Source organism: Aquirhabdus sp. (genome assembly GCF_046462495.1).
Classification (GTDB): domain Bacteria; phylum Pseudomonadota; class Gammaproteobacteria; order Pseudomonadales; family Moraxellaceae; genus Aquirhabdus.
Window position 1 is genome coordinate 57,672 of record NZ_JBKGVE010000009.1, and the last position, 57,671, is coordinate 115,342.

At 43.6% G+C, this 57,671-nt stretch carries 55 protein-coding genes and 1 tRNA gene (2 of these 56 cut by a window edge); 28 read left to right on the forward strand and 28 right to left on the reverse strand.

Annotated elements, in window-relative coordinates; genetic code table 11:
* Positions 1 to 176, forward strand: partial view of a type II toxin-antitoxin system PemK/MazF family toxin gene (locus tag ACLHG7_RS11010; RefSeq protein ID WP_410211072.1) — the 3' portion only. Its footprint begins 175 nt before the window's first position; 176 of the gene's 351 nt are visible here — the last part of the coding sequence; its start codon lies off the left edge, out of view; the stop codon is at positions 174 to 176.
* Positions 177 to 245: 69 nt separating this feature from the next.
* On the opposite strand, the gene ACLHG7_RS11015 is transcribed toward ACLHG7_RS11010, so the two are convergent.
* Positions 246 to 986 (reverse strand): phosphoadenylyl-sulfate reductase, encoded by a 741-nt coding sequence (locus ACLHG7_RS11015; protein ID WP_410211073.1) that lies wholly within the window; start codon positions 984 to 986, stop codon positions 246 to 248.
* 272 nt (positions 987 to 1,258) lie between these two features.
* Between ACLHG7_RS11015 and thrH the strand changes: the two genes are divergently transcribed.
* Positions 1,259 to 1,876: a bifunctional phosphoserine phosphatase/homoserine phosphotransferase ThrH gene (gene thrH, locus ACLHG7_RS11020; RefSeq protein ID WP_114898735.1), complete on the forward strand. Its 618-nt coding sequence runs from the start codon at positions 1,259 to 1,261 to the stop codon at positions 1,874 to 1,876.
* 316 nt (positions 1,877 to 2,192) lie between these two features.
* A complete protein-coding gene (locus ACLHG7_RS11025; RefSeq protein ID WP_410211074.1) occupies positions 2,193 to 2,534 on the forward strand; it encodes a hypothetical protein in 342 nt (113 codons plus the stop codon).
* A gap of 90 nt (positions 2,535 to 2,624) precedes the next feature.
* Here ACLHG7_RS11025 and ACLHG7_RS11030 read toward each other — a convergent pair whose 3' ends face one another.
* Positions 2,625 to 4,331, reverse strand: a complete 1,707-nt coding sequence (locus tag ACLHG7_RS11030; RefSeq protein ID WP_410211075.1) for an FMN-binding glutamate synthase family protein — start codon at positions 4,329 to 4,331, stop codon at positions 2,625 to 2,627.
* A 325-nt stretch (positions 4,332 to 4,656) separates the two neighbouring features.
* Here ACLHG7_RS11030 and argJ point away from each other — a divergent pair, with 325 nt between their 5' ends.
* Positions 4,657 to 5,877, forward strand: coding sequence for a bifunctional glutamate N-acetyltransferase/amino-acid acetyltransferase ArgJ (gene argJ, locus ACLHG7_RS11035; RefSeq protein WP_410211076.1), 1,221 nt, complete (start codon positions 4,657 to 4,659; stop codon positions 5,875 to 5,877).
* 66 nt (positions 5,878 to 5,943) lie between these two features.
* Here argJ and ACLHG7_RS11040 read toward each other — a convergent pair whose 3' ends face one another.
* The 11 genes from ACLHG7_RS11040 to ACLHG7_RS11090 form a co-directional block, all read right to left on the reverse strand.
* Positions 5,944 to 6,837, reverse strand: a complete 894-nt coding sequence (locus tag ACLHG7_RS11040; RefSeq protein WP_410211077.1) for a hypothetical protein — start codon at positions 6,835 to 6,837, stop codon at positions 5,944 to 5,946.
* Positions 6,838 to 7,668: a phosphonoacetaldehyde hydrolase gene (phnX, locus tag ACLHG7_RS11045; protein ID WP_410211078.1), complete on the reverse strand. Its 831-nt coding sequence runs from the start codon at positions 7,666 to 7,668 to the stop codon at positions 6,838 to 6,840.
* Between the two features lie 33 nt (positions 7,669 to 7,701).
* Positions 7,702 to 8,298, reverse strand: a complete 597-nt coding sequence (locus ACLHG7_RS11050) for an HD domain-containing protein (RefSeq protein WP_410211079.1) — start codon at positions 8,296 to 8,298, stop codon at positions 7,702 to 7,704.
* Complete coding sequence (phnW, locus tag ACLHG7_RS11055) at positions 8,295 to 9,434, reverse strand: 2-aminoethylphosphonate--pyruvate transaminase (protein WP_410211080.1); 1,140 nt, start codon at positions 9,432 to 9,434, stop codon at positions 8,295 to 8,297. The genes ACLHG7_RS11050 and phnW overlap by 4 nt, the downstream gene beginning before the upstream one ends.
* Positions 9,435 to 9,605: 171 nt before the next feature.
* Positions 9,606 to 10,769, reverse strand: coding sequence for a TIGR03364 family FAD-dependent oxidoreductase (locus ACLHG7_RS11060; RefSeq protein WP_410211081.1), 1,164 nt, complete (start codon positions 10,767 to 10,769; stop codon positions 9,606 to 9,608).
* A gap of 86 nt (positions 10,770 to 10,855) precedes the next feature.
* Positions 10,856 to 12,028, reverse strand: a complete 1,173-nt coding sequence (locus tag ACLHG7_RS11065) for an OprO/OprP family phosphate-selective porin (RefSeq protein ID WP_410211082.1) — start codon at positions 12,026 to 12,028, stop codon at positions 10,856 to 10,858.
* Positions 12,029 to 12,273: 245 nt separating this feature from the next.
* Positions 12,274 to 13,983, reverse strand: a complete 1,710-nt coding sequence (locus ACLHG7_RS11070; RefSeq protein ID WP_410211083.1) for a putative 2-aminoethylphosphonate ABC transporter permease subunit — start codon at positions 13,981 to 13,983, stop codon at positions 12,274 to 12,276.
* On the reverse strand, positions 13,977 to 15,230 hold the full coding sequence (locus tag ACLHG7_RS11075; RefSeq protein ID WP_410211084.1) for a putative 2-aminoethylphosphonate ABC transporter ATP-binding protein: 1,254 nt from the start codon (positions 15,228 to 15,230) through the stop codon (positions 13,977 to 13,979). The genes ACLHG7_RS11070 and ACLHG7_RS11075 overlap by 7 nt, the downstream gene beginning before the upstream one ends.
* A 174-nt stretch (positions 15,231 to 15,404) precedes the next feature.
* On the reverse strand, positions 15,405 to 16,430 hold the full coding sequence (locus tag ACLHG7_RS11080) for a putative 2-aminoethylphosphonate ABC transporter substrate-binding protein (protein WP_410211246.1): 1,026 nt from the start codon (positions 16,428 to 16,430) through the stop codon (positions 15,405 to 15,407).
* 194 nt (positions 16,431 to 16,624) lie between these two features.
* Positions 16,625 to 17,371 (reverse strand): UTRA domain-containing protein, encoded by a 747-nt coding sequence (locus ACLHG7_RS11085; protein WP_410211085.1) that lies wholly within the window; start codon positions 17,369 to 17,371, stop codon positions 16,625 to 16,627.
* A gap of 149 nt (positions 17,372 to 17,520) precedes the next feature.
* Positions 17,521 to 18,447, reverse strand: coding sequence for a LysR family transcriptional regulator (locus tag ACLHG7_RS11090; RefSeq protein ID WP_410211086.1), 927 nt, complete (start codon positions 18,445 to 18,447; stop codon positions 17,521 to 17,523).
* A gap of 136 nt (positions 18,448 to 18,583) precedes the next feature.
* Here ACLHG7_RS11090 and ACLHG7_RS11095 point away from each other — a divergent pair, with 136 nt between their 5' ends.
* On the forward strand, positions 18,584 to 19,342 hold the full coding sequence (locus ACLHG7_RS11095) for a 3-oxoacyl-ACP reductase family protein (RefSeq protein ID WP_410211087.1): 759 nt from the start codon (positions 18,584 to 18,586) through the stop codon (positions 19,340 to 19,342).
* Between the two features lie 105 nt (positions 19,343 to 19,447).
* Here ACLHG7_RS11095 and ACLHG7_RS11100 read toward each other — a convergent pair whose 3' ends face one another.
* Both ACLHG7_RS11100 and ACLHG7_RS11105 read right to left on the reverse strand, forming a co-directional pair.
* The gene (locus tag ACLHG7_RS11100) at positions 19,448 to 20,632 is read right to left on the reverse strand and encodes a DUF1501 domain-containing protein (protein ID WP_410211088.1); all 1,185 of its coding nucleotides are present in this window, start codon (positions 20,630 to 20,632) and stop codon (positions 19,448 to 19,450) included.
* A 12-nt stretch (positions 20,633 to 20,644) separates the two neighbouring features.
* Complete coding sequence (locus tag ACLHG7_RS11105) at positions 20,645 to 22,270, reverse strand: DUF1800 domain-containing protein (protein ID WP_410211089.1); 1,626 nt, start codon at positions 22,268 to 22,270, stop codon at positions 20,645 to 20,647.
* A gap of 497 nt (positions 22,271 to 22,767) precedes the next feature.
* Between ACLHG7_RS11105 and ACLHG7_RS11110 the strand changes: the two genes are divergently transcribed.
* Positions 22,768 to 24,972 (forward strand): OsmC domain/YcaO domain-containing protein, encoded by a 2,205-nt coding sequence (locus ACLHG7_RS11110; protein WP_410211090.1) that lies wholly within the window; start codon positions 22,768 to 22,770, stop codon positions 24,970 to 24,972.
* 113 nt (positions 24,973 to 25,085) lie between these two features.
* Complete coding sequence (locus ACLHG7_RS11115; RefSeq protein WP_410211091.1) at positions 25,086 to 25,502, forward strand: DUF2721 domain-containing protein; 417 nt, start codon at positions 25,086 to 25,088, stop codon at positions 25,500 to 25,502.
* Between the two features lie 570 nt (positions 25,503 to 26,072).
* On the opposite strand, the gene ACLHG7_RS11120 is transcribed toward ACLHG7_RS11115, so the two are convergent.
* On the reverse strand, positions 26,073 to 26,342 hold the full coding sequence (locus ACLHG7_RS11120; protein WP_410211092.1) for a hypothetical protein: 270 nt from the start codon (positions 26,340 to 26,342) through the stop codon (positions 26,073 to 26,075).
* A 363-nt stretch (positions 26,343 to 26,705) separates the two neighbouring features.
* On the opposite strand from ACLHG7_RS11120, the gene ACLHG7_RS11125 reads away from it, so the two are divergent.
* A complete protein-coding gene (locus ACLHG7_RS11125; RefSeq protein WP_410211093.1) occupies positions 26,706 to 26,903 on the forward strand; it encodes a hypothetical protein in 198 nt (65 codons plus the stop codon).
* Between the two features lie 257 nt (positions 26,904 to 27,160).
* Positions 27,161 to 28,327 (forward strand): lactonase family protein, encoded by a 1,167-nt coding sequence (locus ACLHG7_RS11130; RefSeq protein WP_410211094.1) that lies wholly within the window; start codon positions 27,161 to 27,163, stop codon positions 28,325 to 28,327.
* Positions 28,328 to 28,392: 65 nt separating this feature from the next.
* Here the strand turns inward: ACLHG7_RS11130 and ACLHG7_RS11135 are convergent, their stop codons facing one another.
* From ACLHG7_RS11135 to ACLHG7_RS11145, 3 genes are read right to left on the reverse strand one after another with little or no spacing between them, the layout of a single operon-like run.
* Entirely contained in the window at positions 28,393 to 30,186 is a 1,794-nt protein-coding gene (locus ACLHG7_RS11135) for a GMC family oxidoreductase (RefSeq protein WP_410211095.1), read from the reverse strand.
* A gap of 1 nt (position 30,187) precedes the next feature.
* Positions 30,188 to 30,895 (reverse strand): gluconate 2-dehydrogenase subunit 3 family protein, encoded by a 708-nt coding sequence (locus tag ACLHG7_RS11140; RefSeq protein ID WP_410211096.1) that lies wholly within the window; start codon positions 30,893 to 30,895, stop codon positions 30,188 to 30,190.
* Positions 30,896 to 30,913: 18 nt separating this feature from the next.
* Positions 30,914 to 32,239, reverse strand: a complete 1,326-nt coding sequence (locus ACLHG7_RS11145) for a c-type cytochrome (protein ID WP_410211097.1) — start codon at positions 32,237 to 32,239, stop codon at positions 30,914 to 30,916.
* Positions 32,240 to 32,745: 506 nt separating this feature from the next.
* Here ACLHG7_RS11145 and ACLHG7_RS11150 point away from each other — a divergent pair.
* From ACLHG7_RS11150 to pal, 8 genes are all read left to right on the forward strand, one after another.
* Positions 32,746 to 33,747, forward strand: coding sequence for an adenosine kinase (locus ACLHG7_RS11150; RefSeq protein WP_410211098.1), 1,002 nt, complete (start codon positions 32,746 to 32,748; stop codon positions 33,745 to 33,747).
* A 46-nt stretch (positions 33,748 to 33,793) separates the two neighbouring features.
* Entirely contained in the window at positions 33,794 to 34,108 is a 315-nt protein-coding gene (locus tag ACLHG7_RS11155; RefSeq protein ID WP_407640795.1) for a Rieske (2Fe-2S) protein, read from the forward strand.
* Positions 34,109 to 34,367: 259 nt separating this feature from the next.
* On the forward strand, positions 34,368 to 34,862 hold the full coding sequence (locus tag ACLHG7_RS11160) for a hotdog domain-containing protein (RefSeq protein WP_410211099.1): 495 nt from the start codon (positions 34,368 to 34,370) through the stop codon (positions 34,860 to 34,862).
* A gap of 115 nt (positions 34,863 to 34,977) precedes the next feature.
* On the forward strand, positions 34,978 to 35,646 hold the full coding sequence (tolQ, locus tag ACLHG7_RS11165; protein ID WP_410211100.1) for a protein TolQ: 669 nt from the start codon (positions 34,978 to 34,980) through the stop codon (positions 35,644 to 35,646).
* On the forward strand, positions 35,647 to 36,096 hold the full coding sequence (tolR, locus tag ACLHG7_RS11170; RefSeq protein WP_410211101.1) for a protein TolR: 450 nt from the start codon (positions 35,647 to 35,649) through the stop codon (positions 36,094 to 36,096). It abuts the gene before it with no gap.
* A gap of 48 nt (positions 36,097 to 36,144) precedes the next feature.
* Positions 36,145 to 37,386: a cell envelope integrity protein TolA gene (tolA, locus tag ACLHG7_RS11175; protein WP_410211102.1), complete on the forward strand. Its 1,242-nt coding sequence runs from the start codon at positions 36,145 to 36,147 to the stop codon at positions 37,384 to 37,386.
* A 95-nt stretch (positions 37,387 to 37,481) separates the two neighbouring features.
* Positions 37,482 to 38,720, forward strand: a complete 1,239-nt coding sequence (gene tolB / locus ACLHG7_RS11180; protein ID WP_407640796.1) for a Tol-Pal system beta propeller repeat protein TolB — start codon at positions 37,482 to 37,484, stop codon at positions 38,718 to 38,720.
* A 248-nt stretch (positions 38,721 to 38,968) separates the two neighbouring features.
* Positions 38,969 to 39,511, forward strand: coding sequence for a peptidoglycan-associated lipoprotein Pal (gene pal, locus ACLHG7_RS11185; protein ID WP_410211103.1), 543 nt, complete (start codon positions 38,969 to 38,971; stop codon positions 39,509 to 39,511).
* 84 nt (positions 39,512 to 39,595) lie between these two features.
* Here pal and ACLHG7_RS11190 read toward each other — a convergent pair whose 3' ends face one another.
* Positions 39,596 to 40,738 carry an acyl-CoA dehydrogenase family protein gene (locus ACLHG7_RS11190; protein WP_410211104.1) on the reverse strand — a complete coding sequence of 381 codons (1,143 nt, stop codon included), beginning with the start codon at positions 40,736 to 40,738 and terminating at the stop codon, positions 39,596 to 39,598.
* A 199-nt stretch (positions 40,739 to 40,937) separates the two neighbouring features.
* Here ACLHG7_RS11190 and ACLHG7_RS11195 point away from each other — a divergent pair, with 199 nt between their 5' ends.
* The gene (locus ACLHG7_RS11195) at positions 40,938 to 41,954 is read left to right on the forward strand and encodes a glycosyl transferase family protein (RefSeq protein ID WP_410211105.1); all 1,017 of its coding nucleotides are present in this window, start codon (positions 40,938 to 40,940) and stop codon (positions 41,952 to 41,954) included.
* A gap of 140 nt (positions 41,955 to 42,094) precedes the next feature.
* Here the strand turns inward: ACLHG7_RS11195 and ACLHG7_RS11200 are convergent, their stop codons facing one another.
* The gene (locus tag ACLHG7_RS11200) at positions 42,095 to 42,967 is read right to left on the reverse strand and encodes an ATP-binding protein (protein WP_410211106.1); all 873 of its coding nucleotides are present in this window, start codon (positions 42,965 to 42,967) and stop codon (positions 42,095 to 42,097) included.
* A 167-nt stretch (positions 42,968 to 43,134) separates the two neighbouring features.
* Here ACLHG7_RS11200 and ACLHG7_RS11205 point away from each other — a divergent pair.
* From ACLHG7_RS11205 to ACLHG7_RS11215, 3 genes are all read left to right on the forward strand, one after another.
* A tRNA-Thr gene (locus ACLHG7_RS11205) sits at positions 43,135 to 43,210 on the forward strand.
* 165 nt (positions 43,211 to 43,375) lie between these two features.
* Positions 43,376 to 43,513 (forward strand): hypothetical protein, encoded by a 138-nt coding sequence (locus ACLHG7_RS11210; RefSeq protein ID WP_162818114.1) that lies wholly within the window; start codon positions 43,376 to 43,378, stop codon positions 43,511 to 43,513.
* A gap of 267 nt (positions 43,514 to 43,780) precedes the next feature.
* Positions 43,781 to 45,022 carry a DUF1615 family protein gene (locus ACLHG7_RS11215; protein ID WP_410211107.1) on the forward strand — a complete coding sequence of 414 codons (1,242 nt, stop codon included), beginning with the start codon at positions 43,781 to 43,783 and terminating at the stop codon, positions 45,020 to 45,022.
* 14 nt (positions 45,023 to 45,036) lie between these two features.
* Here ACLHG7_RS11215 and proB read toward each other — a convergent pair whose 3' ends face one another.
* From proB to ACLHG7_RS11235, 4 genes are all read right to left on the reverse strand, one after another.
* Positions 45,037 to 46,152: a glutamate 5-kinase gene (gene proB, locus ACLHG7_RS11220; protein WP_410211108.1), complete on the reverse strand. Its 1,116-nt coding sequence runs from the start codon at positions 46,150 to 46,152 to the stop codon at positions 45,037 to 45,039.
* Positions 46,153 to 46,331: 179 nt separating this feature from the next.
* Complete coding sequence (gene cgtA, locus ACLHG7_RS11225) at positions 46,332 to 47,543, reverse strand: Obg family GTPase CgtA (protein ID WP_410211109.1); 1,212 nt, start codon at positions 47,541 to 47,543, stop codon at positions 46,332 to 46,334.
* Positions 47,544 to 47,704: 161 nt separating this feature from the next.
* Positions 47,705 to 48,610, reverse strand: a complete 906-nt coding sequence (locus ACLHG7_RS11230; RefSeq protein WP_410211110.1) for an ImmA/IrrE family metallo-endopeptidase — start codon at positions 48,608 to 48,610, stop codon at positions 47,705 to 47,707.
* A gap of 2 nt (positions 48,611 to 48,612) precedes the next feature.
* Entirely contained in the window at positions 48,613 to 48,930 is a 318-nt protein-coding gene (locus ACLHG7_RS11235; protein WP_410211111.1) for a helix-turn-helix domain-containing protein, read from the reverse strand.
* A 188-nt stretch (positions 48,931 to 49,118) separates the two neighbouring features.
* Between ACLHG7_RS11235 and ACLHG7_RS11240 the strand changes: the two genes are divergently transcribed.
* Positions 49,119 to 49,895, forward strand: coding sequence for a hypothetical protein (locus ACLHG7_RS11240; protein WP_410211112.1), 777 nt, complete (start codon positions 49,119 to 49,121; stop codon positions 49,893 to 49,895).
* A gap of 53 nt (positions 49,896 to 49,948) precedes the next feature.
* Here the strand turns inward: ACLHG7_RS11240 and ACLHG7_RS11245 are convergent, their stop codons facing one another.
* Both ACLHG7_RS11245 and cysS read right to left on the reverse strand, forming a co-directional pair.
* Positions 49,949 to 50,617 (reverse strand): class I SAM-dependent methyltransferase, encoded by a 669-nt coding sequence (locus ACLHG7_RS11245; RefSeq protein ID WP_410211113.1) that lies wholly within the window; start codon positions 50,615 to 50,617, stop codon positions 49,949 to 49,951.
* Between the two features lie 89 nt (positions 50,618 to 50,706).
* On the reverse strand, positions 50,707 to 52,170 hold the full coding sequence (gene cysS, locus ACLHG7_RS11250; RefSeq protein WP_410211114.1) for a cysteine--tRNA ligase: 1,464 nt from the start codon (positions 52,168 to 52,170) through the stop codon (positions 50,707 to 50,709).
* 323 nt (positions 52,171 to 52,493) lie between these two features.
* Between cysS and ACLHG7_RS11255 the strand changes: the two genes are divergently transcribed.
* The 6 genes from ACLHG7_RS11255 (at position 52,494) to ACLHG7_RS11280 (ending at position 57,113) form a co-directional block, all read left to right on the forward strand.
* Complete coding sequence (locus tag ACLHG7_RS11255) at positions 52,494 to 53,495, forward strand: KpsF/GutQ family sugar-phosphate isomerase (protein ID WP_410211247.1); 1,002 nt, start codon at positions 52,494 to 52,496, stop codon at positions 53,493 to 53,495.
* Positions 53,496 to 54,077 carry a 3-deoxy-manno-octulosonate-8-phosphatase KdsC gene (gene kdsC / locus ACLHG7_RS11260; protein WP_410211115.1) on the forward strand — a complete coding sequence of 194 codons (582 nt, stop codon included), beginning with the start codon at positions 53,496 to 53,498 and terminating at the stop codon, positions 54,075 to 54,077. It begins immediately after the preceding gene.
* Positions 54,074 to 54,631, forward strand: coding sequence for an LPS export ABC transporter periplasmic protein LptC (lptC, locus tag ACLHG7_RS11265; protein WP_410211116.1), 558 nt, complete (start codon positions 54,074 to 54,076; stop codon positions 54,629 to 54,631). Before kdsC ends, lptC begins: the two co-directional genes overlap by 4 nt.
* Positions 54,612 to 55,181 (forward strand): lipopolysaccharide transport periplasmic protein LptA, encoded by a 570-nt coding sequence (lptA, locus tag ACLHG7_RS11270; protein WP_410211117.1) that lies wholly within the window; start codon positions 54,612 to 54,614, stop codon positions 55,179 to 55,181. Before lptC ends, lptA begins: the two co-directional genes overlap by 20 nt.
* Positions 55,182 to 55,296: 115 nt before the next feature.
* Positions 55,297 to 56,070 carry an LPS export ABC transporter ATP-binding protein gene (gene lptB, locus ACLHG7_RS11275; protein WP_410211118.1) on the forward strand — a complete coding sequence of 258 codons (774 nt, stop codon included), beginning with the start codon at positions 55,297 to 55,299 and terminating at the stop codon, positions 56,068 to 56,070.
* A 212-nt stretch (positions 56,071 to 56,282) separates the two neighbouring features.
* Positions 56,283 to 57,113, forward strand: coding sequence for a hypothetical protein (locus ACLHG7_RS11280; RefSeq protein ID WP_410211119.1), 831 nt, complete (start codon positions 56,283 to 56,285; stop codon positions 57,111 to 57,113).
* A gap of 46 nt (positions 57,114 to 57,159) precedes the next feature.
* On the opposite strand, the gene ACLHG7_RS11285 is transcribed toward ACLHG7_RS11280, so the two are convergent.
* Positions 57,160 to 57,671, reverse strand: partial view of a crotonase/enoyl-CoA hydratase family protein gene (locus tag ACLHG7_RS11285; protein WP_410211120.1) — the 3' portion only. 370 nt of this gene lie beyond the right edge of the window; 512 of the gene's 882 nt are visible here — the last part of the coding sequence; the start codon falls outside the window, past its right edge; it ends in the stop codon at positions 57,160 to 57,162.

Below are 57,671 nucleotides of genomic sequence, written 5' to 3' on the forward strand. Positions count from 1 at the left end.
TTCGTGTTCCCGTTGAGCCGAGTGAGTTAAATGGCTTACTCCAAGCTTCGCAAGTTATGGTGGATAAGCCACAGACTCTTGCTCGAGATAAGATTGGAGAGGTTGTAGGGCAATTGGATCCTGATATTCTGCAAGCGGTCGATCGCGCGTTAATTGTTTTTCTGGGATTTGCTTAAAGCCTTTTAAGTTCCAAATTAAAAAAGCCGCATCACTTCGATGCGGCTTTTTTTGTTCTGCACAGAAGCTTATTTGCCTTCAATGTTCCCGGCATGTAGACCACATTCTTTTTTAGTCGCTTCTTCCCACCACCAACGACCTTCACGCTCATGCTGGTTTGGTAGTACTGGGCGTGTACAAGGCTCACATCCGATGGAAATAAAACCACGTTCGTGCAACGGATTGTATGGAATCTCCATCATGCGGATATAATTCCAAACTTCAGCACTGGTCCAATTGGCAAGAGGGTTATATTTAATCAGTGATTTTCCTTCGCCGCTAAAGCCGGGATCAGGTTGAATCACCGGAACTTCTGAACGTGTGCCAGGGCTTTGATCCTTACGCTGGCCTGTAATCCAACCGTCTAACGTTGCGAGTTTTTTTCGTAAGGGTTGAATCTTGCGTACGCCGCAGCATTCTTTATGATCATCTACATAAAAACTAAATAAGCCCTTTGCATTCACCATGGCTTGGACAGGACCAGGCTCAGGGAAGCAAATTTCAATGGTGATGCCGTAATGCTTACGCACAGTTTCGAGGTATTGATAGGTCTCGACATGTAGGCGACCGGTGTCCAAACTGAATACACGAAATGGCTTACCCGAGCGATGGGCCATATCAATAAGCACCACATCTTCAGCACCGCTAAATGAAATTGCGATTTCGCCTTCTTGGCTTAATGCAAGTTCTACGATTTTTTGTGGTGATTGATCATTGTATTCTTGAGCAAGTGCATCCACTTGATCGATGGTTGGAATTACAGCACTCATGGAGGCTCCTAGCGGCTGGCTTGGGTGATAATTTGCAAGGCGTATATTCTACTCAATCACACTGAAAACTGACAGAGCTATTGTGAAGATCGTCATAATGGAGTGAGTTTGCTATTCAAATCAGGGAATAAATGTCGCTTATTATGGAAGATGAACGCTATTTTAATACGAATATGCTGGTGTGCATGGACGAATGATTCAATCCATTGTAGAGTGCGCCCATATTTTTTTTTCATTCGATACATTCATCATTTGTTTAAGGGGAGTGCGGCATGGAATTGGTCTGTTTAGATTTGGAGGGGGTGTTGGTTCCAGAAATTTGGATTAATTTCGCAAAAAAAGTCGGCATCAAAGAACTAGAAGCCACAACTCGTGATATTCCCGATTACGATGTATTAATGACTCAGCGTTTACGTATTCTACGTGAACACAATTTGGGTTTGCCAGATATCCAGGCGGTCATTGCAGATATGGGGCCCTTTGAAGGAGCGCGTGAGTTTGTAGAATGGGTGCGCACTCATTTTCAATTGATTATTTTGTCGGATACCTTTTATGAGTTTGCACATCCTTTAATGCGTCAATTGGGCTGGCCAACCATTTTCTGTCATAAATTAGAGTCTGATGCCAATGGCATGATTACGGACTACAAACTTCGTCAACCTGATCAGAAGCGTCAAGCCGTTAAAGCATTGCATGGTTTGAACTTTCGCGTGATTGCTGCGGGTGACTCATACAATGATACAACGATGCTCGGTGAAGCAGACCATGGGTTCTTATTTGATGCACCCGCAAACGTGATTGCGGAATTCCCACAATTTGAAGCGCTGCATGGTTATGAAGCGTTAAAACAAAAAATTCGTGAAGTCTCACAACGCGATATCCCAAATTAATTTTCCTTGTGTTTTTGATTTAAAAAGCCAGCATATAGATGCTGGCTTTTTTATGATCAGTACCAATGATGTCAGATCAAAATCAAGAAAAAATGCATTACACAAAAGGTGAGTATTATTCACAATTGAAGTCTTTTCTTCACATTGCAGATATGTTGTTGCACAACATACAAATACAAGTTACAGCAATTCTTTTTATGTGGGTTCATACTTTTTTTAAGGAACATTTGGCCTTGTTCTCGTCATTCATTTGAATGAGTTAAAAGTAAGTGCGGAACAATGCCGATGATGCATTTTTAAAGTCGAGGGGCTTGATATGAACAATCTCAAATTAGTATTAATGGCAGCCAGTACTGCCGGCGCGCTCAGCCTATCCGCTTGTGTGGTTGCTCCATATCCAAGGTACGCATACCAAACTACGGATGATATTGTTGTAGATGCAGCACCGCCAGCACCTTACACTGAAGTGATCCCTACGATCCCTTATCCTGGCGCTATTTGGATTGGTGGATATTGGGGATGGTCAGGTGGTAGACATACTTGGATACCAGGCCGTTATGAGCATGGTCGTCCAGGCTATTTCTATCATCAGTCTAGTTGGGGACGTGATGGAGGTGGTCGATACCACTTCCACAGAGGAGGTTGGGCGAGACGTTAAACTCCCCAAAAAAAATCCGATTCCCAAAATCAAAAAAAGTGCATTATCAAAATGCACTTTTTTTGATTTTGGGAATAAATTGACAAGATTTTATGAGTGACTGACCAACTCAACCCGCTGATTTGCTGGTGATTCGGTTCCATGAGGAATTAAATAGCCTGCATTGGGATTAAACGTATCAGGATTGGCCATTGCCCACAATTGAGTATAGACATCAGACTGCTCTTCACCTGTGATCAGGCTGCTATCTTTTAAGAAATAGTAGTGCTTTGAGAACAGTCGAATCTGTCCATCGGGTCCGCGCCTAATCACATGGTAAGGTTCCAAATCATCAGGATGAGTCACACCGACAGCGCCCATAATTTCCGCGAGTGCGGCCAGCGTTCCTTCATGGAAGTTTTTAACGCGCTGTGCTTTGTCTGGAACAACCAATGCTTGTTGGCGATAAGGATCTTGCGTTGCGACACCTGTTGGGCAGCGATCTGTATTACAAGAGCGAGATTGAATACATCCCAATGCAAACATAAAACCACGTGCGCTATTACACCAATCTGCACCAAGAGCCAGCATACGTGCAACATCAAAGCCGCTAATGATTTTGCCGCTAACGCCGACCCGAATTTTGTCACGAATTCCTGCGCCAACCAGCGTGTTATGCACCATCAGAAAACCATCACGTAGCGGCATGCCGATATGATCCATGAATTCAACATCTGCTGCACCAGTGCCGCCTTCAGCACCATCCACAACAATAAAGTCTGGATAAGTATCGGTGAGTAGCATGGCTTTTACTATTGCCATAAACTCCCACGGATGCCCAATGCATAATTTAAAACCGACTGGTTTGCCACCTGAAAGATCGCGTAATTGCTTAATAAAAGCAATGAGCTCGCGAGGTGTAGTAAACGCGGTATGCGCTGGTGGTGAGACACAATCTTGTGCGACAGGAATACCCCGGGTTCGTGCAATTTCTGGGGTGACTTTACCTGCAGGAAGGAGCCCTCCAAGTCCAGGCTTGGCACCTTGACTGATTTTGATTTCAATCATCTTAACTTGTGGGTTGGTTGCTTTACTTTGGAATTCTTCAGGATCAAATTTTCCCTCTAAAGTTCGACAACCAAAATAGCCGGAGGCAATCTCCCAGACGATGTCACCTTTTGATTCAAGGTGATAAGGACTCATCGACCCCTCGCCTGTGTCATGGTAAAAGTTGCCAAGTTCAGCCCCTCGATTCAATGCACGGATCGCATTGGCTGAGAGTGCTCCGAAGCTCATAGCGGATATATTAAACACAGAGCAAGAGTAGGGCTGTAGGCAGTCTTTTCCGCCGATTACGATACGGAAATCATGATCTTTTAAGGTCATGGCACCAATAGACTGAGTCATCCATTCGCTGCCTCCTTCGTATAAGTTACTGATGGTGCCAAAAGCACGCGTATCATTCTCTTTCTTTGCGCGTTGATAGACAAGTGAACGCTGATCACGGGAAAATGGCAATTCGTCAGTATCACTTTCAATGAAATATTGACGAATCTCTGGTCGGAATTCTTCGAATAGAAATCGCATATGTCCGATAATCGGATAATTACGCAAGATCGCATGATGACTTTGAAATCGATCACGAAATCCCAGTACAACAAATGCGCCTGTAATTAATGCTAACCACCAAACATGTTCATAAATGCATAGGATTGTGAAAAGGGTAAAAATAATCCAGACCGCATAGCGGGCGATGGGAGAAGCTCTGGTTTTGTGTGTCGGAGAGATTTGATGCTCTGCGATTTTTTTGTCCGTCATAACTCTAATCCTGCATGTATTCTGGCAATAGTGTGGCTGGTGCTATGGAGTAGTATCTTGACCGAGGAAAAACGTGCCTAAGTATGCCAAACTAAAATGAAAAAGCGCCAGCAGAATTCAGTGACTTTATGCAACTGGGGCGCTTGGTAAAACAACAGCGATAATCTATCTTTTTATTGTTTCATTCCTGTATTTAATTAATCATCAATGATATGAACCTCTGCCAGTGAAGCAAAATCTGCTGCATAATATCGACACTTTTGAGAGATCAATTTTTAAGGTCATTACTCTCTTTTTCACTGTTCAATACATAAAGGAAAATATCATGGCAGTTGGCGATTTACAGATGCCGGTAATGCAACCTGTTCAAGGTGTTCGCATCGGGATAGCTGAAAGCTATATCCGTTATCAAAACCGTCGCGATCTGGTTGTCTTTGAACTTGCAGAAGGCTCAACTACTGCTGCTGTGTTTACTCAAAACTCATTTTGTGCAGCTCCTGTACTCGTGGCTCGCGAGCATTTGAGTCTAAATAGTCCTCGTTTTTTAGTGATCAATACCGGTAATGCCAATGCGGGAACGGGACCACAGGGTCTTAAAAATGCAAATGCATCTTGTGAAGCACTTGCGGCATTAACACAAATCCAAAGCAATCAAATCTTACCTTTTTCTACAGGCGTGATTGGAGAGCAACTTCCGATTGATCGTTTAGTTGCGGGATTACCTGCTGCATTAAAAGCTCTCGATGAGAATGCATGGACCGAAGCTGCACATGGCATCATGACTACGGATACCTTACCAAAAGGTGCCAGTGAAATCCTCATGCTGAATGGTGATACGTACACCATTACTGGTATTAGCAAAGGCGCGGGTATGATCCGTCCGAATATGGCGACGATGCTGAGCTTTGTTGCAACCGATGCACCAATTGCGCGTGATGTACTACAAACACTCTTGACCAATGCAGTCAACCAGTCTTTTAACCGCATCACCATTGATGGTGATACATCAACCAATGACGCCTGTGTATTGGTTGCAACAGGAAAAGCGGGTGGCGATGTTTTATCATCAGTGACCGATGATCGCTATAGTGACTTTGAGGCAGCTTTTAACCGTGTCTTCTTGCGCTTAGCACAACTCATTGTGCGCGATGGAGAAGGTGCAACCAAGTTTATGACTGTGCGCGTGGAGGGTGGGGCGAATACTCAAGAGTGCTGTGATGTTGCATACCGTGTGGCGCATTCACCACTGATTAAAACTGCTTTCTTTGCTTCTGACCCGAACTGGGGCCGCATTGTTTGTGCGATTGGTAATGCCGGTGTAAACAACCTTGCTGTTTCCAATGTCCAAGTGTTTTTGGATGATGTGCAGATTGTAAAAAATGGCGGTGCAAACCCAGAGTACACCGAAGCTGCTGGGGCGGCCGTTATGGCTCAGCCTGAAATTGGCATCCGCATTAGCTTAGGTCGCGGAGAGGCTGTAGATACGGTGTGGACCTGTGACTTCTCGTATGACTATGTGAAGATCAACGCAGATTACCGTTCTTAATCATCAGAAAAAAGCCCTCAATTGAGGGCTTTTTTGTATATTAAATCTATTTTTATTTGATTTTTTTTAGCTATTTATCACAATCATGACAAGTCCGAGCAATAAGAATAGATTCGAAAATACTCCCTTTAGACTGATCTTTTCGTGTAAGAAAACAATGCTCAAAAACACACCGATCGGAATGCTGAGCTGTCTAAATGCTACCGCGTAGCTGACATTCGTCACGAGCATATAGCTCAAAAGCACTAAAGCATAAGTGATAAACATCATCACACCTGCCAAAAAAGCAGTTTTGGCATGGATTTGATAAGTGTCTTTAAGTTTAATGCGCTGAATTTTGGAAAAGAAAATACAGGCAAGAAAAACCATCGTTGCCCATGCTTCACAACTTGCATAAAACAGCATCAGATGCCACTTTGGCTCGCGAGGATACCAGTCCTGCAGGCGCTGTAAAGCATGATAATCGATTAATGAATACGCAACCGTACCCAATGCTGCAATGACTGCAAAGCCTATTGCGATCACTTGACTTGATTCAGAGTGATGGATTCTAACGAGGCTCAGCATTGCCATGACCACGATCACCATACCGCAAATTGCAGCGAAATCGAGTTCTCCGTTTAAGAATATGACACTGCCTAAGGGAACTAGTAATACGGGTAATGCACGGGCAAGCGGATAACTCAGCCCAAATGCACCATGCTGATAAGTTCCTGCTAAGCCAATAAAATAGACCCCTTGTGCAATTCCTGTCGCACAAACAAATAGCCAGAAAAAAGATGGAAGCTCGGTAAACCAGCGCCCAAAATAAACCAGAAAGGGTAGAGAAACCGCTGCAGTAGCAACGGTCGTCAGGGAGTAGAATGTCACCCCAGCTTGTCCAGCACGCTTACCAAAAAGATTCCAAGACGCATGCGCTATTGCAGAAAGGGTGAGGAGCAATAGCGCTATGAACGACATCTATGGTTTCTCTCCGATAGCCAAACGACATTCGATATCATCCAATACAGGAATCAAATCAGCGATGCTATCGATGACATAGTGGGCTCCGGAGGCTGCAAGCTTTTGATATGATTTAGCGCGATATTGTTCTTGCTCTTCAGTGGATAGGGCTGACCATGCCTCTAAACTCAAACCGACTTCATTACCACTAATCGCTACACCAACTGTCCAGCACCCTGCATTTAGCCCTTCTTCAATACCGACAGGTGTATCATCTACTTTAACGACTGCTGCAATATTCTGCACGCCCAGTGCCATTAGATTTTTCCACAGCATATCTGGGTATGGGCGCCCCCGCTCAACATCGCTGGCTGTGACAGTAGCATCAGGGGTAAACCCTTGATTACTGACTTCTGGTAATAGCACATCCAGCATGATTCGAGCGTAACCCGTATTGCTGCCGATTTTATAGCCTCGTGTGCGAATTTCAGCAAAAGTTTCCAGTGCGCCTGGTAATAATTGGGCACATCGAGGGATAGATTTCAATTGATAAGGAATGAAGTCGTGATAAAGACGATCGATATCTGCCGTTGTAGATGGTTGTCCATAATGTTTTTGCCACTCAGCAGCTACGCGCGGCATCGCCAGCAAAGCCGCCACATGCTCACGCTTTTCTAGACCCATTGGCACACGCGCTTCTTGCTCGGTAATCGGTACAGCGTTTTCTTCAAATAACGCCATAAATGCTAGAATCGGGGCGCGCGATCCAAAATCCACAGTCGTACCAGCCCAATCAAAAACAATCGCTTGCAGCGATCCGGTGTACTGGCGGTGATAACGGTAAGACATATAAACCTCAAGTTTTTTAACAGTTGATTGAATTTAAATAGATTGATTAAGGATCATTTTCTTTAAGAGCGGACGATAAGATTGAAGACCCGCGGGTTTTGCATCGGTTTTCTTGGCATAGTCATCTAGCGTGCGTAATGCCACAGCTTCCTCAAACCAGCGCGAGTTTTGGAAGGCTGTCACCTGTTCAGAACTCATGAGGCCACCTTGCAACGCCAGACTTAAAAGCGATGCATGACTTAAACTGCTGTGATAGTCAGGATCTACCGTGCAGCGATAACGCTTGACTGCCACATGGAGTGCAATAGGAACATACACCGATTCCGGAAAGACTTGTGCCAGCCATGCTGAACCACGCTGCTCATGTTTGGTGTCTATCCCTTGTGCGGCAACATCTTTTGGCTCATCGCCCAATAAGTGACCGATATCATGTAATAACGCAGCTCCGACCAAATGCTCTGGGTAGTTCATATCCACTGCAAGCTGGGCACTTTGCAGCATATGATCTAACTGACTGATGCCCTCACCATAGTGAGCGCTGCCGCGGCTCTGCATCAGTAAGAAAAGTTGATCGAGCCAAGCATCAATCAACTCAGGTTTTATAAGCATTTGTTCGCGGGTGAAATTCATGCTGAAATCGGTTCCATGTTGAAGTCGATGCATACGTCTTTCATTGCCATAAGCAAGAGCTTTATATCAGCAGGATAAACCTCGCCAATATTACCGATGCGGAAACAATCCAGATCCGTTACTTTGCCAGGGTAAATGACAAAACCATGGGTCTTGAGCTGTTCATAGAGATGACTAAATGAAAAATTTTCAATCTGAGGATATCGAAACGTGGTGATGATCGGAGAGTGCCAGGCTAAGTTTTCAACGACGAGTTTGAATCCTAAAGCCAACATGCCATCAACAAGCAGGCGTTGATTTTCCTGATATCTTGCATGGCGGGCTGTTATACCACCTTCCTGCTCAAGCTCAAGCATCGCTTGATAAAAAGCATGTACCACGTGTGTTGGTGAGGTGAAGCGCCACTTGCCATTTTGCTGCTCCATGGTTTGCCATTGATCAAAAAGATCCAAACTGACTGAGCGCGCAATGCCGGCACATTCTAATAAGGTCTTACGTTTTGAGATCACGAAACCAAAACCCGGTACCCCTTGAATACATTTATTGGCGCTAGAGATCAAAAAATCGATGTCCCAATCGGCAACATCGATTGGTAGACCCGCAAAGGAGCTCATTGCATCCACGATCCAGATTTTTCCTGCGTCTTTAACGACACTGCCAATTTCTTGCACGGGGTTCAGCATTCCAGTTGTTGTTTCACAATGGACACAAGCAACATGAGTAATATCTGATTCTTGCAATAAGCGTTCGGCAACTAATTCAGGCGTAGGGCGATCAAGTTCAGACACGCGAAGTACAGAGATGGCGATTTGCATGCGGGTTGCCATTTGCACCATGCGTTCGCCATATGCGCCATTGGCAATAATCAATAGACGACCAGAATGGGGTACGACGGAGCCAAGAACGGATTCTACTGAAAAGCTGCCACTACCTTGCATCAACACTGCCGTGTAATCCGTGGTGTTGGCTGTAGCTAATGCGACGAGTCTGGTGCGGATGTCTTGAATAAGGTTGTTATATTCAGCATCCCATGTGCACCAATCACGGAGCATGGCTGCCTTCACCGTTGCCGATGTCGATAAAGGGCCTGGGGTAAGTAATAAATAAGGGTGTGCAGGTAAATCAAGAATAGCCATAGATCGAGACACCGTAGAAATAAACACGCTGTGTAAACCGAATAAAAATGTATTTTATTGGCGTTATTGATTAAAGTAATTTAGCACAAATCCAATCTGGTATAAACCAGATTGGATGAAGCGTAATATTAAATATTTATGAAAATTTGCACAAAAATATCCATATATCATTTATAAAATATTGTTTTTAAGGAAATTAAGCATAAAACCAGGTCCAGTTGTCATACCTTTTCCAGCAATGGCACAGACAATATGAATGTTGGGATCGGGTTCTACTACGAGCACCTGCTCTGTTGGATGAGTGAGATAGTATCCATTCCAGCTTTCTTGGATTTCTGGCAGCTTTATGCCTAACTGTTCATGGCAGTAGCCAGTGATAAATCGATTGAGTGCTTCTCGCTGATGGAATTGTGGCGGCTCATCCAACGTATGATATTCATGGCTATCGCCAATAATTAAACAGCCATCTGCTGTCTGCTTAATCAAAATATGTATGCCGTAGGCATCCACAATTGTCGGTACCGAAGCCATCATCAGTGCGCCGAAGCTGGGGCAGATTTCAAATGCAGGGTAACGGCGTATTGATAATCCTGAATATATGGAGGCGTTCAAAGGTTGATGAAAGGGTAATGTCTTAGCCATTTGCAGGGTACATCGTTTCAAGCCTGCCTGTTTAAGTACATCTGGGTAAAGAATGTCTGTGATATCCCCATGGGTGATCAGAATTTTTTTGGCAGAGAAATATTGTCCGTCTGCGAGTGTCAGCGAAACATGATTGTCCGCACTTTTGACTTGGGTGACACAAGATTGAGTTAAAACACGAATGTTGTGATGTGCACGTGCAACACTGAGTAGTGCAGTACCGATTTGGCTTGGTTCAACTGAATAATCTTCAGGCAGTAATAACCCACCTTTTAACCGATCAGGAACGAGATATTGATAATCCTGTGTAAGCTGCTCTTTGCTGAGCAATCGACTCGGAATAGCATAATCTGGCGAGATATCCGCAAATTCTTGTAGAACTTGCCATTCCTCATGGGTATTGGCGAGATATAAACCGTCGCGTTGCTGAAATGAAATATTGGTTTCAGCTTGAGTTTCTTGATAAAACTTTCGCGATTCGAGAGCATATTGTCGCCAGATACCACAGGGATGGGCGAGTGTAGAAGTACCAATCATCCCAAAGTTACGCCTAGTCGCACCCACAGGCGAAACATTTCTTTCAAAGATAATGACGCGTAAACCAGCATTTGCCGCTTGAATCGCCGCAGATAAACCTAAAATCCCAGCACCGACAATTAATAAATCGGCTAATCGTTCAGAAGGTGAACTCATTGCAAAAATACTCATGTATGATAAATAATGCTGGGCAAATAGACATTCAGTCATTTGCCCAGTGGAGAGCCTACAAAGAGGATCTTTTAGAAGTTATATTGCAGACGGAATGCCGCAGACTTTCCGGTTTCATCTGCACCCGCAACAGCAACGTTGTCAGTGGTAATGTCTTGGATGTTAAACATGGCTTTGACATTTTTATTGGCGTACCAATTGATACCCAGCAGGTATACATTGGCTTCTTTGCTGATCCCTTGATCTCCAGTCACATGCTGATAACGTGCGACAAGTTCCCATGCACCATATGAGTTAACAGGGCTGATATTAGTAAACTTACCTGCTTTAGCTTTATAGCCACGTGACTCACCCGTCAGTGTGTATGTGCCCATGACATAGTATGACGATACTTTGGCATCAACAGTTTTAGCATCAGCACTCCCTAAGTTTCGGCGCAGGTACTCGCTTTGAATAGAGAAAGGACCATTCATATAAGCCGCTTCAAGTACGCCGGAACGATCTGAATCAAAGTTGCCAGTGGCAAAGGTGATACCATCAGATTTTTTCGCACCAAGCGTACTGCTGGCACTGAATTGGCTCGCATCGATGTTGGCATCATCCAGAGAAATACCCAGATGAAGTACTTGGTCTTTTTCAGCAATTGGTGCATAGGTAAAACGACCATCATAACCATAACGCGTATTTTTTGATGGACTGGTGTCGCCGTTATCATAGATAGACGCACCCCAACTCATATGGCTATTACCATTACTGAATTCCAACTGCTGGCTAGATTCAGTATCGCCGGCATTAGTCAGATCCCAGATTGCTGCACGTTCAATCGTAGAAATCGCACCTGAACTGGTTGATTGTTCTAAGCCAAAAGGGCGAACGGCACGACCGAAGGTGATGTCAGCTAGACTCCATCCTGTATATTTCAAGTAGAAGGTATCCCATTCAAAATGAGCGCCACTGCCTTGGTCGCCAGTTCCGTTCATCACTGCTTCAAAGTACCAATCTTTATAGGCTGTACCTGTGACTCCAAAGTAACCACGACGGATGTAAGTATCTGTGCGCGATTTATCTTGAGTCGCGTTATTGAGTACGCCATTTGAATAAGACGTATCTAAATTGAGACGCCCCGTTACATCAAAGCTAAATTGACCATCTGCAGTTCTGGCTCCAAATCCACCATCCGTTTTAAGAATGATGTCTGGACCTTCGGTTGATACTACCCCCGCATTAGCCGTAGAAACTGTCATCCCCAGACAGATCGATATTGCTAGTACATTTAAATTAAAAAGATTTTTCACAACATTCCCCTAAATTTTTGAATAAAAAAACATGGACCACTAAAAAAACATCTACAACACTGGATGCCTAAAACTTTCTTTCAGGCGTAAAAAACCACTTCTTTCGATGACTCGAAAAAAATTGAATAAAACGAGGGTTTGGAAACTTAAATGACGCTAGATGTTAAGCATCGTCAATAAAAATGCTTTTAAACTTATCCATCCTCTTGGCGCCAACGTTGAGTGCGTTTTAAGAGTTGACTCGTGATGAGCCAATGTAGAACTTTAACACCCAAAGAGGTTGCCAGAATCAGCACACCCATCGCAGCAGCTGGCGCGGTATCACCGGCATCATCCATATTCAAGATGGCCACTGAAGCAAGGGTTGTGTCGGGTGAATATAAAAATATGGCAGCTGAAACAGTAGTCATGGCATTGACAAAGAAATAGACCGAAATATCAAGCACCGCAGGTAAACATACTGGTAAATAGACTCGCCAGAAAGTAGTTGGCACTGATACACCCAATGACATTGCCGCACTATCTAGCTGAGTGGGTAGCTGCTTTAAAGCTGTCAGTGCTGTTAAATGGGGCACCGTGTAATAATGAACTACGGTGGATAGGACTAATATTGCCAGAGTACCGTATAGGAAATTCAGTGGATTATTTGGATGGTTAAAGAAGAAGATATAAGCAATACCTAATACCAATCCAGGAATGGCCATGGGTAATAATGCTAATCCTTGGAGTAGATTCTTCAGTAATACGAGATCTTTTAATCGCTGGCTACTAAAGGCCGCAATAAATACAAAGACGGTACCAATGATTGTCACTAAACAGGCGAGTTTGAGTGAGTTGAAATAGGATTTCCACCCCCCGCCATCTACAAACTCAAAATGGTAGTGCATGAGGCCCATACTTAAATCATAAGGCCAGTACTTGGCAAATGATGCAAACACTGCCGTACCTACTACCGCTAGTAGACATAGGGCTACGCCTGAGCAAAAAACCAAGAGGACTGCTGTTTTCCATGGGTCTTTCTTGGCTTGATATGGACGTGCTTCTTGCTGTTGCAGACGCTCTTGAGATTGCTTTTGGACACGATCAATAACAAAAGCAAGTAGAGCGGGTATTAACAACATCAAAGATACAACAGCTCCCATACTGAAATTCTGCTGGCCAATAATCTGTTTGTACACATCCAAAGCCATCATGTTGTACGAGCCGCCAATGACTTTGGGAATACCGAAATCAGTCAAGACATAGGTAAATGCCACCATCGTTGCACTGAGCAATCCATAGCGAATGGCGGGAAACATGACTTTGATATGCGTTCGAATCGCGCCTGCACCCAAACTGCGACTGGCTTCAAACAAACGCGCATCTAAGCCACGGAATGCCGGAACCATGATCATAAGTACAGATGGAAACAACCAGAAACAATAGCCCATCAAAATCCCAATGGGGCCATAAATCTCTGCAGTTCCAAGCCAAAATTTCAGCATACCTTGGTGGCCAAAGAGATAAACCAATGCAATTGCGGGTAATAAAGACGGAGCCAGAATGGGCAAGAGCGCAATAAGCCGAAAGAAACCCTTGAAAGGAATGCGACTACTCGTAATTGCATAAGCATAGATAGTTGCGATGATCAATGTGATCATCGTCGCAGTCGATGCAATAACTAATGAATGAGCAATCGAACTGGTCAATGCCGGATTTGAAAAATAAAGCGTAAAATTATTGAGGCCAACATAGTGATCATTTCGATCGAATAATGCTTTGAAAAAAAGCATCATTAATGGGAAAAGAACCAGTATGGTCAAGATCAGACATTGGCTCACCAATACCGCGGAAGGTAATGACAGGGTAAATTTTTGTCTTTGATTCAGCGTTTGATCATTGGGTGACAAAGCAGAATTTAGCATAATGTCTGTCCTGCTTGATCGAAAACGTGGAGTTGAGTTTCATCAAGTGAAATGTGCACTAGATCAAAGAGACCACCGGCATGATGATGCGTCGTGTCTATTTGTATTAAATATTCCTTTGGTCGAGTGCCACCAGCTTGTTGCCCTCGAATTGCCACCGTTAAACGCGTCTGGGCGCCTAAGAATTCTTTTGCAGTCAAATGCACCGGTAAAATGATTGATTGTTGTTCAACTGCGTTTGAATGAACCAGTGATGCGGCTTCAGGGCGAAAACCAATTTCTACTTCAGTATTGGCAGGAAGATCAACTGACTTACGGAGTGATAGACGTAAGTGCCCTGCAACCAATAACTCCGTCCTAGATAATACTTTGGCGGGTAAAAAATTCATTTGCCCGATAAAGTTTGCAACAAAGCGGGTTTTAGGATGGTGATAAATATCTTCTGGCGTACCAATCTGTTCAATAACACCATGATTCATTACCACAATCCGATCTGCCATCGTCAATGCTTCTTCTTGATCATGTGTAACCAGAATCGTTGGCATGTGTAGGCGTTGTTGCAATGAGCGAATTTCCTGACGCAAATGCAGTCGTACTCGTGCATCAAGTGCGGATAAAGGTTCATCCAGTAAGAGAATGTCTGGTTCAGGTGCTATGGCACGAGCCAGCGCGACACGTTGTTGTTGACCACCTGATAGCTGTAGCGGATACTTTTGTTCCGATCCCGTGAGACCGACCAAGGCAAGTAATTCGATTACACGTGCTTGACGCGATGACTTACTCCAACGCTTGCCGATGAGCCCATAGGCGATATTTTCGGCTATGGTCAAATTAGGAAATAGTGCGTAATGCTGAAAGACGATCCCGCAGCGGCGTTTTTCAGTTTTAAGATGGCTAATATCCTCACCATTTTTTAATATCTGTCCTTGATCGATCCGATCAAGGCCTGCAATCAGGCGCAGTAATGTTGTTTTACCGCAACCCGAAGGGCCCAGGAAGCAAAGTAGTTCACCTTTGCGAAGCTCTAAATCAATATGATTCAGCGCTGTAAATTGTTTAAATCGTTTGTGTACACCACGGATTTCTAATGCAACGTGATGACGTTGCAGATCTAACGATATTGCATTGTGATGCGAGGTTAATGTACTTAAATCTGGCATAGGGTGATCAAATAAGCTGGCATGAATCTCTGTAGACTGAATCTCGGACTGTGCGTGTTCCGGCTCACCTGGTGAGTTTTTTTTCATTGTGTCCACCATATAATCCACCCTTTGACCTTATGGTCTTACAAATAATGAGCCAACTATCTTCTTAAAAAATTAAAAAGAACACAGCTGAAAAAATGGACATACTCAGCTGTGTTTTGAGTTTAAATATTCTCATTCAAGCAACTAATGAGTTGAAGCGTTCGTTATAAACGATTATTTTGGTTCAGATTTACTGTCATAACGTTTAGACCATTCCGCCAAAATCTGGTCACGATTTTTGGCAGCCCATTCAAAATTATTTTTAATCATGAGCGTGTTAACATTTGCAGGGCGGAATTTAATTGGTTTTGCGACACCAGGATATGCAACAACGGCAAAGTTATCGGCATAAGCTTCATTGGCTTCTTTGCTGACACTCCAATCAATAAATTTTTGGGCATCGGATAAATTCTTGGTGCCTTTAACAATCGCTGAAGCTTCCAAATCCCAGCCTAAGCCTTCTTTAGGAAATACGATTTCTAAAGGTGCGCCTTTTTCTTTAAGCTGGGATGCACGGTATCCGAATGAAATACCGATCACGGCTTCACCTTGAGCTGCCATTTTGCAAGGCTTTGAGCCCGAGTGCGTATACTGTGCGATATTTTGATGTAGTGCATCCATATAAGCCCAGCCTTTCTTGTCACCAAGGGTCTGAAGCCATGCAGAAACATCCAAATAGCCTGTACCACTTGACGCTGGATTTGGCATAACGACCAAACCTTTGTAGATCGGCTTAGTCAAATCGGCCCAAGACGTTGGTAATGGTAACTTGCGTGCATTGAGTTCAACGGTATTCACACATACGGCAGACTCCCATGCATCCATTCCGGTCCATGTCGGCACTTTCTTTGGACTGACGTAGAGTTTATTGAGTTTTTCTACACCTTTAGGCGCATATGGCAAAAGCATGTTTTGCTGATCCATCAGCATAAGACTTGTGACTGCAAGGCCGGTAATGACATCGGCTTGAGGATTTGCTTTTTCAGCCAATAAGCGGGCAGTGATCACACCTGTTGAGTCGCGAACCCATTTAACACTTAAATCTGGGTAGGCTTGTTTGAGCTTGGCCTCATAGGCGACAAGTTGATCGGCTTCAAGCGCTGTATAAACGGTAATTTGCCCAGCGGTGGCTAAGCTGCATGACAAAGCTATCGATGTAATTGTCGTTGTTAGCATCAAGTGTTTAAATATTGAATTCATCATTGCACCCCCTAAAAAAATTAAAAATGATCACTGCATTTCCTTCTACGAGGCATTAAAACAGCATAATATGACAAATTGATGAATCTGGTATAAACCAGATTGAGTTAAACAAAAGTTCCTTACAAACAAAAAAAGAGAGCAAAAAGTGCTCTCTTTTAAAGGTAATAAATATAAATTACAATAGGTTAAATCTATTCCGACTGTTCTTTACGGGCTTCTAAACTGATCTCGAGCACATCATGCAGCCAATATTCTTGATCAACATCCGTAATCCTTCCATGTTGATCATGATTACTACGGCAGATATATAATCCAGAAGTTCCAGGCGACACAAGGAGGTGGCGTGCTTGTGATGCAGATAACGATGACGGATAAAGATTCATTTTTACCCGTGTCAATTCAACTGAGTAAAACTGACTCATTACTTCGGTGATTGAATGGTTCAATGGGTTATTCAAAAAATCAGGAAAGAACGCAGCATTAATTCGCAAATGTTCAACCATGACAGGGCGACCATCAATGAATCGACGACGCCAAATTGAATAGACTGGATCACCAACATTAATTGCTAAATGTTTGGCGGCCCAGTCTGAAGCACCGATCAACTCAGCAGAAATGAGTTCAGTGGTTGGAATACGTCCTTGAGCGGTCACATACTGCATAAAGCTCTTGGTACTTCTCGGGTTGTAAATAACACGGGGAGGGCTGACAAACCAGCCACGACGATCTAGTCGATAGATTAAGCCTTCTGTTTCTAGAGCCAGCAGCGCTTCTCGGGCAGCGACCCGAGTCGTATTAAAGCTCTCTGACAGTTCACGTTCGGAAGGGAGCTTGGCGCTAGCGATCAATTCACCCGTCTCAATACGGGCCGCCAAAGAGTCACGGATATGCACGTATTGTGGAGCACGTGGTAAGGCAGATACAGGATCTAATTGCATCTTTATACTCATAGATTAACAACTTTAAATATTTTAAGACTTTTACGCAATCAAGCACGTTAACCGATTGTGTCCTCATGGTAAATATTAAAATGGTTCAGGACATGCTTCGTCATCAAAATTTCACATTTACTTTGGAGTATGAATCTCTAGTACGCTGTAAACCGCTCGGCCAACTTCTGGGTGCGGAAATGCTCAACCACGAAGTCTATAAAGACCCGTGTTTTAGCGGGTAATAATCGCTGTGCTGCGAAGTAAAGTGAAAGTGAACCACCATCCACATACCAGTCAGGCAACACCCGAATCAGGGCTCTACTTTCTAAAAAAGGTAACGCATTGGGCAGACTGACTAATGCAATACCTAGACCCATTTGTGCACATTGGCAAGCGGCTTCTGGATCACTTAAGGTCATGCGCGTGCGCAAGGTTACAGGAGTTTGTTCATTGGACTGATTGCGCAGCGGCCAGGGTCGTACTCGTCCAGTCTGAGGGGATCGAATATAAATACCATCAAAGTGAGCCAGATCATCAGGTGAACGAGGAGGGTGTTTATCTTCAAAATAGTGAGGAGCCGCCACAAGAACTCGATGTGCAGGTGCGAGTTCTCTAGCAATAACACCAGGTGGAAGTTCAAAACCACCGCCTATCGCCGCGTCAAAACCTTCTGCAATAAGATCAATTTGGCGATTTTCAAAATGCCAGTCAGGCGAGATTGCAGGGTAGGTTTCTAAGAAAGGCTCAAGTAATGGCACCAGATAGGTTCGTCCAAAACCAGTACCCATGCTCACCTTAAGCATACCTGCAGGCTGTCCCCCGACATTTGAAAGATTGGCAATTGCAGATTGAATAGAAGATAGTCCGCCAGAGATTTCTTGCAGAAAATGCTCTCCAGCTTCTGTCAGCGTCAAGCTTCGTGTGCTGCGATGAAATAAGCGTACGCCAAGCCCGCTTTCAAGTCGTGCAACGTTTTTACCGACTGCTGCTGAGGTCATCCCTAGGCGTCTAGCCGCCTCTGAAAAGCTTCCAGCCTCTGCACTGCGTACAAAGCACTGCATGCCGACCATCGTCTCCATCATGCCACTTTAAACCTTTAGTATGAATTGAATGCGTCTATTTGCAACTAGTAACGACATAATGATCATTGGATACTGTCTCTGTCAATACGCAGTTCGTCAATTTGAAGGGCTGTATTATCTAATACGGAGAAGGATCATGTCAGTTCATTCTGAAAACGCAGTACTCACTCATCAAGTCGCTTTTATACAAGGTGGTTCACGCGGTATAGGTGCGGCCATCGCGAAAAGGCTAGCAAAGAATGGTGCAATCGTCGCACTGACTTATAACAGCTCCCCTGACCATGCAAATAAAGTCGTAAAAGAAATTGAAGTCGCGGGCGGAAGGGCACTGGCTATTCGTGCAGACAGTGCAGATGCCGAAGCAATTAAAGATGCGATTCAACTTACCGTTAAAACGTTTAATCGCTTGGATATATTGGTCAACAATGCAGGTGTATTGGCAATAGCGCCATTGGCTGATTTTAGCCTTGAGGACTTTGATCGTACGCTTGCGATTAATGTACGCAGCGTGTTTGTTGCTGCACAAGAAGCAGTGAAGTATATGACTGATGGTGGTCGTATAATCAACATTGGTAGTACCAATGCTGAACGCATGCCGTTTGCCGGCGGTGGACCTTATGCCATGAGTAAATCCGCACTAGTGGGTTTAACAAAGGGCTTGGCACGTGATCTAGGTCCACGCGGGATTACAATTAACAACGTACAGCCAGGACCCGTTGATACGGATATGAACCCCGCAAATAGTGATTTTGCAGACTCCTTGCGGGCGATGATGCCGATAGGCCGTTATGGTAAGGATGAGGAAATTGCTGGATTTGTGGCTTATTTAGCAAGTCCTGAAGCGGCGTATATTACCGGTGCAAGTTTGACCATTGATGGTGGATTTGCCGCTTAAAAGAGATATCTCTCAGCGTAAAAGATCTCTGACTCAGGCAGTCTATAGCGAAACCTGAGTCAGAGATTATTTAAAGTGATACTGCATTGCTTTAATTATAGGTGCCTAAGTGATATTTCGAACACCATGTCCAGGAAAGATGAGACTTAGCTGCTGCTGATTCAGTCCATAAATATGTCGCATGGAATGCCCCAGTAAATCACGCCAATCCACCAAAACGGGTAGATCGCGGTTTTCATTTAAGGCTTGATCTGAAAGCCCATGAAATCCACCAAGCATTTTTCCGCCCTGAATATTACCACCTAGGAGTAATGCAAGTCCTCCATGCCCATGATCCGTGCCTAGAGTGCCATTCTCTCGCACCGTACGACCAAATTCGGTCATCACGATCACATGGGTACGACTCCATTCTTCTGCTCCTAAGGACTCTTTTAATGCTATTAAGCCTTCGGAGAAATTAACAAGGGAACGCGTTAAGATACCATCCTCTGAAACATGGGTATCAAATCCACCCAGATCAATGAAAGCCAGAGACAATTTCTGGTTTGCGCGAAGCAACCGTCCCATCTGACCAGCAATCTTTGGAAAGCCATTGACCGCAGCCGCGCCGCGCGCGGCGGTAACATCCATCCCTATGCTGGATTCAATCTGTGTTTCAGTTGTGATCGCTTGTTGGAGTGCTTGACCAGTCTTTGTATTTTGATTGGCAAGAAGAATGGCCTCTCGGAGGCGACCAGAAGGTAGCTTGAGCCCAGTGCCAGTGAGCGGTGCGATTTCAGGAGGCGTGTCTAGTCCTTGAAAACTAAGCGGGACTTGTTGAGTGAAACTGATCGCTTCATCCGACCCACCGAGTACCTTGGCTGTACGCGCCATAAAGCCGCTACTGCCATGAGGTTGTCCTGTTCCTAATTCGAATAAATCCTGAGCTTGAAAATGGCTACGGCTTTTATCCGTAGTGCCTGCACATGGCGCGAAGGATAATTCACCTGTATTAAATAATTCAGCAAGTTTGGCGCATGAGGGATGAGCCGCAAAGCCTGTTTGGCCTAATCGAATACCACTTGCAAGTACAGTTTTTGACAGAGTAGGGCGTAGGATAGGGAGCTGAGGATCATCGATAGGAGCAATGGCAAATAGTCCATCTAAGCCGCCACGTTGAAAAATGACAATCACTCGGCCATTCGCTGAACCCGAAGGACTTTCGAATCCGAAGGCTTGATGAACACTTAAACTGAGCGTTGTGGCACTGGCTGCAAGCGCAAGTTTTAGGAACTCTCGACGGTGAATCATTGATCTATTCTCCTATCTCTTCATGAATTCTGGGCTAGTCAATAGCAGAACGATTTTCTCAGGATCTGATAGCCCATATTCAGCAGCTTGCGTGTTATTTGAAATTGGCCCAACGAGTTGAGTGACAGTATTTAAGTCTGGCTGACAAGAAATCCCTTTTGCCGGGTTTGGGGTAGGTGTTGCCTGAGTCATGGACATAGGTGAAGACATGGCAGAGGTTGCAGTAGGGGGAGTTAAATTACTCTCCGCTTTACTGACTAGAGGCACTTTACCCATTGCGATGGCTACTGCAAAACGCGTGCGCTCTGCCATTGCAGCAGGCGAGAGCCAGTCGGATTCTGTCGCGCCATAACCATCAGGCGTGCTATGCATAAAAGGTGCTTCTCCCATATCCTTGGCATTAAAAACAAGAATAGACGGGTTCCCGATAGGCATGCCAGAGCAAGTCGTGCGAGCGGCAGATAAAATAAAATCCAAAGGTTCTTTAAATTTCAATGGGTTTGACAAGGATGCTGCAAATCCAGAGGATGTCATGAGCGGTATTAATGTTGCTGAGATTCGACCGTAACTCTGTAGGTAAGCGTTCGTCATAGCTTTGACGAGAGCAGGCGGTGGATTATCCGATAGAAACTGACGCGCCAGCTTCAAGGCAATGTGATGTGCTGTCGCAGGATGCGTCGCAAGAATGTGCAATGCGCGGTCGATTTCATCTAGACCGTGACCTGCAGGAAAAGTATTGCCAAGGAAGGTTTTAGAACCAAAATCGTGTCTTCTGGGATCAAAGAGAAAAATTCCTTTGCGTATGGCGCCCGCTTTAGATAAAGCCTGATCCTGCATTTTGGGTGTGTAGATACCAGCACCCGTGATAATACGTGCTAATTCTTGCACATCATTCTGACTATAGCCAGCATCTACGCCGAGTGTGTGAAGCTCCATCAACTCGCGCGCTAAATTTTCATTGATTCCAGTCGGTTTTCCACGCGCTGCAACGATAGTACCCGTGATAGAACTAGGCGCTGTAGATTGGAAATTATCAAGATAAATTTGCATTGCCGCGTGATAAAAGCTTGCGCGTAACAACGACTCAAATGAGTCGTCGCGCATAGCCCATTCAAGTGCGTTGCTATAGTCCCAAACGAGTAATTTGTCATAGTCTTTTGGCCCATAGATCGAGAAGTGATTCAGCCAAAATGAAAGTAATGCTTCATGGCCTTGATTATCTGAATTAGCCATAGTCAACAATCTCGCTTGGATTGTTGCATCCATATATTGGTTTTCAGTCTGTTGTACCAGTTTGCGGGCTTCTGGATCTAGTGGCTTATCTCTTAATGTACCGCCCGGCCCGTATTGACTCCACATAACTGATGTAGAACAACTGATGGGCAGAGATTGGATTTGAGTTACGATTGGAGCGGGTAGATGAGACACTCCCTGAATTGAGTGCATGAGATATTGACGCGGCGTTTGATGCATAGCGGCTTTTAGACTTGATTCATCCGCGCCATAGCCGAATCGACTTAGCATTGCTCTAGCGGTGGGTTCATCCATTTTCTGATCAATTTCAAAATTTGCCCACACAGAATTTCCCAAAGACATCGCGAGAAGCAATGCCAAAATTGCAAATCGCCGATTGATCATGCCGATGCATCCAGAAAAATTTTCAATTGCAATGATTGTAGCGCTGAAGCTAGACACTATAGTGCGAGAGATTGTGTGGTGAAATGAAATGGAGTGTAGTGATTAGAGATAAATTGTGGAGGATTAAATTGTCTATGGGGGCGCTAATACTAGCTTTAGTCGCGGTCTATTAGCCGATTTGAAAGGTGATTGTCACGTGGGGGCTACTCCTGATTAATTAATTTGAAATAAACTGATCAAAATCTTTGTTTAAGTCATTCTTACTTTTAGAATCTTCTATAAATAATCTGTAAATACAGACAAAAATTACTAATTAAGCAAAATAATTCTGTAAAATCGCACATCATTGCAAGAACCACGCGCTAAGTGAGAATACTGAAGCTTTGGCTCTGCACATTCTTTTTTCAAGTCAATTTCTTATCCGTGATTCGGCTTATATCTCAATATTTGGATTTCTTTGTGCCAGTGGCGACATAGAGAAATAGTTAGGTGCCCGCATGGAAATAAAAGTCAATTTTCTCGACAAACTTCGACTTGAAGCTAAGTTTGATGACTTCACAGTAGTGGCTGATCAACCTATTCGCTACAAGGGCGATGGTTCAGCACCGGGACCGTTTGACTATTTTTTAGCTTCGTCGGCGTTATGTGCGGCGTACTTTGTAAAGTTGTACTGCGAAACTCGTAATATTCCCACCGACAACATTCGCTTGTCGCAAAACAACATTGTTGATCCAGAAAACCGCTACAAACAGATTATTAAAATTCAGGTTGAGCTGCCACCCGATATTTCCGACAAAGACCGCCAAGGGATTGTGCGTTGGATTGATCGCTGTACAGTAAAAAAAGTAGTGCAAGCTGGCCCAGAATTTGTGATTGAACACGTTGAAAATATTGATGCCGACGCACAAGCGTTATTGATGCCCGGCTTAGCTTCAGAAAGTAGTACTTATATTCCAGGTAAAGACCTGCCGTTAGAAGAAACCATTGCCAATATGTCTGGCATTTTGGCAGGTTTGGGCATGAAGATTGAAATCGCTTCGTGGCGTAACATTGTTCCCAATGTATGGTCTTTAAACATTCGCGATGCGCAATCTCCCATGTGCTTTACCAATGGCAAGGGCTCGACCAAAGAAAGTGCTTTAGCGTCAGCTTTGGGCGAGTTCATTGAGCGTTTAAACTGTAACTTCTTCTATAACGATCAGTTCTGGGGTGAAGACATCGCTAATGCCGATTTTGTGCATTATCCCAATGAAAAATGGTTCAAACCGGGACCTACGGATGCACTGCCAAAAGAAATTCTCGACGAGTACTGCTTAGAGATTTACAACCCAGATGATGAATTACGTGGCTCACATTTGTACGATACCAACTCAGGTAATGTAGAGCGCGGCATTTGTTCACTGCCGTTTGTACGTCAGTCGGATGGCGAGGTGGTGTATTTCCCATCGAACCTGATCGAAAATCTTTTTCTTAGCAATGGCATGAGTGCCGGTAATACGTTGGTAGAAGCTCAAGTACAGTGCTTATCGGAAATTTTTGAACGTGCGGTGAAGCGTGAAATTCTGGAAGGCGAAATGGCGCTGCCCGATGTCCCCCAGGCAGTTTTGGACAAATATCCTAGTATTCTGGCGGGTATTAAGGCATTGGAAGAGCAGGGCTTTCCAATATTGGTGAAGGATGCCTCGTTGGGTGGGAAGTATCCTGTGATGTGCGTCACCTTGATGAACCCACGTACGGGCGGTGTATTTGCTTCTTTCGGGGCACACCCAAACTTTGAGGTGGCACTGGAACGCAGTCTTACGGAATTACTGCAAGGCCGTAGTTTTGAGGGCTTGAACGATTTACCTCAGCCTACTTTTGAAAGTAACGCGGTGACTGAGCCAAATAATTTTGTTGAACACTTTATTGATTCCAGCGGTGTGGTGTCATGGCGCTTTTTCAGTGCCAAAGCTGATTTTGATTTTGTGGAATGGGATTTTTCAGGCTGGGGAGGAGATCCCAATGCAGAGGAGGCTGAAGCGCTATTCGGTATCCTCGAAGACATGGGCAAAGAAGTATATATGGCCGTGTATGAGCATTTAGGCGCAACGGCCTGCCGTATTTTGGTTCCCGATTATTCAGAGATATATCTGGTAGAAGATTTGATCTGGGATAACACTAACAAGGCGCTAGTGTTCCGCGCTGATATTTTAAACTTGCATCGCTTGGATGATGGGAGCCTGAAAGCGCTGCTTGAACGTTTAGACGACAGTGAACTCGATGATTACACCGAAATAACCACATTGATCGGTATCGAATTTGACGACAACACCGCATGGGGTCAATTAACGATTCTAGAGTTAAAGTTGCTGATTCATCTTGCTTTGAAGCAGTTCGAAGAAGCCAAAGAACTAGTGGAAGCCTTCCTGCAGTACAACACCAATACGGTTGAACGCGGATTGTTTTATCAGTGCTTGAACGTGGTATTGGAAGTCCAACTTGACGATGAGCTTGAGCTGGATGATTACATCATCAATTTCCGACGGATGTTTGGCAACGCGCGGATGGACGCTGTGCTGGGATCTTTGGACGGCAGCGTGCGCTTTTTTGGTTTAGCGCCCACCAGTATGAAACTTGAGGGTTTAGATCGGCATCTGCGATTAATCGACAGCTACAAGAAACTTCATATGGCGCGGGCTAAAATGGCGGCTTTATCGGGTTAGGCTTACGAGTCATGGTTGGAGAAACCACAATTTTCTCAAGCTTGGACTAATTGGAAAGCTGAATATTCATTTATACAGAATGGCGCATTTTATTACTACAAGAGATAAAATAAATGACAGGATTTAACTATGGCATTCCAGGTCTGCTGTTTCCTGCAATTTCTTTATTGATGTTGGCTTATACAAATCGATTCTTTGGTCTTGCGACTCTTGTACGTCAACTTGTAGACAAATACAAAAAGCAACCTGATTCCAAAATACATGCACAAATAAATAATTTAAAAGTTCGAATTGCACTTATTCAGTACAGCCAAGCAATGGGCGTTTTGAGCTTATTGATGTGCACATGCAGCATGTTCTTGCTGTTTATTGAGTGGCAATACACGGCAAGTATTTTGTTTGGATGTGCAATGATTTTCATGCTGGCTTCTTTAATCCTCGCACTAAGAGAAATACATCTATCAGTAAGAGCATTGAACCTAGAAATTGATGAAGTTTTAGATTCTGAAAAGAATATTAATCGAAAGTGAATGTCTTAAAGGCGAGAGCATATTTCTAGCCATGAACCCTGGGAATGCTCCTACACATACATAAATACTATTTAACATAATATACATTATACGACATTAGTGCTGCTACTTGATGGAATCATTTCCCTCGGAATTTTCAGGACTGTCCTGCTTAATCATTACGCCAGTTCGACGCTCACAGGCTGCATTCTGATACAACTGTTGGTACTTCGAGAAAAACGGTTCACAGGACACGGGTGAATTCTGCTGAGCTGGGGATCTACGGATTGCGCGACATGAATACCAACGGCCTAGCATTCATCACTTAAGCGTAAATCTAAATTCACATAAGACTTCGAGATCTTTCTTAACCTTAGAACCTTTTGTGACTGTCACAGTAAAATCCGTGGGCATAAAAATTATGTCGTCTTCAGGTAGATTCCGAAAACCATTCACTATTGTATTGCATAAAAATTCACAGAATTTTTCATTCAAGAATTTGTAGAGTTTCTGACGGTAAACGATACGTAGCTTAGTTTGCATGCAAAAAAAACGCTCAAATAGATTGAGCGATTTAACGTAAATTAATGATTAATTTACAAATAATAGCTCAACTTTAGACAGATGAAAATACTCTTCATCTAGCAAAATTGCAAAATCCAGATCACCGGAATCGCCAATATCCGCACAACATCCTGCTATACGGCCGTATCTAAAAGTTGATCGAGATACCTCATCAAAAAATTCAGAATCTTTAAAGGATGATCCGTACTGCTCTAGCTGCTCTTCAAATGCAATATCACGAAAACAAACTTCTCGACCAAGTAATGCTTGGACTGGTGTAAAATCTAATGTAGCCATAATGTTCTCCGTTGAACCTTGTGGTTAGATAAATACGAGGGTTACAGCCGTCGTATTTATCGAATGATATTCTGAATATTTTATTCAATTAACAAGACATTCAGAAACGACAATATACAAACTAATCGAATTAAATAAAAAAAACTAGATGGAAAACAAAAAACGTGAGAATTAATTGAATTAAAAGACACTAAAATCGATTAAAAAAAGCAAAAGCAAAGAGCCGACTCTGGTATAAAAATCGATCAAAAGTTCCTAATTTGATACCAGAGTCCACTATCAAAAGACGTGGACTCTCTTTTTTTGGGCGCGCACAAAGCGCTCGGCGCAAATGTGCGCGCGCCCTTTTTAACGGAGAAAAATATGGAAACACCAGTAACAGAAGCAATAATAAAAACAGCACCGACGGCAGGACATGCACTAATCAACGCTATCCTATTCTCATTAATAATGCTGATACTAGCCAAACTAACGATTAAGGGATTAAAGAGGATTAAGTACTCAATAAATCGCCCTAAAATGCGATTTAAGAGACCTCAAAAAAAAGATGGGGGTAAGTAAGGCTGCGAGCACTAACATCGTATAATGCGAGCCTATGTTAAATGCCTTGGCGCGATCAGAGACTATTGTCGCGCCTTCGTCATTGAACATAAGCTACAGAGGAGCTTATACGACACCCATAATCATGATTTAATCATCCAAAAATAAACACGTTTAGCCTATAAATTATGGTAGCTTCTATTTCTAAATATCCAGATCCTGCACATAAATCATTCGAAACGACATTGTAAGCCAGTCACTGTACTAGGAGCTATTACATGTATAAAAATCAACAGTTTCTGCTATTAGGATTAAGTCTAGCGCTATCGACTTTGTCATCTGCATCGCCTTTTCATGAACAAACACGACTACTCGTTGGTGGCTATAACAATGCGATCGCAAGTTATGTGTTTAATCAAGACAACGGTCTAATTGAACAAAACACGATTGTTCGAACCCCAGCCCATAACGCGTCTTGGTTTACCGTGGACGCAGAGCGAAACCGATTGTTTGCAGTTGATGAGATTGGCTCAAAATCGACAAAGCCTATAGGAAAAGTCAGTGGCTTTAAGCTAGTAGATCCAGCCAAGCCACTTGATAAAATCAATACTCAGCCGACATTGGGTGATGAGCCGACTTTTATTGTGCATAGCCCAGATGGCCATTATGTATTTGTTGCAAACTACGCCGTGAATCCAAATACAGGTGCAAGTCTTGTTGTTCTGCCCATTGATCAAAATGGTCAATTAGGTGCGGTGACCCAACAACTCGTCCATCAGGCCAGCCATGTTAATCCTGAGCGTCAGGCGTCATCGCATATACACCGCGTAACGTTAACCCCTGATGGGCAATACGTTTTTATGATGGATTTAGGGGGTGATCGTGTTTATGCCTACCGTTATGATGCTAAATCCGATCCTAAACATCCGCTCACTCCGGCGAAAGTACCTTACACCGCCCTTCCCCCAGGCTCTGGTCCACGTCATTTGATCTTCTCTGCCGATGGTCATCATGCTTACCTAACTCTTGAAATGGCTGGGAAGCTTGTGGTCTTTGATGTACTTGATGGCACCCTCAAACAACGTGCAATCGTATCTTTGATACCCAGTGACTTTAAAGGCAAGTTAGGGGCTGGTGCTTTGCATCTTTCTGCAGATGGACAGTTTCTGTATGTGAGTGATCGCGGTAAAGATAATAAAATATTGGTTTATAGCGTGGATCCGACAACAGGTCTCCTCAGTCAAATACAACGTCGCTCTACAGAAGGACAAGAACCCCGAGAATTTGCTATATCTCCTGATGGGCACTACTTATTGGTAACGAATCAATTTTCTAATGAGGTTGTTACGTTTAAACGTGACCCCTCAAATGGAAAGCTGGGCGCATCAATCCAGAAAGTGAACGTCAAGGCACCTTCGATGCTTCAGTTTATTCCTGAAAAATAATTAGAAGTAAACGATAAAACTTTTTAGTAATCAATAAATTTTATCGTTTCCAGAGCGCACCAATCTTAAACCAGCGGTCCGGGATTTTTTAGATATTTATCTCGGATCGTATGGGCGGACCAATACGACAATGCGGCAATAAGCCCTGTGGGGTTATAACCCAGTCCTTGAGGAAAAGCCGACGCACCCGGAACAAACACATTGTGTACATCCCAGCTCTGTAAATATCGATTCAGTGCACTGGTTTGACGATCAGTCCCCATAATGGCTCCGCCATTCATATGAGTGGTTTGGTAGCTCACCGTATCAAAATGATCACCGACGTTCTTACCTGAAATGCTAATGGATTTAGGATTCATGGCTTGGGCTATGCCTTGCATTTTTCCTACCATGAATTGATTCATTTTGATGTCGTTATCTTGCCAATCAAATGTCATGCGTAATAATGGTTGCCCATAAGCATCACGATAAGTGGGATCAAGATCAAGGTAATTATCGCGATATGATTGATGGGCGCCATGACAATCCATGGAGATTGTATGAGCGTAATAGTCGGCAACACCTTTCTTCCATGCACCTCCCCATGCTGGAACTCCTACGGGTAATGAGATTCCACTCACTGGCTTGACCCCAGCTTGATTGACCCAAAAAGGCGAACCACCCACGAATCCAACATGGCTATGGTCAAAGTTATCGGCATTGAAATCATCAATCGCTATGCCGTTTCCTCCTGCACCGATAAAGGGATTGGCATGCACATCTTTATCAAAGTAAGCCTTAATGGTCGCCATGTTCTGATAGGCAAAGTTCTTCCCGACCACACCTGTATTCGTAACTGGGTCATAAGGCTGACCAATACCCGAGAGCAGCATCATGCGGACATTATTGAACTGAAACATCGAGATAATGACAATATCTGCGGGTTGAAAAACCTCTTGGCCTTTGGGGTCGATATAAGTAACGCCCGTTGCAGTCTTTTTATCTTCGCTTAAATTTACTTTGAGTACATGGCACTGGGGTCTTAACTCAAAATTAGGTAACTGACGCAGTGCAGGGAGAATATTGACGTTAGGAGATGCTTTTGAGTAGTTATAACAGGCATAGCCGCTACAAAACCCGCAAAAGTTACAAGGACCCATTTGGCAACCATACGGATTGGTGTATGGTCCAGATGTATTCGCGGAAGGCATGTTATAGGGGTGATAACCAAGACTTTCGGCGGCTTTGCCCCATAGCTGAGCGGAAACCGTATTTTTTTGCGCAGCAAGCGGAAACTCACTAGAACGATCTGGTGAGAAAAAGTTACCACCAAAGCTGCCCTCTATACGCTGATTTCCGACCACTTGTCCTTTGACTGACCATGCCGAACCTGATGTACCAAAGACTTTTTCAGCAAAATCAAAATACGGCTCTAGCTCTTCATAGGAAACACCGAAGTCTTGGATGGTCATGCCATTTGGAATGATCTGAGCCCCATATTTTTCGGTATAGTGGCTTTTTAAGCGCAGCTCAATAGGATCAACACGAAAGTGTACTCCAGACCAATGCAAACCTGCACCACCCACCCCCTCACCCGGCAAAAACGCACCTAAGACGCGATAAGGAGAGGCTGTATCATTGATGGTATGGCGAATACTGACGGTTTCTCGAGATAAATTAAGGAAGAGTTTCTTGCGGACATTGTAAGTTAATTCATCAATGGAAGTTGGATACGCCCCATCGGTCGCAGTATCGCGCATTACGCCACGTTCTAAGGCGACGACATTCAAACCGGCATCAGCCAGTTCTTTAGCCATGATGGCCCCAGCCCAACCGAAGCCGACGACGACAACATTTGTTTTTTTCAGACTAGCAACCATACTAACCTCGTTGTCCATTGATAGACACTGGGGGCAAAGGATAGGCTTCATTGCGATCAACCCAATCCATAAAGTCAGCTCGAGCTCCGGGAAATCCAATCAATGTCCAGCCCACAAGCCCTTTATTTCCCCCATGTACAGGATCAGAAAAGAAGCCTTCACGTGTGTTTTGTAATAAAAAGGAAAAAAACGTTTTGGAGGGAACATCATTGAATTGTGCGTGCCCGGATTCAAAGTCTTTCAGTATTTGATCCTGTAGGTCAGCAGATAACTGATCGAATGATTTATGGTGGATTTGCTGGACATATTGGTTTGCTGCTTTAATGCCTAAGCGATAGATATCACGAGGCACTAGGCGTAATTGATAGCCCAGAGTTGACGGTGCATCTGGCTGAAAAGGTGCTTGCATATACCACAGTGCTCCCCTTGCATATTCACTGTTCATTTGCCGATCAATGAATTCTGGAACGCCTGCCTCTAAGGCACCATGACCCAACTCATCATGAGGGATTAATCGTGCGGTTGCCGCTTGAATAAAAACCCATTCGTCCTGAGTGAAAAATGTCGGTTTATATTCTTTAGCTGCGGATTGGCTGCTATCACTTTGCACACATTGCGGTAAAACTGCGGCGGTTATCGCAACCGCGCCAAGCCCTTGAAATAGTTTTCGCCGTGAGAGTGATCGATCCTGTGGTTTATCCGCCATCATCTATACCTCATACAAAGTTTATTGCTTTAAAGTTTTACGCACACTATGGACTTGAGATGAATCAACACTTGATGCATGGTTACCAAAATTCTGTCTGATAAACGTCGCCAATTGAGCAACATCATCATCTGACAGTCGCTGAGCAAATCCGGGCATAGACAAATCTGATGGCGCCGCATGGGTTTGCGGCAAGGTACTGCCCGTTAGGATTAAACGAATCATTGAAATTGGGTTGTCTGAAAGTACCGAAGGATTATTAGCGATACTGGGAAATACTCGAGCATATCCTTGACCATCACTACGATGACAGCCTGCGCAGTTATCGACATATAATGTAGCGCCATGGGTAGGATTTTTTCCTGCATAGAGTGCTTTTGCCATTGATGCATCCGCTGAGTAGGAGGCTTTACTCTCTTTACTCGGAGCCAATGTTTTTAAGTAAGCGGCAATAGCTTTTAGATCTGCATCGGTCATGTTTTGCGTACTGTGAATGACGACATCATTCATGGGGCTGCCGATCACTGCATGGTGCTGGTTTCTGCCTGTTTTTAATGTATCGACAATATCTTGTTCGGACCAACTTCCTAAACCCGTGGCTAAGTCTGCACGGAGATTGGAGGTAAACCAGCCATCGATTACTTGTCCACCGGCTAAATAATGCGCACCATTTGATTCGTAATCGGTTAAGGTTTTTTCTTGCATTGTCAGTAGTCTTGGGGTGTGACAACTACCACAGTGTCCGGATGCTTGAACCAGATAAGCACCTCGTGCAATTTCTGGTGTGGGGTATTGTTTGGCATCAAACTTAACCTCCACGTTTGGAGCGAATAGCTTGCGCCATATATTCAGCGGCCACCGAATAGATAACGGCCATGGGATACCCGTTGCCCGATTTTCAGCCCGAACGGGGCTAACACCCTGCATAAAGTAGGCATACAACGCACTTACATCTTCATTAGAGAGACGTGCATAGGACGGATATGGCATGGCGGGATATAAGGTTAAGCCATCAGGGCGGATCCCATGTCGAACAGCGCGATCAAAATCAGACAACGTATAGTTTCCTATTCCTGTCTGTTTATCAGGGGTTATATTTGTGCTGTAGATGGTGCCGATTGGCGAAGCCATACCCAGCTCACCAGCAAAAGGCTTGCCTTGGGGCGCTGTATGGCACGCTGTGCAATCACTGGCAACGGCAATGTATTGACCACGTGTGACGAGTGCCGAGTCGATTGGCTCCGTTGCTATAGGAGGTGTTTTGGTTGGCCATAAGGCAAAAGCAAGAACGATAATAAATAATATTATCGCCAGAATGAACAAACCCAGCAGTGTTTTCTTCATCATCTAATCACTCTCATTGCTGGGCAGTGGATGTAATTAAAATCTCATTCTTTATAATTCATCAATTTGATTCAATTATCAATCTGTAAAAATCATTAAATGCAGAAGATTACAAATAACCCTAAGAGCAATTAAATATCAAGCCAACGATTATCTAAATTTGAAAGTTTTATTATTCGAGCTCAAAAATTAAACCAAAAATTTAAAAAATGCTGCGTTGGGATTTCGACCCTACGTCCACCTATCCTGATCACAATAGTGCAAGAGTGCACGTTTTGTGTTTCAATATTACGGTGTCTAAGTCAAGTCTTAACATCATACAAGCAGCTAATTTCATTGATCTTGTATGCATTTTTGGCTAGTTTTAGCATATAATTGACCGCATTTATAAGCAAATTTAACGCATTGACTCACCACGCGGGATCAATCTTACTTCGTTGAATCACTTTTTCATCAGTAAAAATGGTCGCCTCTCTTTAAATTTAGATCGTACTTTGGAAACTCCCGATATGTCAGTTGAACTTTATGGAATTGGTAATGCGCTTGTCGATCAAGAATACGCAATTCAGGATGACTTTTTGAGTTCAACGGGTTTAACCAAAGGCACCATGCAATTAGCCGAGAGTGACGCTCAGTATGCGCTTATCAGTGCTTTGAACAATCACACTACAAGTGCTGGTCAAGTCAGTGGCGGTTCGGGCGCAAATTCAATTTATGCATTCAGTGCATTAGGCGGCCAAGCCTTTTATGCATGCCGTGTAGGAAACGATGATTTAGGTCAGTTTTATTTAAAAGATTTAGCTGCGGCGAATGTGCATGTCTCGCCAATTTCTGAAGGCACAGGTACCACGGGCACGTGTTTGGTATTGATTACACCAGACGGCGAACGGACCATGCATACGCACTTAGGCATCACGACCGACTTATCTATTGATCAAGTTGATTTAAAACCGCTACAAAGTGCGCAGTATCTCTATATCGAAGGATATCTGGCCACCAGTCAGACAGCCCGTGAGGCAGTTCGTCATGCCCGCGCTCAGGCACGTGCGCAAAAAACAAAAATTGCAATCAGCTTATCAGACCCAGCAATGGTTCAATATGCGCGAGAAGGCTTAGTGGATCTAATTGACGATGGCGTAGATATTTTATTTTGCAATGAGCTAGAAGCGCAGATGTTTACTGGTGAGGCCGTGCTTGAGCAAGCGCTATCAGTACTACTTACACACAGTAAATTAGTCGTGATTACTCGCGGTGCTGAAGGTGCGCTGATTGGCTATGATGATGTCATTATCCCCGTCCCTCCCCAAGTTGCGCCTCAAGTATTGGATACCAATGGTGCTGGCGATGCGTTTTCGGGTTCATTCTTGTTTGGCTTAAGCCGTGGCTTCACCCTGAGTGATTGCGGTTTTTTAGCGACGGCAATTTCATCGACTCTGGTGGGACAGTTTGGTGCACGTCTACGTCGTGAACAATATGCTGAGATTTTAGATAAGACCATCTCTAAGGCGTAATTTTAAGAAAAGTAATAGATCCATCAATGCGGGGTGTGCCGTGGAAATGATATGTAAAACTGAACAGGTCGATGAACGTGATGCGCGGAGCTTTGATACACCGAAAGGCGAAGTGATCGTCACTCAGCGGGATGGGATGTTTTATGCCTATTTGAACCATTGCCCGCATTTAGGGGTTAGTCTTGAGTTCCAAGAAAATCAATTTATGGATATGGATCGCGAGTTCCTCATCTGTGCAAATCATGGTGCACTATTTCAAGTTGAAGATGGACTGTGTGTGTTTGGCCCATGTAAAGGCCAGGCTTTGACCAAAATTGATATTGAAGTGCACTCTGATGGCGGGGTCTTTTTTAGAGCCTAACCTCATGTTTTCACAGACTGAGTTTTTTATGCCTAACAAAATAGCGTGTTTCATATAAATCACTCCAGCTTGTATGACAACAAGACGGTTCTCGGATAGTCATTTCAGCTACGATCAAGGTATAAACAGTAGATGCGAATCTTGCTGTTACCAAAATCTATCGTGAGTTAAACGGATGGTCTGTTTAATAATTTTCTTATGCTCTTTATGATGAACGGCTTATTACTCCCCGATTCTTTATTTACAGTGCGTCAATCTTATGCCACATAGAAAGTTTTTTTCTTACCCATTTCGCGTTTATATAGAAGATACGGATGCAGGCGGTATTGTTTATCATGCTAATCATCTGAAATATATGGAGCGAACCCGTACTGAGTGGTTACGGGCACAAGGGATAGATCATTATCTTTTTAGCGGCGAAAACAATGCATTAGAAGCAAGCCAACTGACAAATGATCAAGAAAGTTTACTGAAGTCATCTTTTTCTTTTGTGGTGCATCAGTTACAAATCACGTATCACCAACCTGCAATCATGGATGACCTGCTCATTGTAACCATTGAGGCAGTATCCTGTGGTGCTGCATCTTTTGTGCTTAAACAACGAATCGAACGTGATGACACCATCAATGGTGTGGTGAAGCGCGTTATTATTGCGACTGCAGTGGTGACCTTGGCGTGTTTGAATGGCAAATTAAAGCCTCGTCGCCTGCCCGATAATATTCGCAATCTGGTCCAGCTTGCTTTACAAGATTAGATGACTCAGACCTAAAAGGTAAACGCCTTTAAAAGTTTTGACATTGATTTATTGATATTTTTATTTGCTTGATATGATTTTTGAACCTTTTTTCTTATTTAGATAGTGATAACCAATGGCCGCTCCTACTCTTAGTTTTATTGATTTAGTCACTCATGCGAGTGTTATTGTTAAATTTGTGATGATTCTGCTTTTTGCAGCATCTGTTTATGGTTGGTATCTGATTGCTAAACTTGAACTTTTACACAGTAAAGTGACTAAAGAAGATCGCCATTTCGAACAAGTTTTTTGGTCTGGTGCAGAACTAAAAACCTTATTCCAAAAAGCACAAGTGAATCCTAAAAAACAAGGCTATGAAGCTGTTTTTTATGAAGGTTTCTCCGAGTTTGTGAAGTTGCGCCAAAAGGGTGTAAGCCGTGAAGAACGCTTAGCGGGCACTGAGCGCATGCTCCGGGTGTCGCTAGCACGTCAGCAAACGCCACTAGAACAAGGTCTACCACTGCTTGCAAGTATTGGCTCTGTCGCACCCTATATCGGTTTGTTTGGTACCGTTTGGGGGATTATGAATGCGTTCATGGGGCTATCCCAAGTTCAACAAGCGACTTTGGCGGCTGTTGCACCCGGTATTGCTGAGGCGCTGATTGCGACCGCGATTGGTCTATTTGCTGCAATCCCTGCGGTACTTGCTTTTAACCGTTATAGCGCAAAAAGCGAAGCTGTCTATCAGCAGCGTGTTCTTTTTGCAGAAGAGCTGACTGGTTTACTGCAACGTGAGGCGAGCTAAATGGCATTATCTGGCAGCCCATTTGCACGGGTAAAAAAACCACTTAAAAGCGATATGAACGTCGTACCTTATATTGACGTCATGTTGGTATTGCTGGTGATCTTTATGGTCACAGCACCAATGATTACGGCTGGTTTGACTGTTGATTTACCAAAAGCGGTTAGTGATCCCTTGTCCGTATCTAAAGATCGTCCTGCAATAGTGACCGTTGAAGCCGATGGTAAATTATCGGTTCGTTTTGGTGAAGAGAAAGATCGGACGGTGACTCAGTCAGAGCTTAGCGATCAATTGGCACAAGCCCAATTGAAAAACCCTAACCTTGCTGTATTGGTTCAAGGTGACAGAAAGGTGCCTTATGGGGATGTAGTCACGTTGATGGCAACGCTACAAGCCAGTGGTCTACCTCAAGTCGGTTTAATGACAGAGCAGTTGCCACCGTCTAAACCTTAACATGCCACGCAAGATTGCTTAGACTTAATTTATGTTGATAACAAAACTGTGAATTCAATTAACGTAACGCCTGAAAGACAACGACATGGGATGACGCAGGATAGTAATTCTGCAAGTGGTCCTCTCGTCTTTACTGTCGTGCTGCATATCGTTGTGCTTGCAGCATTCATTTGGTTCGGGCGAAATCTGGTGCCTCTACCTGAGCCAAAGCATATCAAAGCAGTGATGATATCAGCGCCAAAAACTGACAGTAATGCACCGGCTACACCGGAGCAGACCTCTACTCCTGCTCCATCTAACGCGACAGCAAAGGCAGCAGAACAACGTGAGCAATTAAAAGCGCAACGCGAAGAAGCGAAAGCAGAAACAGCTCGCGCAGAGAAACGGGCTATCGAAGTTGCAGCCGCAGCAGTAGCTGCCCAAAAAGCTGAAGCTTTAGCCGCTGAGCACCGACAAAAGCAAATTGAACGTACTCAAGCTCAAGAAAAAGTTTTACAGGAAAAGCAAGCCGCAGCTAAGGCAGCAGCTAAACAAGCTGAGATTGAGCAAGCTTATGCGCTTAAGCAAGCTGAGCAAAAAGCTGAAAAACTTAAAGCAGAACGTTTGAAGGCTTTAGCTCAACAAGAAGAAGCCAAGAAAGCTCAATTAAAGGCAGATGAAAAAGCGCGCGCTCATGCTGAAAAACTTGCCCAGCAAAAAACCGATGCAGAATTGGCGAAGAAGCAAGCAGCAAAAGAAGCAGCTGAAAACGCCAAACAATTGAAAGAGAATGCGAATAAAGACGCCAAAGCAGCACAAGAAAAAGCGGCCAAGCTTGAAAAAGAAAAAGCTGCGAAAGAACAGGCATTTAGTGACGCTAAAGAGGCCAAAGAAAAAGCGGCCAAAGAAGCGAAAGAAAAAGCTAATGCTGCGAAGGCCTCCGCTGAAGCGAGACGTAAACTACTGACGCAGTCTTTAGGTGATGATGATGCTGAAGTGAGTAACCTCAAAGGTCAAGTTGCAGCGCAGGCCAAAGCTAATAGTATCGGTAAATATAAATCTCAGATTGAGTCGCGTATTAAAAATGCTTGGAAAGTTCCTTCTGCAAGTTCGGGTCTCAAGGCAACGGCTCGGATTACATTGACACCTGATGGCTCTATAGCAAGTATTGTGATTACTTCTTCAAGTGGGAATGATGACTTTGATACCAGCATTAAAGCACTACGCAGCCATGGCGGATTACCCGTTCCCGATGATTCAGATACGTTTAGACAAGTAAATCCATTGGTGATCACTTTTAGAGCACCTTAATGAGACAATTTAATATTTCATCAGATACATATGCCGGAGTAAGACCAATGCACAGTAAGATACTGTCGACAAAAAAAGGTGTTTTTGCAATCCTCATGTTTGGCCTGCTTCCTTTAAGTGCAAGCCATGCGGAATTGCAACTTGAAATTGTGAAAGCACCTGATCAAGCACCACAGATTGCTATCGTACCCTTTGAATCGGATTCAACCTTGCAACCGATTATTCAAAGTGACCTGCAACGTTCAGGTAAATTTGCCAGTAGCGCTAACTTGCCAGCAGCACCGACCAAAAGCCAGGATATCGTCCCGGCTGTTTGGCAGAATGCTCAGATCCCTTATGTTGTCGTTGGACAAGTCCATCCAGCCGGTGCAAATTTTAATGTGCAATACGAGTTGGTTGATATCCAAAAAGGGACCCGAATTCTCGGCGAAAATATCGTGGTTCCCGCAAATCGTATGCGTGAAGCAGCACATTTGATCGCAGATAAAATTTATCAAGCTTTAACTGGTATTAAAGGCGATTTCTCAGGCCGTATTGCTTACGTGCTATTGGATAAAGCTAATGGTAAGCGTACCTACACCCTTCAAGTTGCGGATACCGATGGGCAGCAACCGCGTACAGTATTGTCATCCCATGAGCCATTGCTATCACCGACATGGACGCCAGATGGCAAAAAAATTGCTTATGTTTCTTTCGAAACTGGACGCCCAGCCATTTATTTACAGGATTTGGCTTCAGGTGGTCGTGAGGTCCTTGCACAGTTTAAGGGCCTAAACGGTGCTCCGAGTTTTTCACCTGATGGGCAAAGTATGTTGTTTACCAGCTCCAAAGATGGCGAGCCTGATATTTATCAGATGAATCTTGCAACAAAACAACTACGTAGAATCACCAATGATAGTGCTATAGATACCGAAGCACGCTATGCACCTGATGGTAAAAGCTTTATTTTCACGTCTGATCGTGGCGGCACACCGCAAATTTACCGTTATAACTTAGAAGATGGGTCTTCTCGTCGTCTAACCTTTAAAGGGACGTTCAATGCGCGCGGTAGTATCAGTCGTGATGGACAAAGTATGGCATTGGTTCATCGCCAAAGTGGACAAAATTATCAAATTGCAATTCAAGACTTAAACTCTGGAATTATCAATATTTTGACTCAAACACCTTTGGATGAATCACCTAGCTTCTCTCCGAATGGTCAAATGGTTGTATATGCAACACGTGAAGGCGGCCGCGGTCTATTGTCGATTATCTCAACCGATGGTCGCTTTAGAATGCGTCTACCTAGCCAAAGTGGCGAGGTTCGTGAAGCCGCTTGGGCACCTTCAAACTAAAATCTTGGATGAAGATGTGATATTTAATCACATCTTCATAAAATCGATTTAGTGTACAAAGTAGCGAAGTTTGCATGAAATTTGTAAAGATTTAATTTTTTGATTTTATAGCGTTATTTTATATCTAGTGGTAAAAATGTAGTTCTTAAGTTGAGTCCTGTTTCTTGAAATTGAGACGATCAGTTATTTAAGTCATTTAATGATGTAGAAAGATGCTCTCCCCCCTATTTAAACGAAGGAAATTGATTATGAAAAACGTTCATATTTTAGCGGTATCTGCATTGCTTGCGACTTTGGCAATCACAGGTTGTACTTCCAAGCCAACCAAAACGACTGGTACACCGACTGCGACTGTTGGTGATGGTGCAAACACTTCCGGTCTGGGTACTGATGGCGGCTTAAATGGTCAAGCACTCAGTCCTGAAGAAGCAGCACGTCGCGCGCTCTTAGGTCGTGTTGTTCACTTTGAACTGGATAGCAGTGAAATTGCTCAAAATGATTTTGCTGTATTAAATGCTCATGCAAAATACCTTGCAAGCTCAAGTGCAGCACATGTGACATTGACAGGTCATACCGATGAACGCGGTACGCGTGAATACAACTTGGCACTGGGCGAACGTCGTGCCAAATCTGTACAAACGTACTTAGTGACTAACGGCGCACAACCAAGTCAAATCGAAGTGGTTAGTTATGGTAAAGAGAAACCAGTAAACGAAGGTCATAATGAAGCAGCATGGGCAGAAAACCGCCGTGTAGAAATTGGTTATGACAAACAAGACCCAAGCAAATAATTTGCTGAAATCAAAAAAGCCCAGATCAATGATCTGGGCTTTTTATTTCTTTAGAAAAGTTCTGTAGGTAATACAGATATATACTTATCGACCTAATAATTCACGTGCAACCACTTCTTTCATAATCTCATTGGTTCCACCATAGATACGTTGAATACGCGCATCGACATAGAAACGAGAGATTGGATATTCGGTCATATAGCCATATCCACCAAATAGTTGCAGCAAGTTATCAGCAACTTTACATTGCACGTCAGAAGCATAAGCCTTTACAGCTGCTGCTGTTGGTACATCTAATTTAGATTCCATATACTGCTCTATGCTTTGACGAACGAAAGCTTCGGTTGCCAATGCATCAATTTTGGCTTGAGCCATTGTAAAGCGGGTGTTCTGGAATTTACCAATCGCTTGACCAAAAGCTTGGCGATCATTGACGTATTTTACGGTTACATCGATACAGCCAAATATTGCCCCTAATGCGGTAACAGCAATGCCTAGACGTTCGCGAGGTAGGTTCTGCATCAAATATGCAAAACCTTGCCCAGCTGCACCTAGCAATTGATCTGCAGGAACTTTGACGTTGTCATAAAACAGCTCTGAAGTATCTTGGCTATGCATCCCAATTTTTTCTAAGTTTGTGCCTTTTTTGAAGCCTTCTAGGTGGGTATCAACCAACAGTAAGGAAACCCCTTTTGCACGAGCCGCAGGGTCTGTCTTAGCGGCGAGAATGACCAAATCAGCATGCTGACCATTAGAGATAAAGGTTTTTGAGCCATTCAAGACATAGTGATCGCCATTCAAAATTGCGCTACTACGTATGGCTTGCAAATCAGAGCCGGCTCCAGGCTCGGTCATGCCAATGGCGCCAACAGCTTCACCACTCACCAGCTTTGGAATCCATTGCAGTTTTTGAGCTTCAGTACCAATATGTAAAATATAAGGTGCGGTAATTTCAGAATGTACAGAGATCGCTGTAGACAATGCGCCGTACCCAGCACGTGCGGCCTCTTCAACAAGCATCAAGGAGTAATTTGTCGGTACGCCATAACCACCGTACTCTTCAGGCATGTCTACGCACAGATAGCCGTTTTCACCCAGTTGGCTCCAGACTTCACGCGGCATAATGCCAGCTTTTTCCCATGCTGCATAATAGGGTTCGATGTTATCGAGCATGAAACGACGGAAATTATCACGGAAGAGTTCAAGATCTGAATCATGAGCCAGCATAGGACGTCCTTACGATGTATTTTGAAAAAAGGTGCAAGAGAAAATTAAAAATCACATGCAACAAAACACTGATTATAAGCTAAAGCCACGCTATGATGGACTGATAAATTAATGCAAAACTGGATTACACAATTTGCCAATGATTAATGTTATTTAATCGGCGGTAAAGCTCAGTTTTAGTCACTTTTGGAAACAATTCATGAATACCCCAAGACCTCGTCCACAACCCAATCAATACAAGGATGTTGAGCATCCCTTTGCTCAATATGTCCGTATATTAGGCAAAGGAAAGCGTGGAAGCCGCTCACTCACGTTTGAAGAGGCAACGGACGCCTTTGGTCAAATTCTAGATGACCAAGTCTTGGATGTGCAGTTAGGTGCATTTTTAATGCTGCTACGCGTTAAAGAGGAATCCGTAGATGAACTTGCAGGATTTGTGACGGCAACACGTGAACGTTTAAATCTCCCTGCCCTTTCCGTCGATTTAGATTGGTCAAGCTATGCGGGTAAGCGTAAGCATTATCCTTGGTTCTTATTAGCAGCATTGACTCTGGCGCAATCTGGTATCCGTGTCTTTATGCACGGTGCAGCAGGTCACACGATCAACCGCCTCTATACAGAAAACGTGCTTCCAGTGCTAGGTTTCCCTGTTTGCCAATCTGCCGATGAAGTTCAGGCGGCACTTGATCAATATCATTTTGCCTATCTACCATTGTCAGTATTTTCTCCCAAACTTGGGGAGTTGATTGAACTGCGTAATGTGATGGGTTTGCGTTCACCTGTACATACGCTGGCTCGGCTTATCAACCCTTTCAATGCCCCTGTGACTTTGCAATCCATTTTTCACCCTGCATATCGGGTTTCACATCAACAAACCGCACTCCGCTTAGGATATGCCAATGCTGCTGTCATTAAGGGTGAAGGGGGTGAGTTTGAGCGTAATCCTGATGCACGTACCTTGGTACTAGGCATCAAGGATGCTATTAGTTATGAAACAGAATGGGATATGCTGAATGAGGCACGCAGTGATGTTGAAGAGAGTTTCGATTTGGATCATTTTATCGCGGTATGGAAAGGAAAAGAACAGCATGCCTATGGTGAAAAAGCTGTGGTTGGAACGCTCGCTTTAGCGCTCGTGGCACTTCAGAAAGCACAAACCATGGAAGATGCAATGCATCTGGCGCAAAGTATGTGGGATAGTAGACCAAAGATTTAATATTTTCATGATGTAAATGAGCATGGTGCCGGAAATAGGAATCGAACCTGCACTTCTTATGATGAGCTAGCTATTTAAATAATTGGAGTTTTAGCCTCAAACGAACTCCTCTTTGTTAGGAGGAGTTCGTCTCGTCTTTATTACTTTAACTGGCTATTCTCAAGTAACTTTAAACCTGACCAATGTCGTGCAAATTGGGCGGCTGCACGGCCAGAACGCTGCCCTCGTGCCAGTGACCATTTTAAAGCTTCAGCGCGCGCAATTTCATCCAGTGGAATGTTCTGTTTATTAAGCCAATGGGTCACGATATCCAAATAGGTATCTTGATCCATCGGATGAAATGCTAACCATAAGCCAAAACGATCCGATAAAGACACCTTCTCCTCCACCGATTCCTGCGGATGAATTTCGCCTTGGAATGCAGCATCTGTACGTGTTAAGGGTTGGTTCTCATGCATAAACTCGGGTAGCAAGTGGCGGCGATTGCTGGTTGCATAAATCAGTACATTGCCTGAATTGGATTGAACCGAGCCATCAAGAGCACTTTTGAGCGCTCTATAGTTCTCATCTTCGGCGTTAAATGCCAAATCATCACAATAGACAATAAACTTCTCTGGCCGCCCGCTGATCATCGAACGAATTTGCGATAGGTGTGCTAAATCGTCGCGTGCGACTTCAATGACACGTAAACCTTGCTGCTGATAGTCCGTTAAAAGACCACGAATCAAGGATGACTTCCCTGTTCCCCGAGCTCCGGTTAGCAGTACATCATTGGCAGGGAAACCTGCCAGAAATTGTTGTGTATTTTGGATGATGCGCTGTTTTTGACGTTCAATCCCAAGTAAATCACTTAAAGCTACAGGCTGTTTAGAGTAAACAGAAATTAAGCTTTTGTTTTGCCAAATAAATGCAGGTGCATCGAAATCGGGAGGCGTCGGTAATGGCGGTAGGACGCGATGAGCCTGTTCAACGAGCTGTTCTAAACGCGCAATGAGGGATTCGGGTAAATTCATGGTAGATCACAGTTCCATTTTTCAAAATCTATAACTGCCAAAGAGGCATAGCGTGTGTCTTAGGATGATTCTATAATAGATCGAGTATAGGGAGTATTTTATAAGAAACCTACGCTTGTAAGCCTTGCTACAAAAAAACTTTTTCAGTATGATTTCTTGCTTTTTTAGCCGGTATAGCTCAGTCGGTAGAGCAGCTCATTCGTAATGAGAAGGTCGTAGGTTCGATTCCTATTTCCGGCACCATCTGCAATTTACATCTCTAAGCACTTCTTGATACTCAAACATGTTGATGTAACCCTCTTGGTAAAGATCTGTACGACTTCCTTGAGTAAACCTTAATCTATGCCATAAAGGGTCTAAAATTAAAGGGGCTTAATTACTAAGCACTCATGGCACAAGGAGTCAATTATGAAACCTCTCTATATCGCTGCTTTAGCAACATTAGGCGTCGTCGCTTATAAAAAGATGAAGCCTAGCAAGAAGTCTAAAGTTTCTCATGTTCCTGAACACACATACCCTACTGCCCCGCCGACTGATGTCGAGTAAGTGAAAAAGCCCACTATCTAAAGTGGGCTTTTTATGAGCCTAAGATACGATCTGTACATGACCGTTAAATTCGTTTTGAGGTGTATATTGTCGTTGCGAAAAGGCTCTACAATGATTAGTCGCAGTGCAATGCTAACAAATAATATCTTGGCTTGAAAAATAATTTTCCATAATGTATGACATACTCAAGTGATGCAGAATCCCACTGCAAATGCTAAATAATGGCTGTCTTATCGGCCTGTATTCATACGGATTATGAGGTCATAAATGTCAAAAAAAAATCTACACTCAAATCGCCAATCCGTACTTCATCTATCCAAGTTACCTGTAGTCCTTGCTGTAATAGCGTCGTTAACGATCGCCAGTTGTGACAAAAAAAATGAGGAAGAACCGATCACACGCTTTGCAGAGAGTGACAAAGTGGTTCGCCTGATTCCTGCGCGCGTCAAAGATCGCAAAGGATGGGCCAAGGACATGCTGGCCATTATGGATGAAGCAAAAGTCCCTCATACGCTTGAAAATATTTGCAGTATTGTGGCAATTGTCGACCAAGAATCCAATTTTCATGCTGACCCAGCAGTTGTTGGTCTGTCGCAAGATGCTAAAAAGGCACTGTTTGAGCGTATTCAGGACAAATTAGGGGATACCGGTGTTGATAAGTTCAAGGCGATGCTGAAGAGTAAGCCTGCGCCTGACGAAAATTTCATGATGCAAATCGATAAAATCAAAACGGAGAGAGATTTAGATCTGTTATATAGAGAAATGTTCGATTATTTTCGAGATCACTACAACCTTTCCTTATTAACAGGCGCTGCAAGCTTGATTTCTGGGCATGATATGAAAGAGTATTTGAACCCGATTAAGACCTTGGGATCGATGCAAGTCCATGTAAATTTTGCATTTAGCCATCCTCACAATTCAAAAAAGACCGATGATATCCGTGATGAAATGTATACCCAATATGGCGGTATGTATTACGGCATATTAAGGCTTATGGATTATGAGGCAGCTTATGATAAGCCGATCTATCGCTTTGCAGATTATAATTCGGGGATGTACTCTAGCCGAAATGCTGCTTTTCAGCAGGTAATCAGCAAGTTATCGGATATCCCGCTTGCCTATGATGGTGATCTTCTGTCTTATGATAAAGATGAGAATGCGTTATCCCAGCGCTCTAATACCGAGATCCAGATTGCAATGATTGCTCGTGAAAATAATTTGGGATTATCAGCAGCAAATATTCGTGGTGATTTATTGAAAGAAAAAGAAAAAAATCTTGAAGAAACCGAAACGTATAAAAAAATAAATGAAATCTATCTCAACGAATTCAATAAAGCCGCCCCTTACGCCATCATGCCTCAGGTGGTTATTTCTGGGCCTAAGCTAAGTCGCGATTACAACACAAATTGGTATGCAAGCCGAGTGAATGGTCGTTACCTTCACTGCGTTACTGTCGGGAAAAGACTACGCTTCTCATCTGAGAAATTAAGCGATAATGACGATGAGTAAACTGTTTTCTGTAATCAGAAAACAGCCATCTGATCGCGATGAATCATTTCAATCGAATTCTGTTCACCCAATAGTGCGGTAATTTTTGAAGATGGCTGCCGTGCAACAAGCGCGGCTGAGGCTGAGTCAAAGTTTACGATTCCAACAGCTATGCGCTGCCCTTGTTGGCTGACGCATTCCACCACATCACCACGCTCAAACACTCCCTCTACAGCTTGTACACCGACAGGTAATAGGCTTCGTTTATCAACCTTTAAGGCACGTATCGCGCCATCATCCAAAATTAAACGCCCTGCGGTTTGTAAATGTGCGGCAAGCCACTGCTTACGTGCAGTTAGACGGTCTGCATCAGGCGTGAGCAATGTGCCTAACTCTTCACCATCAATGAGACGCAATAAAACTTGCTCGGCTTGACCGCTGGCAATAAGTGTTGGGCAACCAGATTTAGCGGCCAAACGCGCTGCACGGACTTTAGTGACCATCCCGCCGCGACCGAGTACACCGCCCCCACCGGCCATTTCAAATAAGGTTTCATCCATAGCTCGCACGCTGGAAAGTAATGTCGCGTTACTGTCTTTACGTGGATCACGATCAAACATGCCTTGTTGATCCGTTAAAATGATGAGTAAATCAGCACCAACCAACGCTGCGACTAATGCCCCTAGCGTGTCATTATCACCAAATCGAATTTCGTCAGTCGCTACAGTGTCATTTTCATTAATCACAGGAATCACACGCCAGTCGATAAGCTGACGTAAAGTGTTGCCGCCATTAAGATAACGTTGGCGATCTGACAAATCATCATGTGTAAGCAAGACTTGCGCAGTCTGGATATCATGATCGAGTAATGCAGACGACCAAGCTTCGACTAAGCCCATTTGCCCAATTGCTGCACAAGCTTGTAATGCTGGTAAATTATCAGGACGTCCTGACAGTTTCATACGGACCATGCCTTCGGCAACAGCCCCTGAAGATACCAGGATGACTTCACAGCCTTGTGCGTGTAGGATTGCCAACTGCTTGGCCCAGCTTGCAATCGCTTGATGATCCAACCCATGGCCATTGGCGGTTAGTAAGGCAGAACCAATCTTGACGACGATACGTTTACAGGCAAGTTGACGCTTTTTCATGTATGACTCTAAATGTGATGCTTTATAAAACGCAGTACTCATTGCGGAGTTGTGCAGCGAGGAATTATAGGGGATTCTCGATGCTCTGTCCTAACCTTGCAATGTGAAGTCCATTTTTTTCAAAAAAAATAGGGAAGATAATGACTCATTACCTTCCCTATGGCAGCAGCTAAAATGAATTAGCGAACATATTCATATTCAACATCATAGTCATCTTCATTCCAATCGTCATCATCGTCTTCGCCAGCAGCTTCACGTTCAGCACGTCGTGCCGCACGCAGTGCGTCACGTTGAGCGATCGCATTTTCACGGGTTTCCTGTTCAAGACGTTGGCGACGTTGGCGCTGGGCTTCCGCAAAGTCAGGTTCTTCAGCTTCACGTTCACGTTCAAGATCAATTTGGTCCATCAAGTAATAGACCACAGATTTTGTTCCTTCACCCGTGAGGCCTGAAGTACGGAATACAGGTCCAGTCCAGCCTAATTCTGCGACGATATGAGTACAAATCGCATTGTGCTCTTCTTCTGGAACTTGATCGAGTTTATTCAAGACCAGAACCATAGGAAGCTCAGCAAGTGCTGGAGAGAATCGAGCCAACTCATCGATAATGACTTTGGCATTATGGGCAGGATCAGATTGATCAACGGGTTGTACATCAATAAGATGCAGCAAGATTCGAGTGCGGGCTAAATGCTTCAAAAAGCGAATTCCTAGTCCGGCGCCTTCAGCAGCGCCCTCAATGAGTCCAGGGATATCAGCCATCACAAATGAACGATAGCGATCCGCATCGACCACACCGAGGTTTGGAACCAGCGTGGTAAATGGATAATCAGCAACCTTAGGTTTCGCCGCACTCACAGCACGGATAAACGTTGATTTGCCGGCATTGGGCAAGCCCAAAAGTCCAACATCAGCAATAACTTTAAGTTCCAAGCGGATATCACGTGCTTCACCGGCAAATCCAGGCAATGCTTTACGTGGAGCGCGATTTGTTGAGGTCTTAAAATGAGTATTTCCTAATCCACCACCACCACCCGCTGCGACCAGCAAGCGATCACCGCCTTGGGTCAAATCACCGATCACATCACCAGTAGCGACATCAACGACCGTTGTTCCAACGGGTACCTTAAGAATGACATCATCAGCACCACGACCCGAGCAGTTTGCACCGCGGCCATTATTACCGCGATTAGCACGAAATTTACGGGTATAACGATAGTCAACCAAGGTATTGGCGTCTACATCGGCTTCAATAATGATATCGCCGCCTTTTCCACCATCACCGCCGTCTGGGCCGCCAAAGGGAATATATTTCTCACGTCGAAAGCTGGCTACGCCATTGCCGCCCGCGCCTGCTTCGACATAAATCACTGCTTCATCGACAAAGCGCATGGCATTGCTCCCGCGTTATTGATATATGGTTGGTAAATATTTGATACGTGTTTTTCACGACCGCATATTATGCCACAACTATGTCTAAAAGTCTGGCGTGATTTAGCGGGATCGTGTGTGATATAGATTTTAAATGAATTATATTGAATGATTAAGTGGTTTTAATCGTAGTATGGTTCGATGGTGTATTGTGGTTCATCAGGCTCGATATCATTATCTTTCTCAAGTCCGGCTAGACTTTCTACATAGAGCATTGTGACTTTGTAACCTGCGGATTGATAAATGGTTTGTTCTAAAATTTTATTGGGGAAATCAAATTCATTATGAGGTTCAAGCCAGATATGCGCAGGGATTGCTTCCCAATCAGAAATGTATTCACCCGCTTGTCTACTGGGTGAGCGAAGCGGTAGCGGCTGATCTTTTCTTACTTTTAGAGAGAACGGCATAACCCCACTTTTGACCCAATAACGCACCATATTTTGATGTGAGAAAACAAATGCAAGTGGGTAGTCAGTAAGTACTTTATAACGATGAATAACAGCCTCAAAACTTACATCAAAAAAATCACTTAGATCGGAGATGTCTATAAGTTCTGGTGTTCCATATTCATTCAAGATACGCTTAAATTCGGACTGAGGCATGAGAAGCTCAGAGGCAAAATTATTGGCTTCGATCTCTATCGTCATTAAACTATGGGGAGTAGACGTCGTACGATTTTCTGTATTGTCTTTAATATCAGAGGATTTACAGCGAAAGCTTTCTTGCCTATGCCATGGTAGTAAATAGTGTCCTAATTCATGTGCAATAGTAAAACGTCTTCTGCGATACGACGTTCCAGCTTTAATCATGATCGCACCACGTGATTTCTCGGGGTTGGTAATTAACATCCCCTCAAAACCATCCGTGGTGAGTTCGCTGATAGATTCGATTCCGGCGAGTGTCGCAAACGCTTCAAGTGGAAATGGGTAAGACAAACTGGGATTCTGCTTGAGAATCTCATTCACCACATCGGATGGTGTTTTCTTATCATCCAGCTCCATCAAATCCAGCGTTAATGCACTCGTCACCGTTACCCCTTTCCACGTAATGTTTTCATCACATTAAGTATCACTTCTTGATCCTTCTGGTCAAGCGATTTCAAATCGCGATAGAACACCATCGCCTCATCATTCAACCCAGGCTCCGATTGATTAGGATCAATTAGAAAATCAACGGTTACTTTATAGTAGTCCGCCAATTTTTTGAGCAATTCGGCTGTAGGGTTAGCACTTTTACCTTTTTCAAGCTCCCAAATATGGGTCTTGGTAATGCCCAAGCTATCAGCTGCTTGCTGCAAAGACTCCCCTTTTTTGGAGCGTAGCTCATTTAGCTTTGAACCTAAAGACATTTTCAACTCTCCATAAAAAATAAAATTTCTAAAATATAAAGGTGTTAGCTGTTATGCATAAGATACACCCGAACATATGTGTATGTCACTAGTTGACAGATAAAATAGTTAGATGTATCTTACAAAAACGTTAGCTACATGCGCTAGCTTCAATCCATTAATCAACGATGATTTAAAGAGGCAATGTTATGAACAAGCACACTCAAACTGCCGTTTTTCATGATGAAAAATGGAACATGATGCTAGAGCATTCAACCCGCTCGTTCGGCCAAGGCTTTAATCAATACAGTAGTCATGCCTATACACAACCACAAACGAATACTTATGTACACGATATTCATACACCATTTGCTGAATCCAGAAAAGAACAAAGTCGTTGGCAGGCACTACGCCTGAGCATCAATGCTCGTCGAAAGATGAAAACGATTCAGGCCGAAAATGTGGTTGATAAGGCATATCCAGCTCAGGATGTACAATATATCGTACAGCGTATGGTTTGTGATATAAAATCAATTGTAAATCAACAGGGTATTCGTGAAATGTATCAATTGACGGATAAGAAAATCGAGCAATATTGCCATGATATTGAGCTTTTAGCTGCGCAAGGTTATCTACAATATGTTGATTTTAGCTTTTTGGTACCCGATTCCATGAGTCATGTGCAGCAGAAATATGTTGAACGAAAAGCTTATCGCTTTGAACTTAATCCGTCATCTAAAAAGCATCTGTCTATGCGACCGAATGGTGTATGCATTTCTTCTGAGGCGCTAGATCAGCCGGTATTGCGTATTGTTTTAAAGTATACAGCTGCCTACACTCGTGGGACTCAAACAGATATCGAAAATCAGCTTATTGCCTCATGGCATATGTCGTATAGCGATATCAGCCATCCGCAGCTAAAAGCAGACATTGATCGTGATTATTCCTGTAATGGCTATGCGATCCAACGCAAGATTTTTTCTTAATGCATGATTAGAGCTACGCAATATGGATGTAAAAAGAGCCTTTTTGGCTCTTTTTATTGATGTTTTTTTGCCGAAAATAAGGCAACACATCCTTCGACTTGTACTGAGACGTTCGAAAAACGATCGTTTAATGCTTGTTTTAGATCATTAAGTTGATCATGTTGATTTGAAAAAATGCGCTTTTTATTATAGAAAGCCATTAGTTTTTTTGCACCCCAGTTACGCGGCAGATCACCTTGAAGAATTGTGGAGCCAAAAACGACTCCTTCAGGCTTCAGAAGCGGCTTGATGTAATCGAATACGACTGCTTTGGATGCAATATTGCCTGGCAAACAATGAAGCAGATAGTTTATGGCGATCGAATCAAATGGCTTAGCATCTATTTCTATGGTTTCCAGCACATTGCGTTGATAAATTTCAGGGGCATATCGTGCAATTCGCTTTGAACAGAATGCTAAAGTTTGTGAATTGAGATCCATCAATGCTATGCGAGGTGGTATTCCGAACTGGCTATGATCAAGAAAATACCCGGTCCCAACACCAATATCTAAGTGATTTGAAGTGATGTACTTTCTGTAGAGCTCTTCAATGTGTGCAGTTGGACATCGCCAAAGATATCGATTAGAAAATCCCAAAACAAATGCATCGTAAGCCATGAGCGTATATTTTGAATAAACAGCCTGACCTGCTTCTACTTTGCTTTGACTCACCGATTCATTCATGATGATTACTTCTTATTTTTAAATATCTAAAGATTTATACCCAGTAGACGACACTACTCTGAATGTCGCCTACTCGGAATGATTGACGCTTATTCACCACGGCGCCAGGTCGTCGTCCCCCCTTTACCGTCTTCTAAAACCACACCTGCATCTAATAGCTCTTTGCGAATCTGGTCAGCCTTTGCAAAGTCGCGCGCAGCTTTTGCTGCTTGTCGTGCTTCAATTTGCTGCTCAATTTGTTCACTCGTGAGACCTTGCCCAGCATCCGCTTCACCTTGTAAGAATTCTATCGGATTGCTATTTAACAACCCGAGGATCCCAGCCAGATCACGTAGATGCTTCGTTAGCGGTAACGCTTGCGCACGCTCTTCGATGATTTCAAGTCGTAGTACTCTATTGATTTCACGCGTTAATTCAAACAATACCGCCAAAGCTTCAGGTGTATTAAAGTCATCATTCATCGCAGCATTAAAACGCTTTAAAGTGTTACTAATAACTTTATCATAAGTTTCATGTAATTTTACTTTTGATACATGTAACTCTTCAACCGATTTTAATGTTTGGTAAAAGCGTGAAAGAGCTTGCTTCGCGTCCTTCAATGCACTGTCAGAGAAGTTGAGTGGACTACGGTAGTGGCTCCCAACAATAAAGTAACGAATAACCTCTGGTGCAAACTGCTGCATAACGTCGCGAATAGTGAAAAAGTTGCCTAATGACTTCGACATTTTTTCACCATCAACATTAACAAAGCCCACGTGTAGCCACGTGTTGACATAAGTTTCGCCCGTTGCCCCTTCACTCTGTGCAATTTCATTTTCATGGTGAGGAAACAGTAGGTCTCCACCACCCCCATGAATATCAAAATGATTTCCCAAATTACAAGTCGACATGGCCGAGCACTCAATGTGCCAGCCTGGGCGTCCAATTCCCCATGGGGATTGCCAAGAAGGCTCATGGGGTTTCGCTGCTTTCCAAAGGACAAAATCAGCAGGATTTTTCTTATCGCTATCGACATCTACACGGGCGCCAGCTTGCAGGTCCTCTTGCACGCGACCAGATAAACGACCATAACGTGGGAACGAATTGACTGCGTAATAGACATCCCCACCGTCAACAGCATAAGCATGATCTTTTTTAATTAAGGTACTAATCATGCCCTGCATTTCGTCAATATATTCCGTTGCAAGTGGCGATTGATCAGGGCGTGCGCAACCTAAGCGATCGGCGTCCTCATTCATTGCGTCAATGAAACGAGTTGTTAATGATTGAATGGATTCATTGTTTTCATTTGCACGTGCAATGATTTTGTCATCAATATCAGTAATGTTACGCACGTATTTGACTCGCCATCCTTGTGTACGCAAGAAACGCACCATGTAATCAAAAGAGACCATAACGCGAGCGTGGCCAATATGGCAATAGTCATAAACGGTCATGCCGCACACATACAACCCAACCTCGCCTGAAACACGTGGCACAAATACTTCTTTGCGCCGTGTTTCTGAGTTATGGAGAACTAACGAGGTTAAGGGCTGAGCAGTTGCGGTGGTCATGAAACATCCTTAAAAGAATAAAAAGAAAAAAACAGAGGGCAAACAAGAAAGATGGAGGCTTTCAATAAACGCTCTTGTAATAAAGTAACATATCTTAAAGTATGAAGGCACGTGTAAAACAGTATGATTTGCCATGATGATGGCATCTAGAAATAAAGCTAACAAATCCCCGCTTTATTAAAAGTATGAACACGTTGACAATTAAAGTATAAGCGCTACGTAAATGACTGTAGAATCACTTTGCGTGCACAGCACTGTTTTTGCCATAATGGCGTATATCTATATCAATCATCTGGAACTTGTTTGTGAACTCGGTTAACCCAATGCCTATTACATTAAAACCAGCACCTAAAAGTTTATTGGATTCTGCATTTGCAACGATTGCAACAGAACAACACGCGATTGATGTTCTAAAGGGCGAATTAGATGAGCGCTTTGAAAAAGCCTGTCATGTTCTATTAGCATGCACGGGTAAAGTCGTCGTGACTGGCATGGGCAAGTCCGGTCATATCGCACGAAAAATCGCCGCAACATTTGCATCGACGGGAACGCCTGCATTTTTTATGCATCCGGGCGAAGCGAGCCATGGCGATCTCGGCATGTTAACTAAAAATGATGTCTTAATAGCCATTTCGAATTCAGGTGAAAGCACAGAGATTTTAACGCTACTCCCGGTTGTGAAACGTCATCAGATCACTTTGATTACGATCACACGTAATCAAAAATCGACCATGGCACGTTTGGCCGACATTGCGTTAACCTCTGGTGAAAGCAATGAGGCGTGCCCGCTCGGTCTTGCACCGACATCCAGTACGACCACGGCTTTAGTTTTGGGTGATGCACTGGCTGTTGCGCTTCTTGATATTCGTGGCTTTACTGCGGATGATTTTGCACTATCTCATCCGGGCGGTGCATTAGGACGCCGACTGTTAACACGCGTCTCAGATATTATGCATCACGGCGATATGATCCCCATGGTGACGACAGGAACTTCCCTTGCCGACTCCCTGCTAGAGATGACCAAGAAAGGGTTGGGAATGACTGCGGTTGTTGATGAGACCTCTAAGCACCTACTCGGATTATTCACTGACGGCGATTTACGCCGTGTGCTCAAGCAGTCCGCATTGTCTCATGATTTATTAGATCAACCGATCGAAAAACTCATGACCAAAAAACCCATTACCGTAACTGCCCAAATTCTTGCCGCCGAAGCGCTTGCTATTATGGAGAAGCGCAAAATTAACAGTATCCTTGTGCTCGGTGATGATCACCAACTGGTTGGTGCACTCAATATGCATGATTTGCTGCAAGCTGGGGTAATGTAAATGGCATCGTATAGTGTACAAGAGCGCGCCAAACAAATTCGTTTGTTTGTCCTTGATGTCGATGGCATTTTTAGCGATGGGCGTTTAACGTTCACCAATAGTGGTGAAGAACTTAAATCTTTTGATGTTCAGGACGGCTTCGGAATCAAATGTATTCAGGATGCGGGCATCATTGTTGGCGTTATCACTGGGCGTTCGAGCAATATTGTCCAAAATCGTATGCAAGCATTAGGCATTACCCATATTATTCAAGGCCGAGAAGATAAAGGCGTTGCGTTACGCACACTTTGCCAAGACCTTAATATTGATTTGCTTGAGACGGCCTATATGGGTGATGATTGGCCCGATTTAACGGCACTCGGTTTAGTCGGTTTAGCTTTAACTGCTCCCAATGCACATGCCGAAGTCCGCAAACGTGCGCATTTCGTGACACAAAATCGAGGTGGTCAAGGAGCCGTGCGTGAAGTTTGTGATCTACTACTACAGGCCCAAGGTCATTACGACGATTTACTGACGCACTACACACGCTCATTTGCGATCCATCATACTTCCAAGCATTCACTCGCTAAGAGTAAATCATGAGTACTCGAATTCTTTACTTGATTGCATTGGTTTTTATGGCTGCTGCGGTACTTTTTTATTCATTAAATCGCGAAAAAGTACAAAAACAAGTGGCGACGCATTCTGACATTGACTTTTCAGCCAGTACCATCAATGCACGCCAAACTGATGAACAAGGTCAAATACAGAATCAATTACAAGCCGATGCTTTACGACACTATCCAGATGGTGATCGTATGGAACTCGATCAGATTACGTCAACTTGGTATAAAGGCGGCTTACCACAAACCACCTTAAATGCAGATAAAGGGGTGAGCTTTCAAAATAATGACAAAGTCGTACTCACGGGTAATGTACATGTGCAACAATTAGCACAAGACGGTAAAGCACCTACTGATTTGTATACCACGGTCATGAATGGTTACCCAAAGACCAAGCAAGTTGATACGGATCAAGTCGTCACGATAAAAAGTGCCCAATCTAATCTCGTCTCACAAGGCGTTCGCGCTGACCTCAATATAGGTCAATACGAATTTTTCAAATTAAGAGGAATTTATGCAGCTCCCCGTCCGTAGATTTGTATCTGAAGTTCAGTCAGTGATGCCTCATTTATTACTGACAACTGCAAGCGTATTGGTATTTATGGCAGCTAGCCAAACTGTATATGCACTTGATAGTGATCGTGATCAACCCGTACATATTGAAGCTGATCATGCGATCTATAATCAGCAAAAAGGAACTACGGTTTATACCGGTAATGTCATTATCACCCAAGGGACGTTGCGTCTACAGGCAGATAACATTCTGTTAAACCTTGATGCGAAAAACTCAATTAAAGATGCGACAGCGACTGGTAAACCAGCAAAGTTTCAACAAAAAATTAACCCCGATAAAGGGGTTGCCTATGGTGAAGGTGATCAAGTTTTTTATGATGCTAAATCATCACAAATTACATTAACAGGAAATGCCAAGATTACCCAAGACGGTTCGAGCTTTCATGGTAATACGCTTCGTTATGGTATGACACAGGGAGACATTGAAGGAAATGGTAATACACAACAACGTGTTGAAATGGTTATTCCGCCCAGTGCAACAAGAAGCAGCTCCAGTGTAAAGTCTAAATAGGATCGATTAATCTTATTTTGCGAACCAAAAAAAGTTGTTATAAATTATAAAGGTATGTAAATAACCTTTGATAATGTTTTCATTACTAGACGCAGTTTTACTATAGGTTTTAATCATGCCCTCCGAAGTTGAAACAAAGCAGCCTGCATCAGCAATCGTGCATAAAGTATTAACGATTGAAAATCTCGCTAAAAGCTATGATAAACGTCAGGTCGTGCGTGATGTCTCTTTTCAGCTGACGAGTGGTCAAATTGTTGGGCTTTTGGGGCCGAATGGCGCAGGCAAAACAACCAGCTTCTATATGCTGGTCGGTCTCGTGCAAATGGATCGCGGACGCATCTTCCTCGATGATAAAGATTTATCTTCTTTAGCCATGCATGAACGCGCTAGGCGGGGTATTGGCTACCTGCCGCAGGAACCTTCAATTTTTCGCAAGCTTTCAATTGCTGACAACATCATGGCAGTACTGGAAACCCGTGATGAATTGAGTAAAGCCCAGCGTAAAGAACGTTTAGAGGCTCTTCTGGAAGAGTTTCACATTACGCATATCCGCAATTCACTGGGCATGAGCGTTTCGGGTGGTGAACGTCGACGTGCAGAAATTGCGCGGGCTTTGGCGCTAGATCCGACATTTATTTTGTTGGATGAGCCTTTTGCAGGGGTTGACCCTATTTCGGTTGCCGACATTAAAAAGATTATACAAGGCCTAAAGTGCCGTGGCATCGGTGTGCTTATTACTGACCATAACGTACGGGACACACTTGCGATTTGCGAAAAAGCATATATCGTTAGTGAAGGCGCAGTGATTGCTGAGGGTTCCCCAGAAGAAGTCTTATCCAATGAACTGGTTCGTCAAGTTTATCTAGGTGATGACTTTAAACTGGTCTAACTCTGAGTTTTTCCCGTTATAAGTCATAAATATATCTCATTACAAAATATCAATTGAATCATGACTGTAAAAGTCATGATTTTTTTATTGTTTATGGCTATTCTGTTTAAATGAATTCAATAGATTTTTTTTAAATTATTGAAGCATTAATACGTTATCTTAGTTCGCAAGTTTATAAATATTTTTCATTACTCAATAATATGGATGATCACATGGGCGCACTCACTATGATTTTCAAATCAAATACTCTCCACATGACTCGTATGACGCTGCTTGCTGGTCTATGTGCAATAACGGCTCCAGTATTTGCAGATAATACTGAAACCATTAATGCCATTGGACAAGTTGCAACAGCAATGGGTGCTCAAGGCGGCAACAACAGCGGAACCTACAATCAAATTGGGCAAATTGCTGGTGCATTCGGTGGACAACAAGGTGCAGCAAATCAGACATCGTCATCTAATAGCGGTGGCCTTGGACAGTATGCTGGTGCATTAGGTCTAGGCGGAGCTGCAACGGCAAATACAAGCCTGACGACTCAACCTGTAGTGTATTCTGATAATGATCTCAAAGGCATGGATTGTTTAGGGTTAGAGTTGGCTTCAACACGAACCAATAATGCAATCAATAAAACCAAAGCTAATGCTACCGACTTACTTGCGACTGTAAAACAGGAACAAGGTCAGCAAAAAAGCCAAGCCAGTGCAGCTGCTGACATCGGGGCATTGTTACTTGCCCAGCGTGGTGGTAAGACGGGTGAATATGCCAAGCTTTATCAAAATATGAAGGGTGATCCTAATGCAAATAGCAATGCATTAGATATTGAGATCAAAAATCTTGAAAAAATGAACGAACAAACGGCAGAGATCAAGGTTTATCAAAAGTACAAAAACTGCCCAGGTTCAGCAACCGTAACACCTGTTCCAGCTCCTGCACAAATTGCAGCCCCGGTTGCAGCAGCGACTACTGCTGCAGTTGCAACAACAGCCACTAAAGTGACTAAGAAGAAAACAAAGAAAAAAGTGGTCAAGAAAACCAGCTAATTAGGTTGGTGACCAAGGATGGATAACCATTCTTGGTCACATTCTACTACTCCCACCATGGGTAAAATGACGGCATCGCTGAAGCCTTACCTATAAATTGTGTTTCGCGTTTCTCCAGAAACGCTGCTACACCTTCTTTTCCATCACCGATACTGCTGTAAAACATGGCTAATGAATCCACGTTATGTGCATCACGCGGATGAGGTGCCGCGCTATTTCGATACATCATCTGACGTACAAGTGCGGTCGCAATTTGAGATTTCCCAAAAACCATACGACGTGCCAGAGCTTGAGCCTCAACCAACAATTGATCAGCGGGATACACTGCTTTAACCAAGCGTCCGGCCAATGCCTCTTGAGCACCAAAGATATCGGCTGTATAAACCCACTCTAAAGCTTGCTGAATACCAACAATACGCGGTAAGAACCAGCTTGAGCATGCTTCAGAACAAATCCCTAGTTTTCCAAAAACAAAACCAATTTTCGCTTTCTCTGATGCTAAGCGGATATCCATGGCCAAGGTCATGGTCACCCCGACCCCAACGGCCGCACCATTGA

Excerpts from the sequence above, each read along its gene's own strand:
- ACLHG7_RS11075 (WP_410211084.1), bottom strand. The coding sequence starts at position 15,230 with ATGAAAAAAAACTCACCAGGTGAGCCGGAACACGCACAGTCCGAGATT.
- pal (WP_410211103.1), top strand. The coding sequence starts at position 38,969 with ATGAAAAACGTTCATATTTTAGCGGTATCTGCATTGCTTGCGACTTTG.
- ACLHG7_RS11245 (WP_410211113.1), bottom strand. The coding sequence starts at position 50,617 with ATGAATGAATCGGTGAGTCAAAGCAAAGTAGAAGCAGGTCAGGCTGTT.
- ACLHG7_RS11145 (WP_410211097.1), bottom strand. The coding sequence starts at position 32,239 with ATGATGAAGAAAACACTGCTGGGTTTGTTCATTCTGGCGATAATATTA.
- tolR (WP_410211101.1), top strand. The coding sequence starts at position 35,647 with ATGGCATTATCTGGCAGCCCATTTGCACGGGTAAAAAAACCACTTAAA.
- ACLHG7_RS11280 (WP_410211119.1), top strand. The coding sequence starts at position 56,283 with ATGGGCGCACTCACTATGATTTTCAAATCAAATACTCTCCACATGACT.
- ACLHG7_RS11190 (WP_410211104.1), bottom strand. The coding sequence starts at position 40,738 with ATGCTGGCTCATGATTCAGATCTTGAACTCTTCCGTGATAATTTCCGT.
- ACLHG7_RS11125 (WP_410211093.1), top strand. The coding sequence starts at position 26,706 with ATGGAAACACCAGTAACAGAAGCAATAATAAAAACAGCACCGACGGCA.
- ACLHG7_RS11200 (WP_410211106.1), bottom strand. The coding sequence starts at position 42,967 with ATGAATTTACCCGAATCCCTCATTGCGCGTTTAGAACAGCTCGTTGAA.
- ACLHG7_RS11100 (WP_410211088.1), bottom strand. The coding sequence starts at position 20,632 with ATGATTCACCGTCGAGAGTTCCTAAAACTTGCGCTTGCAGCCAGTGCC.
- lptC (WP_410211116.1), top strand. The coding sequence starts at position 54,074 with ATGAGTACTCGAATTCTTTACTTGATTGCATTGGTTTTTATGGCTGCT.
- tolQ (WP_410211100.1), top strand. The coding sequence starts at position 34,978 with ATGGCCGCTCCTACTCTTAGTTTTATTGATTTAGTCACTCATGCGAGT.
- ACLHG7_RS11160 (WP_410211099.1), top strand. The coding sequence starts at position 34,368 with ATGCCACATAGAAAGTTTTTTTCTTACCCATTTCGCGTTTATATAGAA.
- ACLHG7_RS11090 (WP_410211086.1), bottom strand. The coding sequence starts at position 18,447 with ATGATGGAGACGATGGTCGGCATGCAGTGCTTTGTACGCAGTGCAGAG.
- ACLHG7_RS11105 (WP_410211089.1), bottom strand. The coding sequence starts at position 22,270 with ATGATCAATCGGCGATTTGCAATTTTGGCATTGCTTCTCGCGATGTCT.
- ACLHG7_RS11135 (WP_410211095.1), bottom strand. The coding sequence starts at position 30,186 with ATGGTTGCTAGTCTGAAAAAAACAAATGTTGTCGTCGTCGGCTTCGGT.
- ACLHG7_RS11240 (WP_410211112.1), top strand. The coding sequence starts at position 49,119 with ATGAACAAGCACACTCAAACTGCCGTTTTTCATGATGAAAAATGGAAC.
- ACLHG7_RS11130 (WP_410211094.1), top strand. The coding sequence starts at position 27,161 with ATGTATAAAAATCAACAGTTTCTGCTATTAGGATTAAGTCTAGCGCTA.
- ACLHG7_RS11110 (WP_410211090.1), top strand. The coding sequence starts at position 22,768 with ATGGAAATAAAAGTCAATTTTCTCGACAAACTTCGACTTGAAGCTAAG.
- ACLHG7_RS11215 (WP_410211107.1), top strand. The coding sequence starts at position 43,781 with ATGTCAAAAAAAAATCTACACTCAAATCGCCAATCCGTACTTCATCTA.
- ACLHG7_RS11080 (WP_410211246.1), bottom strand. The coding sequence starts at position 16,430 with ATGAATTCAATATTTAAACACTTGATGCTAACAACGACAATTACATCG.
- ACLHG7_RS11120 (WP_410211092.1), bottom strand. The coding sequence starts at position 26,342 with ATGGCTACATTAGATTTTACACCAGTCCAAGCATTACTTGGTCGAGAA.
- ACLHG7_RS11115 (WP_410211091.1), top strand. The coding sequence starts at position 25,086 with ATGACAGGATTTAACTATGGCATTCCAGGTCTGCTGTTTCCTGCAATT.
- ACLHG7_RS11255 (WP_410211247.1), top strand. The coding sequence starts at position 52,494 with ATGCCTATTACATTAAAACCAGCACCTAAAAGTTTATTGGATTCTGCA.
- cgtA (WP_410211109.1), bottom strand. The coding sequence starts at position 47,543 with ATGCGCTTTGTCGATGAAGCAGTGATTTATGTCGAAGCAGGCGCGGGC.
- ACLHG7_RS11085 (WP_410211085.1), bottom strand. The coding sequence starts at position 17,371 with ATGCAATTAGATCCTGTATCTGCCTTACCACGTGCTCCACAATACGTG.
- ACLHG7_RS11095 (WP_410211087.1), top strand. The coding sequence starts at position 18,584 with ATGTCAGTTCATTCTGAAAACGCAGTACTCACTCATCAAGTCGCTTTT.
- ACLHG7_RS11065 (WP_410211082.1), bottom strand. The coding sequence starts at position 12,028 with ATGACAGTTTCTACGGCTAATGCGGGGGTAGTATCAACCGAAGGTCCA.
- ACLHG7_RS11195 (WP_410211105.1), top strand. The coding sequence starts at position 40,938 with ATGAATACCCCAAGACCTCGTCCACAACCCAATCAATACAAGGATGTT.
- ACLHG7_RS11040 (WP_410211077.1), bottom strand. The coding sequence starts at position 6,837 with ATGTCGTTCATAGCGCTATTGCTCCTCACCCTTTCTGCAATAGCGCAT.
- thrH (WP_114898735.1), top strand. The coding sequence starts at position 1,259 with ATGGAATTGGTCTGTTTAGATTTGGAGGGGGTGTTGGTTCCAGAAATT.
- lptA (WP_410211117.1), top strand. The coding sequence starts at position 54,612 with ATGCAGCTCCCCGTCCGTAGATTTGTATCTGAAGTTCAGTCAGTGATG.
- lptB (WP_410211118.1), top strand. The coding sequence starts at position 55,297 with ATGCCCTCCGAAGTTGAAACAAAGCAGCCTGCATCAGCAATCGTGCAT.
- ACLHG7_RS11030 (WP_410211075.1), bottom strand. The coding sequence starts at position 4,331 with ATGACGGACAAAAAAATCGCAGAGCATCAAATCTCTCCGACACACAAA.
- ACLHG7_RS11015 (WP_410211073.1), bottom strand. The coding sequence starts at position 986 with ATGAGTGCTGTAATTCCAACCATCGATCAAGTGGATGCACTTGCTCAA.
- phnW (WP_410211080.1), bottom strand. The coding sequence starts at position 9,434 with ATGGCTATTCTTGATTTACCTGCACACCCTTATTTATTACTTACCCCA.
- ACLHG7_RS11150 (WP_410211098.1), top strand. The coding sequence starts at position 32,746 with ATGTCAGTTGAACTTTATGGAATTGGTAATGCGCTTGTCGATCAAGAA.
- ACLHG7_RS11235 (WP_410211111.1), bottom strand. The coding sequence starts at position 48,930 with ATGTCTTTAGGTTCAAAGCTAAATGAGCTACGCTCCAAAAAAGGGGAG.
- ACLHG7_RS11060 (WP_410211081.1), bottom strand. The coding sequence starts at position 10,769 with ATGAGTTCACCTTCTGAACGATTAGCCGATTTATTAATTGTCGGTGCT.
- ACLHG7_RS11070 (WP_410211083.1), bottom strand. The coding sequence starts at position 13,983 with ATGCTAAATTCTGCTTTGTCACCCAATGATCAAACGCTGAATCAAAGA.
- kdsC (WP_410211115.1), top strand. The coding sequence starts at position 53,496 with ATGGCATCGTATAGTGTACAAGAGCGCGCCAAACAAATTCGTTTGTTT.
- argJ (WP_410211076.1), top strand. The coding sequence starts at position 4,657 with ATGGCAGTTGGCGATTTACAGATGCCGGTAATGCAACCTGTTCAAGGT.
- proB (WP_410211108.1), bottom strand. The coding sequence starts at position 46,152 with ATGAAAAAGCGTCAACTTGCCTGTAAACGTATCGTCGTCAAGATTGGT.
- ACLHG7_RS11140 (WP_410211096.1), bottom strand. The coding sequence starts at position 30,895 with ATGATGGCGGATAAACCACAGGATCGATCACTCTCACGGCGAAAACTA.
- tolB (WP_407640796.1), top strand. The coding sequence starts at position 37,482 with ATGTTTGGCCTGCTTCCTTTAAGTGCAAGCCATGCGGAATTGCAACTT.
- ACLHG7_RS11210 (WP_162818114.1), top strand. The coding sequence starts at position 43,376 with ATGAAACCTCTCTATATCGCTGCTTTAGCAACATTAGGCGTCGTCGCT.
- phnX (WP_410211078.1), bottom strand. The coding sequence starts at position 7,668 with ATGTCTTACCGTTATCACCGCCAGTACACCGGATCGCTGCAAGCGATT.
- ACLHG7_RS11155 (WP_407640795.1), top strand. The coding sequence starts at position 33,794 with ATGATATGTAAAACTGAACAGGTCGATGAACGTGATGCGCGGAGCTTT.
- cysS (WP_410211114.1), bottom strand. The coding sequence starts at position 52,170 with ATGACCACCGCAACTGCTCAGCCCTTAACCTCGTTAGTTCTCCATAAC.
- ACLHG7_RS11050 (WP_410211079.1), bottom strand. The coding sequence starts at position 8,298 with ATGAATTTCACCCGCGAACAAATGCTTATAAAACCTGAGTTGATTGAT.
- ACLHG7_RS11025 (WP_410211074.1), top strand. The coding sequence starts at position 2,193 with ATGAACAATCTCAAATTAGTATTAATGGCAGCCAGTACTGCCGGCGCG.